Annotated in this window: 39 protein-coding genes; 17 read left to right on the forward strand and 22 right to left on the reverse strand. The window is 68.1% G+C overall.

Going from position 1 to position 42,135, the window contains the following annotated elements; translation table 11 throughout:
- From H2037_RS14725 to H2037_RS14735, 3 genes are all read right to left on the reverse strand, one after another.
- On the reverse strand, nucleotides 1–2,133 hold a 2,133-nt coding region (locus H2037_RS14725), incomplete at its 3' end, for a helicase-related protein (protein WP_292123503.1).
- A gap of 46 nt (nucleotides 2,134–2,179) precedes the next feature.
- Entirely contained in the window at nucleotides 2,180–2,791 is a 612-nt protein-coding gene (gene fixJ, locus H2037_RS14730; protein WP_292123505.1) for a response regulator FixJ, read from the reverse strand.
- Entirely contained in the window at nucleotides 2,788–4,047 is a 1,260-nt protein-coding gene (locus H2037_RS14735) for an ATP-binding protein (RefSeq protein WP_292123507.1), read from the reverse strand. Before H2037_RS14735 ends, fixJ begins: the two co-directional genes overlap by 4 nt.
- Before the next feature lie 536 nt (nucleotides 4,048–4,583).
- On the opposite strand from H2037_RS14735, the gene H2037_RS14740 reads away from it, so the two are divergent.
- The 3 genes from H2037_RS14740 (at nucleotide 4,584) to H2037_RS14750 (ending at nucleotide 8,099) form a co-directional block, all read left to right on the forward strand.
- Nucleotides 4,584–5,285 (forward strand): CHASE3 domain-containing protein, encoded by a 702-nt coding sequence (locus H2037_RS14740; protein WP_292123508.1) that lies wholly within the window; start codon nucleotides 4,584–4,586, stop codon nucleotides 5,283–5,285.
- A gap of 233 nt (nucleotides 5,286–5,518) precedes the next feature.
- Nucleotides 5,519–7,459 (forward strand): methyl-accepting chemotaxis protein, encoded by a 1,941-nt coding sequence (locus tag H2037_RS14745; RefSeq protein ID WP_365833848.1) that lies wholly within the window; start codon nucleotides 5,519–5,521, stop codon nucleotides 7,457–7,459.
- Nucleotides 7,460–7,565: 106 nt separating this feature from the next.
- Complete coding sequence (locus H2037_RS14750) at nucleotides 7,566–8,099, forward strand: hypothetical protein (RefSeq protein WP_292123510.1); 534 nt, start codon at nucleotides 7,566–7,568, stop codon at nucleotides 8,097–8,099.
- Here H2037_RS14750 and H2037_RS14755 read toward each other — a convergent pair.
- Nucleotides 8,096–8,305 (reverse strand): flagellar basal body rod C-terminal domain-containing protein, encoded by a 210-nt coding sequence (locus H2037_RS14755; RefSeq protein WP_292123512.1) that lies wholly within the window; start codon nucleotides 8,303–8,305, stop codon nucleotides 8,096–8,098. The genes H2037_RS14750 and H2037_RS14755 overlap by 4 nt on opposite strands.
- 196 nt (nucleotides 8,306–8,501) lie before the next feature.
- Between H2037_RS14755 and H2037_RS14760 the strand changes: the two genes are divergently transcribed.
- The 3 genes from H2037_RS14760 to H2037_RS14770 all read left to right on the forward strand — a co-directional run bounded on the left by H2037_RS14760 (nucleotide 8,502) and on the right by H2037_RS14770 (nucleotide 11,747).
- Nucleotides 8,502–10,406 (forward strand): DEAD/DEAH box helicase, encoded by a 1,905-nt coding sequence (locus tag H2037_RS14760; RefSeq protein WP_292123513.1) that lies wholly within the window; start codon nucleotides 8,502–8,504, stop codon nucleotides 10,404–10,406.
- 38 nt (nucleotides 10,407–10,444) lie between these two features.
- The gene (locus H2037_RS14765; protein ID WP_292123514.1) at nucleotides 10,445–10,768 is read left to right on the forward strand and encodes an Mpo1-like protein; all 324 of its coding nucleotides are present in this window, start codon (nucleotides 10,445–10,447) and stop codon (nucleotides 10,766–10,768) included.
- Between the two features lie 88 nt (nucleotides 10,769–10,856).
- Nucleotides 10,857–11,747, forward strand: coding sequence for a hypothetical protein (locus H2037_RS14770; RefSeq protein WP_292123515.1), 891 nt, complete (start codon nucleotides 10,857–10,859; stop codon nucleotides 11,745–11,747).
- A gap of 76 nt (nucleotides 11,748–11,823) precedes the next feature.
- Here H2037_RS14770 and H2037_RS14775 read toward each other — a convergent pair whose 3' ends face one another.
- The 3 genes from H2037_RS14775 to dnaG form a co-directional block, all read right to left on the reverse strand.
- Nucleotides 11,824–12,393: a 3D domain-containing protein gene (locus H2037_RS14775; RefSeq protein ID WP_292123516.1), complete on the reverse strand. Its 570-nt coding sequence runs from the start codon at nucleotides 12,391–12,393 to the stop codon at nucleotides 11,824–11,826.
- A gap of 168 nt (nucleotides 12,394–12,561) precedes the next feature.
- On the reverse strand, nucleotides 12,562–13,578 hold the full coding sequence (gene dusA / locus H2037_RS14780) for a tRNA dihydrouridine(20/20a) synthase DusA (RefSeq protein ID WP_292123517.1): 1,017 nt from the start codon (nucleotides 13,576–13,578) through the stop codon (nucleotides 12,562–12,564).
- A 96-nt stretch (nucleotides 13,579–13,674) separates the two neighbouring features.
- Nucleotides 13,675–15,537 carry a DNA primase gene (gene dnaG, locus H2037_RS14785; protein WP_292123519.1) on the reverse strand — a complete coding sequence of 621 codons (1,863 nt, stop codon included), beginning with the start codon at nucleotides 15,535–15,537 and terminating at the stop codon, nucleotides 13,675–13,677.
- A 114-nt stretch (nucleotides 15,538–15,651) separates the two neighbouring features.
- Here dnaG and H2037_RS14790 point away from each other — a divergent pair, with 114 nt between their 5' ends.
- Together H2037_RS14790 and H2037_RS14795 are read left to right on the forward strand one after the other, a co-directional pair.
- Entirely contained in the window at nucleotides 15,652–16,305 is a 654-nt protein-coding gene (locus H2037_RS14790; protein ID WP_292123520.1) for a hypothetical protein, read from the forward strand.
- Nucleotides 16,306–16,355: 50 nt separating this feature from the next.
- Nucleotides 16,356–16,586, forward strand: a complete 231-nt coding sequence (locus tag H2037_RS14795; protein WP_365833852.1) for a transcriptional regulator — start codon at nucleotides 16,356–16,358, stop codon at nucleotides 16,584–16,586.
- 227 nt (nucleotides 16,587–16,813) lie between these two features.
- On the opposite strand, the gene H2037_RS14800 is transcribed toward H2037_RS14795, so the two are convergent.
- Nucleotides 16,814–17,650, reverse strand: coding sequence for an LD-carboxypeptidase (locus H2037_RS14800; protein WP_292123524.1), 837 nt, complete (start codon nucleotides 17,648–17,650; stop codon nucleotides 16,814–16,816).
- A 69-nt stretch (nucleotides 17,651–17,719) separates the two neighbouring features.
- Here H2037_RS14800 and H2037_RS14805 point away from each other — a divergent pair, with 69 nt between their 5' ends.
- Nucleotides 17,720–19,132 (forward strand): Mur ligase family protein, encoded by a 1,413-nt coding sequence (locus tag H2037_RS14805; RefSeq protein ID WP_292123526.1) that lies wholly within the window; start codon nucleotides 17,720–17,722, stop codon nucleotides 19,130–19,132.
- Nucleotides 19,133–19,147: 15 nt separating this feature from the next.
- Here H2037_RS14805 and H2037_RS14810 read toward each other — a convergent pair whose 3' ends face one another.
- Nucleotides 19,148–19,717, reverse strand: a complete 570-nt coding sequence (locus H2037_RS14810) for a DUF308 domain-containing protein (protein WP_292123528.1) — start codon at nucleotides 19,715–19,717, stop codon at nucleotides 19,148–19,150.
- A 128-nt stretch (nucleotides 19,718–19,845) separates the two neighbouring features.
- On the opposite strand from H2037_RS14810, the gene H2037_RS14815 reads away from it, so the two are divergent.
- Entirely contained in the window at nucleotides 19,846–20,307 is a 462-nt protein-coding gene (locus tag H2037_RS14815) for a MarR family transcriptional regulator (RefSeq protein ID WP_292123530.1), read from the forward strand.
- A 27-nt stretch (nucleotides 20,308–20,334) separates the two neighbouring features.
- Here H2037_RS14815 and H2037_RS14820 read toward each other — a convergent pair whose 3' ends face one another.
- The 13 genes from H2037_RS14820 to H2037_RS14880 all read right to left on the reverse strand — a co-directional run bounded on the left by H2037_RS14820 (nucleotide 20,335) and on the right by H2037_RS14880 (nucleotide 35,853).
- Nucleotides 20,335–21,696: a sulfite reductase subunit alpha gene (locus H2037_RS14820; RefSeq protein WP_292123532.1), complete on the reverse strand. Its 1,362-nt coding sequence runs from the start codon at nucleotides 21,694–21,696 to the stop codon at nucleotides 20,335–20,337.
- Nucleotides 21,693–22,787: an FAD:protein FMN transferase gene (locus H2037_RS14825; RefSeq protein ID WP_292123534.1), complete on the reverse strand. Its 1,095-nt coding sequence runs from the start codon at nucleotides 22,785–22,787 to the stop codon at nucleotides 21,693–21,695. Before H2037_RS14825 ends, H2037_RS14820 begins: the two co-directional genes overlap by 4 nt.
- Before the next feature lie 9 nt (nucleotides 22,788–22,796).
- Nucleotides 22,797–23,597, reverse strand: coding sequence for a DUF4198 domain-containing protein (locus tag H2037_RS14830; RefSeq protein ID WP_292123535.1), 801 nt, complete (start codon nucleotides 23,595–23,597; stop codon nucleotides 22,797–22,799).
- 11 nt (nucleotides 23,598–23,608) lie between these two features.
- Nucleotides 23,609–24,118: a DUF2271 domain-containing protein gene (locus H2037_RS14835; protein ID WP_292123537.1), complete on the reverse strand. Its 510-nt coding sequence runs from the start codon at nucleotides 24,116–24,118 to the stop codon at nucleotides 23,609–23,611.
- 25 nt (nucleotides 24,119–24,143) lie between these two features.
- On the reverse strand, nucleotides 24,144–24,836 hold the full coding sequence (locus tag H2037_RS14840; protein ID WP_365833856.1) for a PepSY-associated TM helix domain-containing protein: 693 nt from the start codon (nucleotides 24,834–24,836) through the stop codon (nucleotides 24,144–24,146).
- 70 nt (nucleotides 24,837–24,906) lie between these two features.
- Entirely contained in the window at nucleotides 24,907–26,964 is a 2,058-nt protein-coding gene (locus tag H2037_RS14845; protein ID WP_292123539.1) for a TonB-dependent receptor, read from the reverse strand.
- A gap of 71 nt (nucleotides 26,965–27,035) precedes the next feature.
- Complete coding sequence (locus tag H2037_RS14850) at nucleotides 27,036–27,722, reverse strand: Fe2+-dependent dioxygenase (protein ID WP_292123541.1); 687 nt, start codon at nucleotides 27,720–27,722, stop codon at nucleotides 27,036–27,038.
- Nucleotides 27,723–27,800: 78 nt separating this feature from the next.
- The gene (locus H2037_RS14855) at nucleotides 27,801–30,059 is read right to left on the reverse strand and encodes a TonB-dependent siderophore receptor (RefSeq protein WP_292123543.1); all 2,259 of its coding nucleotides are present in this window, start codon (nucleotides 30,057–30,059) and stop codon (nucleotides 27,801–27,803) included.
- Nucleotides 30,060–30,162: 103 nt separating this feature from the next.
- Nucleotides 30,163–30,945: a peptidase gene (locus H2037_RS14860; RefSeq protein WP_292123545.1), complete on the reverse strand. Its 783-nt coding sequence runs from the start codon at nucleotides 30,943–30,945 to the stop codon at nucleotides 30,163–30,165.
- Between the two features lie 64 nt (nucleotides 30,946–31,009).
- Nucleotides 31,010–31,849 (reverse strand): transglutaminase family protein, encoded by an 840-nt coding sequence (locus H2037_RS14865; RefSeq protein WP_292123547.1) that lies wholly within the window; start codon nucleotides 31,847–31,849, stop codon nucleotides 31,010–31,012.
- A gap of 2 nt (nucleotides 31,850–31,851) precedes the next feature.
- The gene (locus H2037_RS14870) at nucleotides 31,852–32,790 is read right to left on the reverse strand and encodes an alpha-E domain-containing protein (protein ID WP_292123549.1); all 939 of its coding nucleotides are present in this window, start codon (nucleotides 32,788–32,790) and stop codon (nucleotides 31,852–31,854) included.
- A gap of 167 nt (nucleotides 32,791–32,957) precedes the next feature.
- On the reverse strand, nucleotides 32,958–34,379 hold the full coding sequence (locus H2037_RS14875; protein WP_292123551.1) for a circularly permuted type 2 ATP-grasp protein: 1,422 nt from the start codon (nucleotides 34,377–34,379) through the stop codon (nucleotides 32,958–32,960).
- 268 nt (nucleotides 34,380–34,647) lie between these two features.
- On the reverse strand, nucleotides 34,648–35,853 hold the full coding sequence (locus H2037_RS14880; protein WP_292123571.1) for an FAD-dependent oxidoreductase: 1,206 nt from the start codon (nucleotides 35,851–35,853) through the stop codon (nucleotides 34,648–34,650).
- A gap of 232 nt (nucleotides 35,854–36,085) precedes the next feature.
- Between H2037_RS14880 and H2037_RS14885 the strand changes: the two genes are divergently transcribed.
- Genes H2037_RS14885 through hisF form a run of 7 tightly spaced genes read left to right on the forward strand, consistent with a single transcriptional unit; the run spans nucleotide 36,086 to nucleotide 42,112 of the window.
- Nucleotides 36,086–36,370 carry a YerC/YecD family TrpR-related protein gene (locus H2037_RS14885; RefSeq protein ID WP_292123553.1) on the forward strand — a complete coding sequence of 95 codons (285 nt, stop codon included), beginning with the start codon at nucleotides 36,086–36,088 and terminating at the stop codon, nucleotides 36,368–36,370.
- Between the two features lie 10 nt (nucleotides 36,371–36,380).
- A complete protein-coding gene (gene hisG, locus H2037_RS14890; RefSeq protein ID WP_292123555.1) occupies nucleotides 36,381–37,262 on the forward strand; it encodes an ATP phosphoribosyltransferase in 882 nt (293 codons plus the stop codon).
- Nucleotides 37,262–38,569: a histidinol dehydrogenase gene (gene hisD / locus H2037_RS14895; protein WP_292123557.1), complete on the forward strand. Its 1,308-nt coding sequence runs from the start codon at nucleotides 37,262–37,264 to the stop codon at nucleotides 38,567–38,569. The genes hisG and hisD overlap by 1 nt, the downstream gene beginning before the upstream one ends.
- On the forward strand, nucleotides 38,566–39,990 hold the full coding sequence (gene hisB / locus H2037_RS14900) for an imidazoleglycerol-phosphate dehydratase HisB (protein ID WP_292123560.1): 1,425 nt from the start codon (nucleotides 38,566–38,568) through the stop codon (nucleotides 39,988–39,990). Before hisD ends, hisB begins: the two co-directional genes overlap by 4 nt.
- 30 nt (nucleotides 39,991–40,020) lie before the next feature.
- Nucleotides 40,021–40,623, forward strand: coding sequence for an imidazole glycerol phosphate synthase subunit HisH (gene hisH / locus H2037_RS14905; protein ID WP_292123562.1), 603 nt, complete (start codon nucleotides 40,021–40,023; stop codon nucleotides 40,621–40,623).
- Entirely contained in the window at nucleotides 40,617–41,348 is a 732-nt protein-coding gene (hisA, locus tag H2037_RS14910; protein WP_292123563.1) for a 1-(5-phosphoribosyl)-5-[(5-phosphoribosylamino)methylideneamino]imidazole-4-carboxamide isomerase, read from the forward strand. Before hisH ends, hisA begins: the two co-directional genes overlap by 7 nt.
- The gene (gene hisF, locus H2037_RS14915) at nucleotides 41,345–42,112 is read left to right on the forward strand and encodes an imidazole glycerol phosphate synthase subunit HisF (RefSeq protein ID WP_292123565.1); all 768 of its coding nucleotides are present in this window, start codon (nucleotides 41,345–41,347) and stop codon (nucleotides 42,110–42,112) included. The genes hisA and hisF overlap by 4 nt, the downstream gene beginning before the upstream one ends.
- The last annotated feature ends 23 nt before the right edge of the window (nucleotides 42,113–42,135 follow it).

Genomic DNA, 42,135 nt, shown 5'->3' on the forward strand with positions numbered 1-42,135 from the left:
CGTCGCCGGGATCAGGGGGGCGGCGACGAAGGCCTGGGCGAAATGGCGGGCGCGGGGTTTCTGTAGGCCGGGCAGCCAGACGGAATGGACCCCGACGCGGATGGCGAAACTCTTCAGGGTGCGGCGCTCGACCTGGCTGAGGGCCGCCAGGTCGCGTTCGACGTCGCGGCGGTCGATCAGGCCGCCGGCCTCGATCAGGCGGAAGGCGATCCCGCGCGGCAGGCCCTTCAGGGTCCCGGACTCCACCGCCTGTCGCAGGCGGCGAAGATCGCGCAGGGCGCGGCCGGCCTCGGACGCCAGCCAGGCCTCGATCCGGCGGCGGGCGCGCTCGCGGGCGGGCGTGGGGCCCAGCTCGCCCAGCAGCCGGACGGAGGGCGAGAAGGGATCGACCCCGGCGGGCGTCGCCTGGATCTGGGCGGTCAGGACGCCGCGCCACAGCACCGCCCCGTCCGGCGTGACGGAGAAGGCCTCGTCGGTCTCGGCGGCGAGACGGCCCAGGCGGCGATTGATCTCGGGGGTGACGGCGCGCACGGCGGCCTGGCGCAGGGTGCGGTCTTCCAGCGCCGAGGCGCCCTTCTCCATCTGGAAGCGAACCCCCTCCAGCTGACCCACCACCTGGCCCTCGACCGTGACCTCGCCGTCGTCGGCGACGCCGGCGAACGTGTCGTCCCGGACGTTCAGGGCGCGCATCAGGGCGGTGGTGCGACGATCGACGAAGCGGGCGGTCAGCCGCTCGTGCAGCACGTCCGACAGCCGATCCTCCAGCGCACGGGTCCTGTCGCGCCAGCCCTGGGCGTCATGGACCCAGTCAGGGCGGTTGGCGATATAGGACAGGGTGCGGACGGCCGACAGACGGGCCGACAGCTGGTCGATCTGGCCGTCGTCGCGATCGACGAAGGCGAAGCGCGGCCCCATCCAGTCGTCGGTCAGCCGACCCCGCTTGCCGGTCAGGGCGTGGAAGACGTCCTTGGACAGTCGCGCGTGCTCGTCCAGAGTGGTCTTCTGGAAGTCGGGCAGCTGGCAGGCTTCCCATAGTCGCATGACGGCGCCGCGCGACCGGCCGATGCGGGCCACCTCCTCGTCCTTGATCAGGCGACGCAGCAGGGTCTCGTCCAGGGCCTCGGCGGTCAGGCCAAGGCCCGAGCGCTGGGGCGTGACGGTCAGAGAGCGCAGCAGGTCGGGCAGGGTGTCGAAATCCAGCCGGGCGTTGCGCCATTCCGCCGCCTCGACCGGATCGAAACGATGTTCGACCACCTGTTCGACCAGATCGGCGTCCAGATCCTCGGCCTCGGCCGTTACGCCGAAGGTGCCGTCGCGCAGGTGGCGGCCGGCGCGGCCGGCGATCTGACCGATTTCGTGGGCGTGGAGCCAACGGGTGCGGCGGCCGTCGAACTTGCGCAGACCGGCGAAGGCGACATGGTCGACGTCCATGTTCAGCCCCATGCCGATGGCGTCGGTGGCGACCAGAAAATCGACCTCGCCTGACTGGTACAGGGCCACCTGGGCGTTGCGGGTGCGGGGGCTGAGCGAACCCATGACCACGGCCGCACCGCCGCGCTGACGCCGGATCAGTTCGGCGATGGCGTAGACCCGCTCGGTGCTGAACGCGACGATGGCGCTGCGGCGGGGCAGGCGGGTCAGCTTCTTGGACCCGGCGTAGGACAGGGTGGACAGCCGGTCGCGCGTGACGATCTCCACCTCCGGGACCAGGCGGCGGATCAGGGGCTCCATGGTCCCAGCGCCCAGGAACATGGTCTCGAACCGGCCCCGCGCATGCAGCAGGCGCTGGGTGAAGACATGGCCGCGCTCGGGGTCGGCCACCAGCTGGATCTCGTCGACGGCCAGGAATTCGACAGACCGTTCCAGCGGCATGGCCTCGACGGTGCAGACGAAATAGTGCGGGCGCGGCGGGACGATCTTTTCCTCGCCCGTGATCAGGGCGACGGCGGCCGCGCCGCGCTGCTTGACGATGCGTTCGTAGATTTCGCGGGCCAGCAGCCGCAGGGGCAGGCCGATCATGCCCGAGGCGTGCCCCAGCATCCGCTCGACCGCCAGATGGGTCTTGCCGGTGTTGGTGGGCCCCAGGACCGCGGTGACGCGGGAAGGGGCGAGGCCTGCGGACCGGTCGCTCATGACCCCAGCAAGGTGGCGACGATTTCCGCCGGGCTCAAGGGGGCGTTCAGACTTCTCCGACGCTCAGTCCCAGGCGGACCAGCATGGACAGGCTCTGGGCCTGCATCTTCTGCATGACCTTGGCCCGGAAGATCTCGACGGTGCGAGGACTGATGTCGAGCATCAGGGCGATCTCCTTGTTCGACTTGCCGTCGATCAGGGCGTCGAAGACCTGTCGTTCGCGCGGCGTCAGGGTGGCCAGGCGGGACGCCGCCTCCTCTCGCGCCTCGCTTTCGGCCCCTTGTCGTTCCAAGGTCGAGAGACAGCCCCGCACCGCCTCCAGAATCCGGTTCGGATCGAAGGGCTTTTCGATGAAGTCGACGACGCCGGCCTTCATCAACTGCACCGCCAGGGGGACGTCGGCGTGACCGGTGATGACGATCACCGGCCAGCCGGGGCCGCGCAGGGCCGTCAGCTGACGAATGAGCTCGGTCCCCTCCATCTGGGGCATGCGCAGGTCGGTGATCACGCAGGCTGTCTTTTCTTCGGGCACGGCGTCGAGGAACTGGATGGCGCTGGCGAAGCCCCGCGCGCGGATGCCTTCGCCGCGCAACAGCATCAGCAGGGAATCCCGCATGGCCGGATCGTCGTCGATGATGAAGACGGAAGATTGGGTCATGCGACTTCGAGCTCCGAAACGGGGGAGAGGCGGAAGGAGAAGGCGGCGCCGCCCAGAGAACTGCGGCCAACCACCAGGATTGCGTCGTGGCTCTCGACGATCGAGCGGGTGACGGACAGGCCCAGGCCCATGCCGCCGGCCTTGGTGGTCATCATCGGCTGGAGGATGCGGTCCATCTGGTCTTCCGGAATGCCCGGGCCGTTGTCTTCGACCAGAATCTCATAACCCATGTCGGGCAGACTATGGCCGGCGAGACGGACAAGTCCGCTATCACGGCCTGTTACTGCGTCGACGGCGTTGCGGACCAGATTGGCGATCGCCTGCTGAACCTGGATGCGATCCGCCAAGACGTGATCCTCGAAGCTCTGCACGTCGATGCTTATCGTCACTCCGGTGTCCTGATGGATCAGGTCGAAGAGCGGGCGCAGATCCTCGATCATCGACGACACCCGCTCTTCAGCCATTTCCGGGGCGCCGGTCGCGATCAGTTCGCGCATGCGGCGGATGATGTCTCCGGCGCGAAGCAATTGGGTCTTGGCCAGGTCCAGCGCGCGTCCGGCGCTGTCGCCGATCGGTCCCGCCCGGGCGATGTCGGTCTGACCGGCGTGCAGATAGACGGTGGCGGCGGTCAGCGGCTGGTTCAGTTCGTGCGCCAGGGTCGCCGCCATCTCGCCCATGGAATTCAGCCGCCACCTTCTGCTGAGCTGGTCCATCAGGTCCCGCATACGATCGTGGGCCGCCAGAGCCTGTCGCTGGTCGCCCAGGGACAGCACGACTCGTTCCGGGTCCACGCTGCGGGACAGAAGACTGGCGTGGATCGTCAGCGGAATCATCTCGCCGTCCGGGCGGCGCACGAGCCAATAGCCAGGAGCCGGAAGGGTCAGGACGCCGCCGGAGGTCACGACCGAGAGCGTCGCCTTGTCGAAATCGGGAGCGAAGAGGCTGAAGGGGCGGGCAAGCGCGTCTTCGGGAGCGACACCGATGAGGTCGGCTGCAGGGGCCGTGATCCGAAGGATGCGGCCTTCGCCGTCGAGCGTCACGACGGGAACAGACGTCAGTATGCTGTGCAATAGGGCGGTGCGGCTGGTCAGTCGATGACAGACCTCGGCCATGACGGAAGCCACCACGACGAAAAGGATTGTGTCGGCGGCCAGGGCCATGACGCTGGATCGCGTCGTCATGAAAAGGTCGGTGACGACCGCGAGGCCGATGGCCAGGAAAGTCGCGGGACGGTTCGCCAAAAGAGCGGTCGCCATAACCGCCCCCAGCAGGGGCATGTAGTGGACATGCTCGATATTCTGAAGTGCGGATCTAACTAGGGCTGCAACTAACACGCAGGCGCACGCAAGAAAAACGCCGTTCCGCAAGGTCCTTGGGAAACGTCTCGGGGGCCAGTTCAGGCGAAATCCAGTAAAATCGTCTGTTCGCATCCGCATCATATTCGATCTCGCCGCCGCGAAATCATCTGGGTTATACCGCTGCCGCTTTTCTGACCCATTCTCTATAGCCGTCTTCGCTCTTTGGAAAAGCACCTTATTGTCGTTGTGCGTGAGTCTGCGTCAAAATGGACTCTCGGTTGACGGAGCGTATCGGCGGGGGTGTGGCGTGCAGATTGTACGCATTTGTACTGAATCCGTGGTTTAGGGTTCGTATTCATCAACCCCACATTGTGTTCATGCAGGATTCTGGTTCTTACTGGTCGTCGACAAGATTGGGCGCCAGGAGGCCATGGTTCAGGGAGGGGCCGCCTTTGCAGCTTCATTCCGATGTCCACGGGTCAGGGAGAATATGCGTGAAGTTCGCTGAAAGTCCGCCTGCTGCCCGCCAACTGGCCCTGGCCTATGGGGCCATGCTCGCGGCGCTCACCGTTATGGGCGTCCTCGTCGTGATCAACCTGATGGCCCTGCAAAGCGCCAACGAAGTCAGAAATCGCGAAAACAGGCTCGATCGCATCCTGGCTGAAGCCGAGTTCCGCCTCGCCCGACAGGAAAACTCCTATCGCGGGTTTTTGCTGTCGACGGAGCCCTATTACACCGCCCGGCTTGAAACCCACCGCGCCGAGTTCAGGAAAGCCATGGCGCAGGCGCGCGCCTATGTCCCCGCGACCTACCAAGCGACGATAGACGGGGCGCTGCAGGCGGCCGACGGCTGGTATCGGAACGTCGCTGTCGCCGGCCAGGCTCTGGCCGCCCAGGGGCGTCTGGCCGACGCCGAACGGCTGGTCGGCCAGACCGGGGTGTCCGAACGCTATCTTGATCCCGTTGAGACGGCGATCGACGACCTGAGAGCGGTCAATGCGGTCGCGCTGGAGTCTTCGCGTCACGCTCAGGTCGCCGCGTCGCGCAACGCCCTGATCGCGGTGACCGCCGGCCTGGCCAGCACCATACTGATGTTCCTCCTCGCCGGCCTGGCCACGAGCCGCGCCATCGCGGGATCAACCTTCAGCATGACCGACTACCTGCAGAAGCTCAGGACCGGCGGCGCGGCCATCTAGGTCGAGCAGGTTCGTGGAGGGGAACGAGCGGCTCGGCCCGTGCGTCCCAGATCCCCTTGCTAGAGGCAGGTCGCGGGCTGTTTCGTCGGGCCGACCCCGAGCGCGGATGGGATACGGGTTCCTACCTACGCCTTAATTCAGAATTCGTATTAATCATCCTTCCATTCTTGCTCGGCAGAGGTGGCTGGTCGCTGAAGTCCTATTGCGACCGCCGCAGGGGTCGGGAGATAGCGTTGAATTTTCTTGAAAACATGCCGGTGGGACGCAAGCTCGCCGTCGCCTTCGGGGTTGTTCTGGCGGCGATCGGCGTCATGGGCGCGGTCGTCACGATGAACCTGTTGGCTCTGGATCGCGCCGATGGGATGCGAAGCCAGGAGCACAATATCAACCAAGCCTTGGCCGTGGCCGAGTTCCGTCTGTCCAAGCAGGAAAACTCCTATCGCGGCTATCTGTTGTCGCACGACCCCTATTATGCGGAGCGGCTCGATTTCCACCGCACCAAGTTCAAGGAAGCCTTGGAGCAGGCGCGCGTCGATCTTCCCTCGGATCGTCAGGCGCCGATCGACAAGGCGATTCAGGCGGGCGACGGCTGGTACGAGAACATCGTCCAGGTCGGAAAGGGCTTGGTCGCCGAGGGGCGTTTCGCCGAGGCGGAACAGATGGTCGGTCAAACCGGAACCGCCGACAAATTCATCGAACCCGTCGAAGGGGCGATGGACGAGTTGAAGGCCTCGAACGAGGCGGCCCTCGAAGCGTCGCGCAAGGCTCAGGCCGATGCGTCGCGCGGCGCCCTGCTCGCCGTGGTCGTGGGGCTTCTCGGAGCCCTGTTCGTGGCGCTCGCCGCCGGCCTGATCGCGACCCGCGCCATCGTCCGGCCGACCTTCAACATGATCGGCTATATGCAAAAACTGATGGCCGGCGACACCGCCATCCAGATCGCGGGCGCCGACCGCAAGGACGAGTTCGGCAAGATGGCCCAGGCTATCACCGCCTTCCGCGACGCGGCGGTCGAGAAGATTCGCGTGGAGCAGCAAGCCTTGTCGCAGCGTTCGATGTCGGAACAGGAGCGCGCCACCAGCGAAGCCGAGAAGGCGCGTATCGCCGAGGAGGATCGGGTGGCCCTGACGGCCCTGGCCGACGGTCTGGCGGCGATGTCGAACGGCGATCTGACCCACCGGTTCACCGTCGAGGTGGCGCCCCGGTCGGAACAGCTGAAAACCGATTTCAACACCGCCATCGCCCAGCTGCAGCAGGCCCTCGGCGTGGTTCTGGGCAATGTGGCGGGCATCCGGTCCGGCGCCGGCGAGATCAGCCAGGCCGCCGACGACCTGTCGCGCCGCACCGAACAGCAGGCCGCCTCGCTGGAAGAGACCGCCGCGGCCCTGGACGAGATCACCGCCACGGTGAACAAGACCGCCTCGGGCGCGCGTCAGGCCTCGGACGTGGTCCAGGCCGCCAAGGGCGACGCTGAGACCTCGGGCGTCATCGTCCGCGACGCCGTCTCGGCCATGCAGGCGATCGAAAGCTCGTCCAGCCAGATCAACCAGATCATCGGCGTCATCGACGAGATCGCCTTCCAGACCAACCTGCTGGCGTTGAACGCCGGGGTCGAGGCGGCGCGCGCCGGCGAGGCCGGTCGCGGCTTCGCGGTCGTGGCCTCCGAGGTCCGGGCCCTGGCCCAGCGTTCGGCGGATGCGGCCAAGGAAATCAAGACCCTGATCTCGGCCTCGACCACCCAGGTCGGCTCGGGCGTCAAACTGGTCGGTCAGACCGGCGAGGCCCTGCAGCGGATCGTCGACCGGGTCGCCGAGATCGACGGACTGGTCAGCGAGATCGCGGCCTCGGCTCAGGAACAGGCCATCGGCCTGGCCGAGGTCAACACCGCCGTCAACCAGATGGACCAGGTCACCCAGCAGAACGCCGCGATGGTCGAGCAGTCGACCGCCGCCAGCCATTCGCTGTCGCAGGACGCCGAGGCCCTGCAGGCATCTGCGGCGCGGTTCAAGGTCTCCGACGGGATCGCTGGGACGGCCGCACGGGTTTCGGCCCCCAGACGCGCATCCCCGCCCGCGCCCGTCCGCACGCCTCACATGGCGGCCGCGCTGAAGACCGTGGGTCGCGGCGGCGCGGCGCCCAAGGTCGAGGCGGACGCCGAAGGTTGGGAAGAGTTCTAGCCAAGGCGGCCCTCACGAAGACCGATCACGGTTCGCTGAGTCGACTTCGCCTGTAAGGTGAGTATCCTTAACGGCGCCTCGAAGGAGGCGTCGTCGGAGGGGCGCCGTGTTCGGCATCGGTCATCTGAAACAGCGATTCAGCCAGTACGCGGCCCTTTGGGTGGCGGGCTTTCTGATCAGCGGCGCGGCCATCCTGGTCGGCATGATCTTCATGGACATGATGGCGGCGGCGGACATCGTCCTGCCCGTCTTGCTCGCGCTGGTCGCCCTGACGCTGGGCGCGGGCGTGGTCGCATCATTTCTGTCGAGCGAAACCCTGGGGACGAAGCTGACGGTGCTGACGGCGGCGGCGCTTCTGGTCCTGCCCCTGCTGTGGGCGCCGGTTTCCGCGGCGGTGGCCGTGGCCTTCTTCGCGGGCCGGTCGATCGAATATTCGATCGCCTATGCGGATTTCCAGATCGCGGTCGCGTCGGTCCTTTACCCGTTGTCGGAGTTGTTCCTGGGCGGGGCGGTGTTCAGCGCCGTCTGGGCGGGCTTCCAGTTCTTCGCCAGCCTGGTCGGGGTGATCTCGGCCTTCGCTAGGGCCTGGCCCTATATCCGGCGCGTCCTCGGTCCCGAGCCGGCGGCGACCGACAGTTAGGCCAGCATGTCCAGCAGGGTCCCGCTCATCTCGTCGGCGGTGCGGACCACGGCGGCGTTGGCGGAGAAGGCGGTCTTGGCCTGAATACGTTCCACGGTTTCTTCCGCCAGATTATCCAGCGGCGCGGCGGCCGTTCGACGGGCGCTGTTTTCGAAGCGCGACTGGGCGTTCATCATTCCGGCGGCGGCGATGGGCAAGAGTTGCATGACGGTCTCCTTCAGGCGTCAGATTGCGCCTGCCGGGGTCAATCCCGTCTGAAGGAACAGGGTGAACGGCGTTTTCTGCCCCGCTTGCGCCTTTATCCGTGTATAGAGCGACCCTCATTCGCCCGGCCTGAGGTCTGTTCCTCGGCCGGGCGCGGTCGTTTCGGCGACCGCCTCGTCCGTTTGTCCCAGGTAGCCGATGCCCTTTCCCGCCGTCCATCCCGCGCTCGACCGCGCTCTGATCAACAAGGGCTATGCCGAGCCGACTCCGGTGCAAGCCGCCGTCCTGGAAGGCGAGCATGCGGATCGCGACCTGCTGGTCTCGGCCCAGACCGGTTCGGGCAAGACGGTCGCCTTCGGCCTGGCCGCGGCCCCGACCCTGCTGGGCGACAAGCCGATCTTCGGTCCGGGCGGCGCGCCCCTGTGCCTGGCCATCGCCCCCACGCGGGAACTGGCCATGCAGGTCGCGGCCGAGCTGCAGTGGCTGTACGCCGACTCCGGCGCCAAGATCGCCACCTGCGTCGGCGGCATGGATGCGCGGCGTGAAGCCCGCGCCCTGAGCTTCGGCGTCCATATCGTCGTCGGCACGCCCGGCCGCCTGAAGGATCACATCGACCGGGGCAATCTGGACCTGTCCGAGCTGAAGGTCGCCGTCCTCGACGAGGCCGACGAGATGCTGGACATGGGCTTCCGCGAGGACCTGGAGTTCATTCTGGACCACGCGCCGGCCGAACGCCGCACCCTGCTGTTCTCGGCCACCATCGCGCGCGAGATCGCGACCCTGGCCAAGCGCTATCAGAAGGACGCGGTGCGGATCGACGCCACCGACAAGACGCGCCAGCACGCCGACATCGAATACCGCGCCTATCGTATCGCCCCGAACGAGATCGAACACGCAGTGGTCAACACCCTGCGCTGGTACGAGGCGCCGCGCGCCATGGTCTTCTGCTCGACGCGGGATTCCGTGCGCCACCTGCAGGCTTCGCTGCTTGAGCGGGGCTTCTCGACCGTCAGCCTGTCGGGCGAAATGGGTCAGCGCGAACGCACCGACGCCTTGCAGGCCCTGCGTGACGGCCGCGCCCGCGTCTGCGTCGCCACCGATGTGGCCGCGCGCGGTCTGGACCTGCCCGATCTGGGCCTGGTCATCCACGCCGAACTGCCGATGAACCGCGCCGGGCTGCTGCACCGTTCGGGCCGGACCGGCCGGGCGGGCAAGAAGGGCGTCTCCGTCATGCTGGTGCCGCACTCGCGCCGCCGCAAGGCCGAGCGCCTGATGGACGACGCCGGCGTCGACGCCGTCTGGTCCGGCGCCCCCACGTTCGACGAGATCCGCAAGGCCGATGAAGGCCGTCTGCTGTCGCCCGAATTCTTCGAGGCCGAGGTGTCCGACGAGGACATGATCGTCGCCAAGCGGATGATCGCCGAGCGCACGCCCGACGAGATCGCCGCCGCCCTGGTGCGCCTGTTGCGCAAGGAGCAACCGGCGCCGGAAGAACTGTCCGATCCCGGTTCGGATCGTGGTCCCGCCAAGCGCGAACGCACCGTGCGCAACGACGACGGCACGGCGGCTCAGCCCTGGCCCGGCGACCGTCTTGGCGCCGACGACGTGGTCTGGTTCCGCCTGGACGTGGGCCGCAACAAGAACGCCGACCCCAAATGGCTGATCCCGCTGATCTGCCGCATCGGCGGCATCGCCAAGCCCCAGATCGGCGCCATCCGCACCTTCCCGGAAGAGACCCGGTTCGAGATCGCCAAGTCCCATGAACAGGCCTTCCGCGAGGCGGTCGCCGCGTCCAAGGACGAGGTCAAGATCACGCCGTCGGAAGCCCCGACGCCGGGCTCGATGAAGGCCGGCCGCTTCGCGGGAAAGCCGAACCGCGAGGACGGCGACCGTCCGTTCAAGAAGACCCCCTACAAGCGCGCCGACGGCGGCGAGGGCGACGCCCGCCCGCCGTTCAAGAAGAAGCCCTGGGCGCCCCGGTCCGACGCAGGCGGCGACAATCCGCGCTCGAACGCAGCCGGCGACAAGCCGTTCGCCAAGAAGGCCTTCAAGCCCAAGCCGGGCTTCAAGAAGGACGGGTTCAAGGGCAAGCCGAAGGGCTGAGACTTGCCTGATCGTGGGCGGAGGCGCACCCTCCGTCCATGAACACGCCATCGACCCCCGAGGGACGATACGCCTCGTTCGAGGCCTTCTATCCCTATTACATCCATGAGCATTCCAACCGGACCTGTCGGCGGATCCACGTCGTGGGCACCGGCCTGGTGATCCTGGCCTTCGTCGCCTTCCTTGTGACGCTGAACCCCTGGTGGCTGCTGGCCATGCCGCTGGTGGGCTACGGCTTCGCCTGGGTCGGGCATTTCTTCTTCGAGAAGAACCGTCCCGCGACATTCAAATATCCGCTGTGGAGCCTGATGGGCGACTTCCGCCTGTTCTTCGAGACGGCGACCGGCAAGCGACGCTTCTGAACCCGCCGTTATTTGAAGCTGTACGGTAAGCGTGAAGCGGATATGGTCCCAGGTGCGGCGGGACGCCGCACCTGGGAGGACGTCGACCATGAAGATAATCGCCGTCGCGGCGAGCGCCGCGCTGTTGCTGGCCCCGACGACCAGCCTGGCGCAGAAAAACGGGGCCAAGCCTGACTTCACCCTCGAGCCCAACTATGGCTCGGTGCGGCTGGAGACCGGCTTCACGCCCGACCCCTGGACCAAGTCGATCCTGGCCGGCGGATCAATTCCCGCCTCGGCCGCACGATCGGGCTGCGAGGGCTCGGTCAGCGCCGCGCCGGACCTGCAGCTGGATTTCGAAGCCGGGACCCTGGACCTGACCATCAAGGCGATGGCGTCCGAGGACACCACCCTGCTGGTCAAAACGCCCGGCGGGCAGTGGCTGTGCGACGACGACAGCGGCGGCGGCCTGAACCCGATGGTGACGATTTCGGCCCCCTCAGACGGGCGGTACGACATCTGGGTCGGCACCTATAACGACGACATGGTGCAGTCGACGCTGCAGATCAGCGAACTGGGCGGCTCGGATTCGTCGGACGCCGGCGCGCCGAACACGGACCTGGAGCCCAACTTCGGTTCGGTGCGGCTGCGCTCCGGCTTCACGCCCGATCCGCATGTAAAGTCGATCCTGGCCGGCGGCTCCATTCCGGCGTCGAGCGCCAAGTCCGGCTGCGAAGGCAAGGTCAGCGCCGCGGCCGACTATCAGGTCTTCTTCGAACCCGGCAGCATGGACCTGACCTTCCTGGTCGAGGCGTCCGAGGACACCACCCTGCTGATCAATACGCCGAACGGGCGCTGGTATTGCGACGACGACAGCGGCGGCGGCGTGAACCCCAAGGTTCTGATCACCAATCCCCAGAGCGGGCGTTACGACGTCTGGGTCGGAACCTATGGCGACGACATGGTGCAGTCGACGCTGAAGGTCAGCGAACTGGAATAGGAACGCCGCCTCCAGGCCGACATGAAGACGCCGGCGACCCGAAGGTTCGCCGGCGTTTTTCGTTTTCGCGGTCGGTCTAGTTGGCCGCGTTTTCCCAGGCCGGGGGGCAGCCGTCGAAACGGCCGGCGTCGGCGATGGTCAGGGTCCGCATGTTCAGACGACGCGCCTGGGCCATCGAGCCGCGGCCGTTGCCGGTATAGAGGTCGATCTTCTGACCCTTGATCGCGCCGCCGGTGTCCGAGGCGTACCAGTAGCCGTCGTGAATCGAGCCGTCGGCCATCCGCAGACCCACGGTCTCGCGGATGAAAAGTTTGGTGCGGCGGGGAATGACGCGCGGATCGACCGCGACGGTGCGCATGGCGATGGGGCGGCAACCCAGGGAATCATTGCCCGTCGCCCCGCCGCCGCCTGCGTGATAGAGGCGGGCCGAGGCGCGCCAGTCCGGGTCGCCGGCCATCAGCTCGACCTGGTCGGCGCTCAAGGCCAGCGGGATTTCGGAGAGGGCGTCGGTGGAACCGATCTCGGCCGCCGGGGTTTCAACCCTGGCTTCATCCGCCGCGACAGCGACATTGTAAGGGACCGGTCCGCTCGAAAGCGAGGACAGGGCAGCCCAAAACATGGCGAAGGCAGCGGAGGCGCCGATCATCCGATTTGCTCATAGAAACGCCGGCTCCCAACGCCGCCGGCGCGGGGTTTGTCGCGTTAACTTGTGGCCAGAAAGGGGCGCAGCGGTCGTCGTGGACCAGGCGTGTTCCCGATGAAGACCATAACATACGGATAACTTTGGATATTTCAGACGCTCATGTCGCCTGTGTCAGGCCGCGTCCTCGCGGCGCGCCTCGGCCTCGCGCACGGCGTCGGCGGCGCGGTCCAGCACCTCCAGGCCCGCGTCGGGTCGGATGGCCTCGACGGTCAGGATACGGCGGAAGGCCCGTGCGCCGGGGCGGCCGTGCATCAGGCCCAGCATGTGGCGGGTCATGGCCGGCAGGCGCACCCCTTCGTCCAGGCGCGCGGCCATATAGGGACGATAGCGGTCCAGCGCCGTAAAGGCGTCCACGTCCGCCGTGTCGGCCCCGTACAGGCGGCGGTCGGCCTGGCCCAGGATCGCCGGCTCATGATAGGCGGCGCGGCCCAGCATGACCCCGTCCAGCCGCACGCCGTCGCTGTCGTCCAGCAGGGCCTCGGCCTGGTCCAGGTCGGCGATCCCGCCGTTGATCGAGATGTTCAACTGGGGCCGTTCGCGCTTCAGACGGCGCACCAGTCCATAGTCCAGCGGCGGCACGTCGCGATTCTCCTTGGGCGACAGGCCCTGGAGCCAGGCCTTGCGGGCATGGACGATGAAGACCTCGATCCCGACGGCGGCGCAGGCGTCCACCGTGGCGAACAGGCTGACCTCGGGATCCTGATCATCGACGCCGATACGGCATTTCACCGTGGCGGGGATGGAGACGGCGGCCTTGATCGCGGCCATACAGTCGGCCACCAGCTCCGGCTCGCGCATCAGACAGGCGCCGAACCGCCCCGACTGGACCCGGTCGGACGGGCAGCCGACGTTCAGGTTGATCTCGTCATAGCCATAGGCGGCGCCGATCCGGGCGGCCTCGGCCAGTTCGGCGGGATTCGACCCGCCCAGTTGCAGGGCGACCGGGTGTTCGACGGCGTCCAGACCCAGCAGGTGATCGCGATCCCCGTGCAGCACGGCCGGCGCCGTCACCATCTCCGTATAGAGGAGGGCCCGCGACGTCAGGGCGCGATGGAAGGCCCGGCAGTGCCGGTCCGTCCAGTCCATCATCGGGGCCACGGACAATCTACGGGATTGGTTTATCGACATTTATAGGCGTTTCGGACTGCGGTCGGCGGCGGGCGTGGAGGCTTTTACGACCTTTTTCGTCGATTTTCGCCCCCTCCTGGTCCCGCCGGTCGTCGGTCAGACCAGGGTGGTCCAGAAGTCAGGCGCCGCGAACGAGCGGACGATGGCGTCGCGCTCGGCCTTCAGCCGGACCAGCGCCTCCATGCCGGTGCCCTCCCCCATGCCCTGTTTCGCGGCCTCGATCGCGCGCGACAGGGCGGCGAGGTGGGTCATCAGGCCGAACACCTTCAGCCATTGGGTCCGCGCCTCGGACACGGGCAGCTCCGACGACAGGAAGGCGGCGCCGGACTTGGACGCGGCCCGCTCGATCTCCTTCAGCAGGGGATCGAAGCCGGCGTCGTGCAGACGATGGCGCACCACCGCCGCATCCGACCCCTGGCCCGACAGCCGCAACCGGACCAGTTCCTGCGCCAGACCGTCCAGGGCCGGATCGCCGAACCCCTGGACGCCGACCTCCTCCAGATGATCGTCCAGTCGTTCGATGTCGTCGATGGCGGCATAGGCCAGGGCGGCGGCCACCGGGCTGACGGCGCGAAACAGGGACTGCATCGCCTGCGCCCCCTCAAGGGTCTGGCCCAGTTTGGGCGGCGGGCCGAACCGGCCCCGCCCCTGCCCCGGCGTCCAGGGCGCGCGCTGGGGGCTGCGGGGAAACAGGGCGTCGAACCTGTCGAACAGGTCGCGGCGATATTGCTCCGCCAGATCCTTGTCCTGAATGGCCGAGGCCGTGTTCCTCAGCCGCGCCTTGAACCCGGCCTTGCGCTCGGGCGTGTCCAGCGGCTCGGCGTCCTGTTCGCGACGGAACAGGACCTCGGCGAAACCGTGGGTCTGGGCCAGGGCCTGGCGCAGGGCCGGCGCCCCCTTGTCGCGCAGGATGTCGTCGGGGTCCTGACCGCCGCTCAGCAGGGCGAAACGGAAAGACCGCCCCGGCTTCAGCAGCGGCAAAGACCGTTCGATGGCGCGATAGGCGGCGCGCAGTCCCGCCGCGTCGCCGTCGAAACACAGGACCGGCTCGGACGACACCCGCCACAGCCGCTCCATCTGTTCTTCGGTCAGGGCCGTGCCCATCGGCGCCACGGCCGGCAGGCCCGCGCGCTGGCAGGCGATGACGTCCATATAGCCTTCGACCACGATGATGGCCTGATCGTTCTTCGATTCCGCCCCCAGGATCCGCCGCGCCTCGGGCAGGCCGTACAGGGTCGCCCCCTTGTGAAACAGCGGGCTCTCGGGCCCGTTCAGATATTTGGCCCGGTCGTCGGGGTTCATCGCCCGGCCGCCGAAACTGACGATCCGCCCGCGCGCGTCCAGGATCGGGAACATCAGCCGGTCGCGGAACCGGTCATAGGGCTGGCCCCCGCTTTCGGGCGCGATCAGCATCCCGGCCTCGACCAGTTCCGCGGGTTTGGCGCCGCGCTGGATCAGGGCCTGTTTCAGCCCCTCGCGGTCGTTGGGCGCATAGCCCAGGCCGAACCGCTCCCACTGATCCTCGGGCAGGCCGCGTTTTTCCAGATATTCGCGCGCCGCCTTGCCCGGCGTGCGGCGCAGATTGGCCGCGAACCATTTCTGGGCCAGGTCCATCCAGTCGGACAGACCCTGACGCTTCTGCTCGCGCTCGGCCTCCTTGGGGTCTTCGGCCGGAAGCTGCATCCCGGCCTCGCCGGCCAGCCGCTGCACCGCCTCGACGAAGCTCAGCCGCTCGGTCTCCTGCAGGAAGGAGATGATGTCGCCGTGTTTCCCGGACGAGAAGTCGTGGAAGAACCCCTTGTCGTCATTGACGAAGAAGGACGGCGACTTCTCCTTCGAGAAGGGCGACAGGCCGACATATTCCCGCCCCTGCCGCTTGAGCTTCACCGTCCGCCCGATCACGTCGGACGGCCGAAGGCGGGCCTTCAGTTCATCGATGAATCTTTCGTCGAAACGCACGCGCGATCCTTAGCGTCCGTTCCGCTCACAAGCGAATCCCGTCGCACGGGATTGAAACCCTCTTGACTCGACTAGTTTAAAATTCAAAGTAGTCACACACATTGGAGGTTGTTGATGATCGATGTCCCTTCCCGCCAGGATGACGGCGATCTCGCCTATCTCAAGCGGCTTGCCCTTGCGGGTCGTGGCGAACCCGCGCCCTTCCTGCTGTTGATCGCCGTATTTGGTGGCGCCTATGGCTTCGCCCTGCTGTCGATCCTGACGGCCTTCATGATCGAGGGATTGCCCAAACCCGGCTCGCCCGTAGAGGGGCCCATCTCCAACTTCGTGGGAAGATGGGCTATCATCACGTCCCACCTGGCATTCTTCGGCGCCGTGTTGTGGACCGCATGGCGAACCATCGGGCCGAACCGTATCCGCCTCAGCCGAACAGCCTCCGCGACATGGTCAGCGAGCTTCGCCGCCTTAGTCGTGACCTATGTCGTCTTCCGCATGTTCACGCGGGACGAACCGTTGACCAACGTGATCCACACCAATCAGATCATGGTTTCAGTCGTGCTGATCCTCTGGGGCGCCGCATGGTGGATCACCGCGCTGTCCGGCGACCGGCGATGGCTTATCCTTGTGGCGATCGGTAGCTTCGCGGCCGCTGTGGCCTTGGCGTGGCTCGGCCTGGGGTCGCTGACCGCCCTTTCGATCCTTTGCGCCAGTCTGATTTTCCTGGCCTTCGTTCCCGCCGTGATTCTGATGCGCGAGAAGCGGAGGTGAAGGCGTCGCCCACTGCAGACCCCGCCTTTTCTCATCGGATACGGACTGGGGTGATGGCCTATTTGTCGGCTGCGGAGACGGCCGACTTCACCGAACTCGCTCAGGCCCTCGCCATCCCCAATAACAGCCTGTCCAGCCACCTGACCCGATTGGAGGGCGCGGGATACATCGAACTGCGGCGGGGTTTCTTGGGCCGCAGGCCACAGACCCGCATCGTGCCGACCGATGCCGGACGGGTGGCATGGACGTCGTATCTGGACGAACTGAGCAATACCGGCTGAACCATGCAGTCGATCAGGCGGTTCGTCCGGGCATCCCCCGAGGTCCGAACGAACCGCCGCATCGCATAAGGCGTAAACCGCAGCGTCCCCCAACGCCTTGGCTAACGAAGTCCTAACGCCTCGCGGACCTGCATCTGACGTTCACAGGCGCCGACTGTCGAGGGGCGCCGACCGTCGTGATGTGGATCAAGGCCGGACTGTGTCTTTCGCGCCGCGCCCGCTTTTTGTCATCGACGCCCGAAAGGCACGACCTTGTTGGCATGGTCGTGCCCTATATCGGCCGAACCCAGGAACTCTATGCCTGATCTCAGGCACCAATACCGAACGATCTCGTCGGGAGTCTGGCCGAAATCGGGATCGTTTGGCGTGACATCGGAAACACGTCCCAGGCGAATTCCGGCCACACGTCGAATGGAGTCCTGTCCCGTCAAGTGAAACATCATTCGGTCGATCCGGTAGGCCGCCTCCGACACCTCCTCCAGCATCAACACATGACCGGCCAGATCGGGCTCCAGATCGGTGCCGAGCAACTGGTCGATGATGGTCAGGTTGAAGGCGACGGCCGGCCGCGGATCCTGCGCCAGCGATGGTTCGAGCCAGTCGGTCCGCCCGGTCGTCAGCCAGTCCAGGGCGCCCCGCGCCGTCGCGTCGTCGCGCACCGAATCCGACGCCATCGGCCCATGGGCCAGATGTTCGAACCCGGCGCGGTACATCCCCGCCAACAGACTGCCCGCGTCGGAATAGCCCATGTAGCGTTTCTTGCGGGCCACGGCGTTCAGGCGCGGGATCACCGATTCCGCGATCCGGCACGAACCATAGCCGCCGCGCGCGAACCAGACGGCGTCGATGCGCGGATCATTGGCGAACTCGACGAAGGCGTCGGCCCGCGCCCGGTCGTCCCCGGCGAAATGCCCGTGCTTCAGGAAACAGGCGGGGTGGAAGACCACCGCCACATCGCCGTCCGGGTGATGTTCGGCCATCCAGTGCTCAACCTGGTCGGCCCGCTCCCGGGAGAAGCGCGAACTGGCGCAGACCACGCCGATCTTGAAGCTGTTGCTGGTCACGCCCGTCTTCTTCGCCGAAATTGCGATCCGGCTCTGGCGGATCGGCCTAATCCCCTGTTCTAAGGGGGCATGAACCAAGACGCCTCCTATTTCTTCTGCGGCATCGGCGGGTCGGGCATGCTGCCCCTGGCCCTGATCGTCCAGGCCCAGGGTCACGCCATCGAGGGCTCCGACCGGGCGCTGGACCAGGGCCGCACGCCCGAGAAGTTCGACTGGCTGCGCGCCCACGGCGTGACCCTGCACCCCCAGGACGGGTCCGGCGTCACCCGCCCGTCCCAGATCGTCGTCGCCACCGGGGCGGTCGAGGAGACGGTGCCCGACATCGGCGCCGCCCGCCGCGCCGGCGCGACCATCAAGACCCGCCCCCAACTGCTCAGCGAACTGTTCAACGCGGCCCCGACCTCGATCGGGGTGGCCGGCACCAGCGGCAAGTCCACCATCACCGGCATGATCGCCTGGATCCTGAGCCAGGCCGGCCGGACCCCCACCGTCATGAACGGGGCGGTGATGAAGAATTTCGTCGATGCCGACCATCCGTTCGCCAGCGCCCTGATCGGCGGCCCCGACCTGTTCGTGTCCGAGGTGGACGAATCCGACGGCTCCATCGCCGGCTACGACCCGACCGTCGCCGTCGTCTCCAACATCTCGCTGGACCACAAGTCGATGGAGGAGTTGCGCGACCTGTTCGGCGGCTTCACCGCGCGGGCGGCCACGGCCGTGCTGAACCTCGACAATCCCGAGACGGCGGCGCTCGCCCAGGAACTGGCCCAGACCGCCCCCGCCGCCAGGGTCATCACCTTCGCCCTGGGCGAGGAAAAGGCCGACCTGTCCGCCCATGATCTGCAGCCCCTGCCCGCCGGCATGAAGTTCCGCCTGATCGAGGGCTGGAGCGAATATGACGTCGTCCTGAACGTGCCGGGCGCCCATAATGTCGCCAACGCCCTGGCGGCCCTGGGGGCGGTCAAGGCCGTCGGCGTGCCTACTGGAGAGGCGGTCAAGGCGCTGGAGACCTTCGCCGGCATCCGTCGCCGGATGGAGGTGGTCGGGACCGCGAACGACATCACCGTCATCGACGACTTCGCCCACAACCCGGACAAGATCGCCGCCACGCTGAAGACCCTGCACGCCTTCGACGGTCGTCTGCTGATCCTGTTCCAGCCACACGGCTTCGGTCCGCTGAAACTGATGCGGCAGGAATTCATCGACGGCTTCGCCGGCCTGATGCGGCAGGACGACGTCCTGCTGATGCCCGAGCCGGTCTATTACGGCGGCACCACCGACCGCAGCGTCGGCTCGGAAGACATCGCCTCGGGCGTCCGCGCCGCCGGCCGTCAGGCAGAGGCTCTGCCGACCCGCGCCGCCTGCGGCGACCGGATCGTGGAGATGGCGCAACCGGGCGACCGGATCATCGTCATGGGCGCCCGCGACGACACCCTGTCCAGCTTCGCGGCTGACCTGCTGGGCCGACTGGCGAGGCGATGATCCGTCGACGGAAAGTCAGGCCGCGTTTCTCGGCTTTCTGAAGGTCAGCCAAAGGGCCGAGACCAGGAAGTAAAAGGCGCCGAAACCCGCATAGCCCGCAACGGTGGCGATGGAGAGCAGGGCCGGACCGGTCGCCATGAAGGCGAAGAAGCCGCCGGCCAGCACCGACTGACCACCGCTCAGGATCATGGCCCATTGCGCGCCATAGGTCCGCCAGCGCCGCACACCTGTGATCAGTTGCAGAAGACCGGCCAGCACGGCCCATAGCCCGAAAACGCCGATCGCGGCGTTGATGCCGACCGCGAGACTGCCCAGCATGGCCAGGGCGGCGAGTGTGCTGACGGCGGCGTTCACGACCTGAGACCGATTGGCCCGGTATCCGCCGGCGCCGCGTGCGTCGATCAGGTTCGCCAGGGCGTCCCACGCCGGATAGAGCACCAGCAGGACGGCGCCGATCACGGGATTGGACACGCCGGCGGTGAAGGCGGCGACGACCCAGGCGGCGGCGACGCCCGCCCTTAGATAATAATAGTTTCGCAGCGCGACGGTGGAGGTGTGCGGATCGAGAGCGAGCGAGGCGGCCATGAGAATTTCCTAATGCATGATACGACATTATATGTCGCGACATGTTTCTCGTATCAGGGGCAGAGCCTGTTTGCCAGCAATACTTGTCGTGACATAGAATGGCGGAACCATTTTTGAGAGAGCCCGTCTTGTCCTCCGATCCCGCCTATGTTCCGACACTGGACGAGCAGCTCTGTTTCGCGCTCTACGGCGCCAGCCTGGCGATCAATCGGGCGTACAAGCCGCTGCTGGACGAGCTCGAGATCACCTACCCTCAATATCTGGTCCTGAGCGCCCTGTGGGAGCACGACGACCTGACCGTCGGCGCGATCGCTGAACGCCTCGGACTCGACTCCAGCAATGTCACGCCCCTGGTCAAACGGATGGAGGGCGCCGGTCTGGTTTCTCGACGCCGCAACCCGACGGACGAGCGCCAGGTCGTGATCAGCCTGACCGACGAGGGCGCGGCCATGCAGGCGCGCAGCGCCTGTCTGGGACAGCGGCTGTTCCAGTCCGCCGCGATGAGCGTGGACAAGCTGGTTCAGCTCAACAAGGACGTGCAGGCGTTCCGGGACGCCGTGTCGCGCTATATCGCACCCGAGGACGCCTGAGCCGCCGCGCCCTCTGCTCGGATCAATCTAATAGACGTCCCGCCGATATCGGCCGTCCTCGAGCATCGCCAAGACGGCATCCGCGCCCAGCGCCGTTTCCAGCGCCGCATGGACGCCCTGTGACATCCCCTCCAGGCTGCCGCAGACGTAGATCGCCGCGCCGCGCGACACCCAGTCGCGCAGATCGTCCCCCGCCGCCGCGACCAGATCCTGCACATAGCGGCCATCCCCGGCGTCGCGGGAGAAGCAGCGGTCCAGCCGGCGCAACACCCCGGCCGTCCTCCAGGCCTGCAGGTCGTCGTCGAAGAAGGCGTCGTGCGCCCGCGTCCGCTCGCCGAACAGCAGCCAGGCCCCGCCGCCCGCCGCCGTCCGGGCCTTCAGATGCGCCCGCAATCCCGCGATCCCCGTGCCGTTGCCGATCAGGATCATAGGCGTCGCGTCCGCCGGGCCGTGGAAGCTGCGGTTGGTCCTCAGCCGCATGCCGATCTGGTCGCCGATCTTCAAATCCTGCGTCAGCCAGCCCGAGGCCAGGCCCGGCGTCCCATCTGGATGACGCATCAGCCGGATCAGAAACTCGACCCGCCCGTCCGACGGAAGGGAGCCGATCGAATATTCGCGCGAGCCGGGCGTGACCCCGTCCCGCTCGGGCAGGCCTACCTCGGCGATGTCGCCCGCCGACCAGTCCGGCGCCGATCCGACGGGCTCGAAGGCCAGAAGCCAGGCCTCGCCGCCGGGGCCGCCCGGATTGACCAGGGTCCGTTCGACCAGCCGCCATGGGTCATAGGCGGGCGGGGTCCAGTCCGGGACCGCGAGACTGCCGGTGATCTGGTTCAGCTGGTGCTGCCAGTGGCGGATGGCGCCGGCCTCGCCGTTGTCGACCTCGACCATGTCGAACAGCGGCTCGGCGCCGGATCGTCTCAGCCAGGCGTCCACCGCATGGCCGAAGCCGCAGAACCGGTCATAGCTGCGGTCGCCCAGGGCCAGCAGGCCGAACCTCAGCCCGTTCAGGTCGGCTGACGACGCCATCGCCTTGCGGACGAACCGGGCGGCGCTGTCGGGCGGATCGCCCTCGCCGGTCGTGGAGACGATCAGCAGCGCCCGTCCCGCCGCCTTCAGCGTCGCCACATCCAGATCGGCGAACGACAGGACCCGCGCGCCCACCCCGCCGTGGCGCAAGCCTTTTGCCGTCATCCAGGCCAGTTCCTCGGCGAAGCCCGTCTGGCTGGCGAAGGCGACCAGCAGGGTCTCCCCGTCTCCGACCAGGGCCTCGGACTTGGCCCGCGCCGCCGCCCTGGCCCGCCGCTCGCGCCAGACGACGAAGCCGGTCAGGAGCAGCCACAGGACCAGGGCCCCGGCGGCCCAGAACCAGCGCGCCGGCTCGTTCGTCACCAGGGCTCTTCCATCATGGCGACCAGGGCGGGCGTCAGCCGCTCGATCGGCCCGCGCTCGGTCCGTTCCACGAACAGGGCGGCCAGGCCCAGGGCCTCGGCGTATTCCGGTCCCTCGAACGGTCCCATGACCGTCAGGGCCGTGGCATAGGCGTCGGCCTTCATCGCCGAGGCGTGGAAGACGGTGACAGAGGCCAGGGCGTTGGCCACGGGCCGCCCCGTCGAACCGTCGATCGTATGCGGATAGCGACGGCCCAGATGTTCGAAGACGCGGCGATAGTCGCCGCTGGTGGCCATGGCCTGGTCATACAGGGCCGCCACGGTCCGCGGCGTCGGCGAGCTCTCGATCCGCTCGATCTCGACCCACCAGGGCTGGGCGTCCGGCTTGACGCCGCGCCCCTTCAGTTCGCCCCCGATCTCGACCAGGTGCGAGGTCGCGCCGATGGCCGTCAGCCGGTCGGAGACGCGGTCTACCGCATGGCCCTTGGCGATACCGGAAAAATCCAGCCCCATCCCGCCCATTTGCATGACGCCGCGCGCCTCGCGGTTCAGCCTCAGCCGGCGCCAGCCCGACACCGCCAGCGCCGCCTCGACCTCCTCGTCGGACGGAACGGGCAGAAGGGCGCCGCGCGGTCCGGGCGGCCCGAAACCCCACAGATCGACCAGGGCGCCCAGGGTCGGATCGACCGCCCCATTGGTCTCGTCGCCCAGCTCCATGGCGGCGTCCAGCAGATCCCAGAACAGCTCGGACACCGACCACAATCCGGCCGGGGCGGCGTTGAACCGGCTGATCTCGCTGGACGGGTCCCAGGGGCTGAAGGCGGCGATCACGGCCGCCAGCTCCTGTTCGACCGCGGCCCGGACCTCGAACTCGGCCAGGCCGTTCGGGCCGATGGCCCGCACGTTCCAGGTCGTTCCCATGGTCTGGCCACCGACGGAGACGATCTGGTCGCTCGGCGGACGGGGCGGAACCCCGCTCATCGGCGAGATCAGCACCCGGTTGTCGGCCCGATCCGCGATGGGGACCGGGTCGCCGAGCGTGACCGTGGGCGGGGCGGCGCGTGAACCGCGCGAGAAGGGCGTATCGGACATGGCCCAGGCTTAGGGCAGGACTTCCATCACCGCCACATAGCTGGCGTTCGAACCCGGCGCATCACCCTGGGCCGGCGCGCGGACCGAGGCGTTCAGCCAGTACATGCCGGCTTCCGGCCAGGTCACGGTGAAGCCGCCGTCGGCGCCGGTCCTGACCGTCATCTCCTCGGGATTGTCGCGATAGCGGACGCCCCCGCGCGCGACGGTGACCTCCAGGTCGGCGGCGGGCTGGCCGTCCTTCAGCAGTTTGAAACTGGCGGCCTCACCGGCGGCCAGGTCGTTCGGGTGGGTCACGGGGACCAGTTCAAGCCCCTCGCCCGTCGTCTTGAACACGGTCTCGGTCGCGTTGTTCAGGGTGACGAAGGTCTCGATCCGGCTGGCGGTGCGGGTCGCCTGCACGTCGGTCGCGCCCTCGGGCAGGGCGGCCGGAAACTCGGCGGCCGACCCGCGCCAGCGCTTCTGCTCGCCGTTCAGCTTGTAGCTGGCCATGACGCCGCCCATGACATTGGCGATCTTGTAGGTGCCGTTCTGGGTCAGATGGACGTCGAAGGTCGTGCGGTACTGGCCCTGCATCAGGTGTTCGGGCTGGACGCTCGATCCGTCCGGCGCCGTGACCACCAGGCCGTTCATCCGCATGGCGGCATGGTCAGGGATGAAGACCCCGTTCGACATGCCGGCGTCGAACCCGACCCAGGCGTCATTGCCCGACAGGCTGGTCGAGGTCGGCGCCATCCAGGCGCGGTGCGCCTGGGCGGCCATCGGTGCGGCCAGGGCGGCAGCCAAAGTAAGCAGGGCGATGGTCTTTTTCATGGGTCTGTTCCTCAGCGAGAGACGGTGACGCGCACGGCGCCCAGTTCGGTGGAGCCGGAGGCGTCTGCGGTGTTGGCGCCGCCCCAGCGGAAGGGCGCGCGCACCACTTCGCGACCGCCCAGTTCGCGGGCCGCCTCGACCACGATATTGTATTGGCCCGGCTGCAGGCCGCGCAGGCGGGCGGCGGGCACGGTGATGGTCTGGCGTCCCGGCGCGCGGGTGGCGCCCGACACCCCGTCGGCCGGCAGGCTCATGGCCCGGCCGCCCTTGCGCCACCAGGTGCGCAGGTCCTTCAGCCAGTCCTTGCCGTCGCCCTCGTTGTTGCGCGTCTGCTGGTACCAGACCGCCAGGGTCTGGACCGCCGTCTGGTCCGGCCGCTCGATCCACACCGCCACATAGGGCCGGTGGTACGAGGCTGTGTTCAGCCGCGGCAGGTCGACCGTGACGGTCATGTCCGCCGCCAGGGCCGGGGCGGCCGCGGCCAGGCCGACAGTGGTGACGACGATGGGAAGAAGACGCATCCGGAAACTCTCGGCGAAGATTGGCTTAGTGGATGAAGATCAGGGCGATGACGACGGGGATCAGCAGGCCCAGGGCCGCCAGAGGCCAGGTGGACGGCCGCCCCTTGGCGTGCAGCCACATCAGGGCCAGCCCCGTCAGGGCGAAGATCGTACAGGCCACGGCGAAGACGTCGATGAACCAGAACCAGACCGAGCCGGCGTTGCGGCCCTTGTGCAGGTCGTTGAGGTAGGCGATCCAGCCGCGCGTGGTCTTCTCGTGCACCGCCTCGCCGGTGGACCGGTCGATGGTCAGCCAGCCGTCGCCGCCGGGCGTGGGCAGGGCGACATAGATTTCTTCCGCCGTCGTCTCGGTCGGCTTGCCGGCGATCTGGACCTGCATGGCCTCGACCGACCAGCGCGCCACGGCGTCGGGGACCGGGTCCGTCGTCTCGTCCGCAAATCCGGCCAGCCGCTCCAGCAGGGGCGCCGGCAGGGTCGCGGTCCGTTCGACGGTCACCGGCTCGGCCGGAATCGCGGCGGCGTGGTTCAGGGTGATTCCTGTCACGGCGAACAGGATCAGCCCCGACAGGCTGACGGCCGCCGATATCCAGTGCCAGGAATGCAGTTGTTTCAGCCAAAAGGCGCGCGCGGCGTTCAGGGCCGCCTTCGGCGGTTTCGTGGCCTGATGGGAGGCCTGGGCGGCCGGTTCGGCCTGACGCTGTGCGGCGATTTCGGTCACGACGTGGCTGTGCCACTGTTGCGAACCATTTTCAATAGCAATCCGTGCGACGAAATCGCCGGCGGTCGCCTCAGTAGGTCAGGCGCAGTCCGGCGCTGACCGTGCGCGGCGGCGCATAGCCGGCGATGTCGGCGCCGGTCATCGACACCTCGACCTCTTCGTCCAGGGCGTTATCGACGGCGGCCCACAGCATCACCCGGCGGCTGGCCGCCCATTCGGCGCGGGCGTCCAGGGTCACGGCCGGGTCCAGAACGCGGCTGTTCAGATCGTCGTCGAACCGCGCCGATTCATACCGCGCCGCCACGGCCAGGGTCAGCCGGTCGCTGGCCCGCCAGTCGACGCCCGCCGTCGCGCTCCATTCGGGCGCCTGGGCCGGGCGCAGGCCGGTCAGCTGGGGCGCGGCCGTTCCCCCGTCCACCTCGGCGTCGGTCCACGACAGGGCGGCGTTCAGCGACACGGCCTCGGTCGCGCGGACCGATCCGTTCAGCTCGACGCCCCAGGCCTCGATGGTTCCCGCATTCTGGCGCTGGCGCAGGGCGCCCCCCGCCGGCACGAAGCCCGCGCGGGGGAAGGTCCCCGGTCCCTCGCCGATCGTCACATTGACGATGGCGTCCTCGATCTCGTTCCAGAAGACCGTCGCGCCCCAGGCGACGCCCCCCCGGTCAAAAGCCAGGCCGGTCTCGACGCCGCGCAGGGTCTCCGGCTCCAGCGCCGCATTGGCCTCGGTGATGTCGTTGCCGACGCGGAACGGCCGGTGCAGTTCGTTCAGGGTCGCGGGCCGGAAGCCGGAATAGGCCGCCGCCCGCCAGGCGTAGCCCTGGCCCAGCCAGGCGCCCAGATCGCGCCGCGCCGCCAGACGGGCGCTGAACACCTCGCCCGAACGGTCCGGGTCGGTCTCGTCCAGGATCGGCGCGCCGGTCGCCAGCGTATATTCGTAGCGGAAGCCGCCCTCGTTCTTCCAATGGTCGTACCTCAGCCCGCCCGCGACCAGCCAGTCGCCGCCGGTCCAGGAGCCGTCGACATAGGTTCCCGCCACCGAGGTCTCGCCGCCCGCGCGCCGGCCCCGGGTGAAGCCCGTCCCGTTCGGATTGCTGAAGAATTCGTTGGTCTCGCCCTCGTTGAACCGGGCGTCGGCCCCGACCTCCCACTCCAGCCGCCCGCCGGCGAAGTCGGACGCGCGTCGCCGCAGGGCCGCGTTCAGGCCCCAGCCGGTCGCCGGGGTCTTGTACTGGTCGTTCGCCGGGGTCGTGGTCGAACGATCCGCCGCCACGGCGGCCGAGCTGTTGGCGAAATTGCTCTCGATCCGCCAGGCCTGCAGCCGCCAGCCATAGCCGTCGACGGGCGGCGCCTTGGCTGCCGTGGCGCTGAGGCTGTGGCCGCTGGCGTTGGAGCGGGCGTTCAGCAGGCCCGAGCCGCGATCCTCCTCCCAGGTCGAGGCGCGCAACGACAGATTGGCCCCGTTCAGGCTCAGCCCGTCCAGCGGCGCGTCGACCCGCAGGGCCGCGCTGCGGCTGTCCAGATCCAGCGGCTGGTCCGCCGCCCCGGCCGCCGATCCGCGCACGGGCGTATAGCCGTCGCTGGTCTCGTACAGGCCCGACAGTGTCACGCCCACCGGCCCCATCCGGGTCGAGCCCGATCCCGCGACCCGCGCCCCGCCGCGTTCGATCACCGAGGCGTCCAGCACCCCGCCACGGTCCCTCTCCGTCAGGCCGATGGTTCCCGTCAGGGCGCCCGCGCCATAGGGGCCGGCCCCCGCGCCGCGCACCACATCGACCCGCTCCAGCGATTCCGGCGCGACCTGGGACCAGATCACCCAGCCCCCGAACGGATCGTTCAGCGGAACCCCGTCCAGCGTCACCAGGGTGCGTCCCGCCCCCGACGGCGCAATGGCCCGCAGTGAAATCCCCTGGGTGGTCGGATTGGCGGCCAGGCTCGACGTCCGCCGGAACAGGGACACCGCCGGCACGGTCCGCAGCGCCTCGTCAAGACGAGCGGCCCGGTTCAGCACGGCCTGGTCCAGCCGCACCACCGAAAAGGCGGCGTCGGCGGCGGCGGGGGGAAGACGCGCGGCGGTGACCACGATCTCGTCAAGCTGGGCGGGCGGAGCGGGGGGCGCGTCTTGGAACATCCCGGTCACAATAGACCAGCTTCGCCTTGGTTCACCCCTGCGGCCTTATTACCCGCCCGGTGTCCGCCGGGTCACACCTCGGACCAGCGCCGCAGCAGGTTGTGATAGACCCCGGTCAGCTCGATCACCGCCTGATCCTTGGGCCCCTTCTCCAGCGCCACCCTCTGGGTCGCGACGTCCAGGCGGAACAGCATTTCCCGGTCGCCGTCGTCGCGGATCAGGCTCTGCATCCACATGAAGGACGACACCCGCGCCCCGCGCGTCACCGGCATGACCTTGTGAAGGCTCTTGGACGGATACAGCACCAGGTCCCCGGCCGGCAGCTTGACCGACTGGGGCCCGTACATCTCCTCGATGATCAGCTCGCCGCCGTCATAGTCCTCGGGTTCCGACAGGAACAGCGTCGCCGACAGGTCGCTCCGAATGCGGATCGCCCCACCGCCGCGCTGCTGGCGGATGGCGTTGTCGACATGCAGCCCGAACTCGCCCCCGCCCTCGTAGCGGTTGAACAGCGGGGGAAAGATGGTGTGCGGCAGGGCGGCGGTGACGAACATCGGATTGGCGTTCAACGCCTGGACGATCAGGGCCGAAACCTCCCGGGCCACGTCCGAGTCTTCCGGCAGCTGCTGGTTCCGCTTGGCCGTCGCCGACTGATGACCCGAGGTGATGTTGCCGTCGGCCCAGGGGCCGGCGTCCAGCCGCTCGCGCAGGGCCTTCACTTCGGCCTTGGAGAAGACTTCGGGGATCTGCAGCAGCACGGTCGGTCTCGCTGGAAAAAGAAAGGCGGCCCCGCCGGAAGGACGGAGCCGCCAGATATAGGCCGGGGATCGGGGCCTTTAGAAGCGCACGTTCAGCGTCAGGATCGCCTGGCTGGCCGGCGCGGGGTCGGCATGGTGCACGCCGTTGGTGCGCATGATGTAGTCCTCGTCCGTCGCGTTCTTGACGTTCAGCTGCAGGCTGGCGCGGTCGGTCACGTCATACGAGGCGAACAGGTCCAGCCGGGTGTAGCTGGGCGCATAGACTGCGCCCGTGCCGCCGCCGGCGCCGCCCTGGTTCCCGCCGAACCGGTCATCGACATAATAGACGCCGCCGCCCAGGCTCAGCTTCGTCATGACCTGATAGGTAGTGAACAGGCTGAAGCTGTTCTTCGGCGTATTGGCCAGCGGATCGCCGACATTGACGTTGTTATAGGCGCCGCGGACCAGTTCGGAGTCCATATAGGTGTAGCCGCCGAACACGGTCCAATCCGGCGTGACGCTGCCCGAGAAGCCGAGTTCCAACCCCTTGACCTCGGTCTCGCCCGCCTGTTCGTACACGCCGTCTTCGACCAGGATCGCGGCGTTCTTGCGGGTTGTCTGGAACAGGGCGCCGCTGAGGGTCAGCCGCCGAGCGAACAGTTCGGCCTTGGCGCCGACTTCGAAGTTTTCGGTGTCTTCGGGATCAAGCACCTCGGTCGCGAGATTGCCGGAGCCTGTTCCGCCCGAGTTGTTCTGGTCCCCCGCGGACACTGTGGGCGGCGTCGAAGAGGTCGCATAGGAAACGTACACGCTGGTGTTCGCCGTCGGCTTGTAGACGAGGCCGGCCTGATAGTTGACGAAGTCCCACGAGGTTTCCGCGACAGGGACGCCGGTGGAAGCCACGCCGTGAACCGCATAGTCGTCCCAGCGCAGACCCAGGTTCAGCACCCATTTGTCGCCCAGAGAGATCGAGTCATTGGCATAGACGCCCGTCGACTTGGTCGTGTTGCTGGTGACTGCGCCCCTGACGATCGAGCCCGTCCACGGGTCGCTTGGATTGGGATCATAGACCGGGGTGCAGTCGAAGCCGGTCAAGGGCGCAGGACAGGCCGAGCCGCTTGTCGTGGTCACTGTATAGCCGGCGTTGCGATTGCGCTCGCGTGAATATTCGACGCCCAGGTCGAAGCTGTGCTTCAGCGCGCCGGTCTGGAACGTCCCGAACAGGTCCGTGACATTGGCGAAGGTCTCGGCCGGGTTCCACCGCGACTTGGTCCCCCGCTTCATCCACCAGGTGTCGCCGACCAGGACCGCCGTGCCGCCGTCGCCCGGATTGGTGACGACATAGTCGTTCAGCGTCTCGGAATAGCGGGTCAGGTTGCGCAGGGTCAGGGTGTCGCTGAACTTATGCTCCAGCTTGACCGTGACGCTGTCGACTTCGTTGCGCATATAGTCCCGGGCCGTCAGACCATAGAAGCTGTCATAGGGCACGTTCAGGATACGGCTGTCGCTCGTCGTGACGCCCCAGCTATTGTCCAGCTTGCGGTCCAGCGGAATCCCGTAGTCCGGCATCGAGTCGGCGGTCAGGTGGTAGTAGTTGATCGTCGCCGAGGTGTCGGTCCCCAGGCCGAAGCCCAGGGCCATGGCCAGACCGTATTTCTCGAAATCGACCGCGTCGCGGCCCGGCACGTCGCCCTCGGTGGCCATCAGGTTCAGGCGGAAGGCGCTGGTGTCGTTCAGACGCCAGTTGCCGTCCACGGTGGCGCGATAATAGCTGTCCGTGCCCACGCCTGCGCTGGCGCTGACGGCGTCGGTCAGGCGCGGCTGTTTGGAGCTGAGGTTGATGCTGCCGCCGCCCGAGCCCCGGCCCGAATAGACGGAATCGGCGCCCTTGATGACCTCGACCTGTTCCAGATCGAAGACTTCGCGCTGCTGGCCGCCGGTGTCGCGCACGCCGTCGACGAAGATGTTGTTGCCCGACGACTGGCCCCGGATGAACGGACGATCCGCCAGGGGCTGGCCGCCCTCGCCCGCGCCGAAGGTGATGCCGGGCGAGTTCCGCAGCAGGTCTTCCAGCGAAGTCGCCGCCGTCTGGATGATGATCTGTTCCGGGATGATGGTCACCGAGCGGGGCGTGTCGATCAGCGGGGCGACGAATTCAGGGCCGGTCGGTTCGCGGCGGATACGACGGCCGGTGACATCGATGGAGTCCAGCCCCTCGGCCTGACTCTGGGGCGCCGTGACCACAGCGCCGTCCTCCGGCGCGACTTCAACGGCGAGGGCTGGGGCGGCGACCAGCATGCCGGCGGCGCTTGAAGCGAACAGGAGCGAGCGGAGCGCGGCGGCGCGGGATTCGGACATATTGAAGCGACCTTTTGGCCTGATTTTGCGATGCGGTCGCAATACACAGCTTCACAATGTCCCACAAGGGAAATTGCGACTTAGTCGCAGAAACAGCCTCAGGTCAGCTTATGGCGGAAATCCGGGAGGGGGTGGGCGGCGTCAGGTCCAGCCAGGTCGGGTCGGGCATGGCCTTGTGCGCCGCCGCCAGGGCCTCGGACCAGCGACGCCCCAGGTCGCGGAAATAGTCGTCGTCGGCGTCGATCCGCCGCACCATTCCCGTCAATCGGTCACGCGGAATGACGATCAGGTCCAGCGGCGGCCCCACGGCGATGTTCGAGCGAATGGTCGAGTCGAACGAGATCAGCCCCAGTTTCACCGCCTCGGACAGGGGCGTGAAATCATGCAGCGCCCGGTCCAGGATCGGCTTGCCGTATTTCAGCTCGCCGATCTGCAGATAGGGGGTGTCGGCCCCGCACTCGATGAAATTGCCCTGACCGTAGATCAGATACAGTCCCAGCTTGCCCCCGCCGATCTGGCCGCCCAGCAGCATGGAGGCGGTGACGTTCAGGGCGTCGGCCATCGGCGAGGCGGGCGTATTGATCGTGGCCCGCACCGTCGCCATCGCATGGCCCAGGATCTGGGCGGCGCGGAAAAGGGTGGGCGCGGTCTCGAGCGTCTCGGGGCCGGTCGAGTCGGGCAGTTTCACCCCCTCCGCCACCATGGCCAAAGCCGTCTGGGTGACCGAGAGATTCCCCGCCGTCGCCACCGCCAGCACCCGTTCGCCGCTGGTCTCGAAGACGTGCAGCTTTCGATAGGACGAGATGTTGTCCACGCCCGCATTGGTGCGGGTGTCGGCGATCATCGCCAGACCCTCGTCCACCAGCATGCCTACGCAATAGGTCACTTCGCTCTATTCGCTCCCCGGTTCGCGAATCGTCTGACGCTAACAGATTTCCGCATGAAGGCGATCAGGACCAGCCCTTGGTCTGATGTTGCTGCTGGCTCTGTTGCACCGGCCGCACATGCAGGGCCACCGTCAGGCTTCCCGTACCGCCGCCGTAGCTGGTCCCCCGGATCGGCGTCGCGCCCAGGGCGTCCAGCCCCGTGGCGATGCGGACATAGTTGTCGGTCGGGCAGATGCCGTTGGCCGCGTCGAACCCGACCCAGCCCAGTCCTTCGATCCAAGCCTCGGCCCAGGCGTGGGCGGCGTCCTGGTCGTGCTGGCCGTCCGACCGGTTCAGATGCCCCGAGACATAGCGCGCCGGCACGCCCAGGGTCCGGGCGCAGCCGATGAAGATCTGGGCATGGTCCTGGCAGACGCCCCGCCGCAGGGCGAAGGCCTCGGCCGCCGTATGGGTGGCGGACGTCGCCCCGACCTCGAAGGCCACTGCGCCGTGCACCGCCCCCATAAGCCGATGCATCCGGTCCAACGTCGAGCCGCCGTCCGTCCCTCGGGCGAAATCGACCAAGGCCGCATCGGCCTGGGTCAGGCGGGTGTCGCGCAGGTAGACCATCGGCTGCAGCCGATCAGTCTGCCCCCGGATCACTCCGCCGGTGTCCACGGTCGAGACCTCGCCCGTCACGCGGATGGTCAGGGCGTCGGTCGGCCGCTCGGTATAGAGGCTGTGGACGATATTGCCGAAGGCGTCCTCGCCGCGCCTCAACCGCGCATCGACGTCAGTCTCGATCCGCCATTCGCGCACCTGCTGGCTCTCGCACGACCTGGGCGTCAGCCGCAGCATCTGAACGATGAACCGCGCCGGTCGGGCATAGGCGTAGCGGGTGGAGTGATCGATCCTTATCCGCATGGTCAGACCAGATATTGTTCGTGGACGGCGGCGGCCAGGGCGTTGTTCTCGTTCAGGAAGCCCTGGATGTATTCGTGCAGGCCGGACTGGAAGATGTCCTCGATCCGCGCCTCGTTGAACTGGGTCAGGCGGTTGGACGCCAGCCGCTGGGCCGGGCCGCGCCGACCATAGTCGGCGGCCAGCTTCTCCAGATAGCTGACGATCATCCCCTGACAGCTGGCCAGCGACCGGGGCATCTGGCGGTTCAGCACCAGCAGGTCGGCCACCAGCCATGGTCGCACGGACTCGCGATAGACCCAGCGATAGGCGGTCAGGGCCGAGACCTCGCGCAACAGGGTGGTCCACTGGAAATAGTCCAGCTGGCCGCCCACCCGTTCGCCGGGCGGCAGCAGCAGGTGATATTTAACATCCAGCAGGCGGGCGGTGTTGTCGGCCCGTTCGATCGCCATGCCCAGTCGCAGGAACCAGTAGGCGTCGTTACGCAACATGGTCCGCGACGAGGCGCCTTCGACCGCCAGCGAGGTCGACTTCACGAAGTCGAGGAAGTTGGTGAAATCGTCACGCCGGGTCGGTTCGCCCAGTTCGTTCAGCCCGTTCCAGGCGCCGTTGATCGCCTCCCAGAGCTCGATGGTCAGGGCGGTCCGCACCGAACGCGCATTGGTCCGCGCGCGGGTGATACAGGCCTTGATCGAGGTCGAATTGTCGGACCCGAAGGCCAGGAACTCGCGCACCGACTTTTCCGACACCGTCCGGCCGGTCGCATCGAACGCCGACTTCACGCCCGACGATGAAATGGCGCCGGCCCAGGCGGTGACCGTGGCCTGATCCTTTGCGGGCAGGGCCGCCAGGCGGATCGCCGCCTCCAGGATCCGCGCGAGAAAATCCGCCCGCTCCATGTAGCGGCCGGTCCAGTACAGGCTGTCTGCGGTGCGAGAAAGCATCTCAGATCTCCTCCCCATTCATGGGGAGGTGGCGCGACGCGCCTTTCGCGTCGTGACGGAGGGGCTCTTCGCCGCATCCCCGATGTCCGTGGGACGTCAAGAACCCCTCCACCACGCTTCGCGCGGTCCCCCTCCCCGCAAGGCGGGGAGGAGACAGTATGATCGCCTCAAACATCCAGCACCCAGGTGTCCTTGGTTCCGCCGCCCTGGCTGGAGTTGACCACCAGCGACCCCTCCTTCAGCGCCACCCGCGTCAAACCCCCGGGCGCGACCCGCACCCCTGCCGGACTGGACAGGACGAAGGGCCGCAAATCGACGTGGCGCGGCGACAGGTCGCCGCCGTTCAGGGTCGGCGCCGTCGACAGGCTCAGCGTCGGCTGGGCGATGAAGTCGTCGGGATCGGCGATCAGCTTGGCCCGGAACGCCTCGATCTCGGCCTTGGTCGAGGTCGGCCCGACCAGCATGCCGTAACCGCCCGATCCCCCGACCTCCTTGACCACCAGTTCGTCCAGCTTGCCCAGCACCTCCTTCAGCGCATCGGGCTCGCGACAGCGCCAGGTCGGCACATTCTTCAGGATCGCCTCCTCGCCGGTGAAGAAGCGGATGATCTCGGGCATGTAGGTATAGACGGCCTTGTCGTCGGCCACCCCTGTCCCGACCGCATTGGCCAGGGTCACCCGCCCGGCGAAATAGGCCGACATCAGCCCCGGCACCCCGACCGCCGAATCCGGCATGAAGGTCAGGGGATCGATGAAATCGTCGTCGATGCGGCGATAGATGACGTCGACCCGCTTGGGCCCTTCGGTCGTGCGCATATAGACGGTGTCGTCATTGACGAAGAGATCCCCGCCTTCGACCAGCTCGACCCCCAGTTTGTCGGCCAGGAAACTGTGCTCGTAATAGGCCGAGTTGAACGGCCCGGGCGTCAGCACCACGATGGTCGGATCCTCGCCCGCGCCGGACGGCGCCGAGGCCTGAAGCGAGCGCAGCAGCATGTCGGTATAGATCTCGACCGGCCGCACCGCATGTTCGGCGAACAGGTCCGGGAACAGCCGCATCATCATCTCGCGGTTCTCCAGCATATAGGAGACCCCCGACGGCGTGCGGACATTGTCTTCGAGCACATAGAAGCCGTCCTCGCCCGTGCGGACCAGATCGACCCCGGCGATATGGCACCAGACGTCGCCCGGCGGCCGGCGGCCCTGCATCTCGGGCCGATAGTGCGGATTGGTCAGGATCAGGTCGGCGGGCACAATCCCGGCGCGGATACAGTTCTGGGCGCCGTAGATGTCTTTCAGGAAGGCGTTGATGGCGGTGACCCGCTGTTTCAGCCCCTTTTCCAGCCCCGACCATTCGTCGGCGCCGATGATGCGCGGCACCACGTCGAACGGGATCAGCCGCTCGTTGGACTCTTCGTCGCCATAGACGGCGAAGGTCACCCCCATCCGTCGGAAGAACAGCTCCGCCTGACGCGAGCGGGCCTGCAGCAGATCGGGCGGCGCATTTTCCAGCCACGCCGCCAGCGTCCTGTAGCTGTCGCGGATCGTCCCCGACCCGCCGCCGTTCATTTCGTCGAAAGCTCTCGTCATTCGCCCTCGCCGCGTTGAGATCGCAGCTTGAAGGGTCTCCAACGAAAAGCGCAACAGTTTTGTTGCACTGCGGCGACGACGAAGCGGGGGAGCGCCTCTCCCTCCCCCTGCGGGGGAGGGGGGCTGAGCCGAAGGCGAAGCCGGGTGGGGGCGGCAGGGCGACACGGGACATATATCACGAGGCAGAACCCGAGCGACCCTGCCGGGCCGCCCCCACCCGGTCGCTACGCGACCGCCCTCCCCCGCAGGGGGAGGGAGAACGCCTGCATCAAACCCCCACCGCCTTCATCGACACGGCCTGATCCGCCAGCTTGGCCACATCCACCGGCGTTCCCTTCCCGATCAGCAGCTTGCCCGCCATGAACTCCGGCGGCGCATTGACCGCCTCGACGCAGACCACCCGGTCGCCGTTCAGGTGAAACACCGCGAACCCCGCCGCCGACGGATCGCCGCGCACCACCTGGCGGTCGGCCTCGAACGGCAGGCCGGCGATCTGCAGCTTGCAGTCGTACTGATCCGACCAGAACCACGGAACCTCGTGCGCCGGCCCCGGTCGGCCGACGATGGCCGCCGCCGCCTGCTTCGCCTGTTCCAGCGCATTGGGCACGCTCTCCAGCCGGTGCGAGATCCCGCCGTGCACCGGAATGGGCCGCCGCGTCATGTCGCCCACGGCGAAGATGGCGGGATCGCTGGTCCGCGCCTGCTCGTCCACCACCACCCCGTCGTCGCAGCGCAGGCCCGCCGACCGCGCCAGGCTTTCGCAGGCCAGGGCGCCGACCCCGACCAGGACCGCATCGGCCTGCACCACCCCCCCGTCCGCCAGCGTCACCCCGTCGTGCGCGACAGCGACCACCTCGGCCCCGGTCAGGATCTCGACCCCGTGCGCCCGGTGCTGAGCCGTGAAGAAGTCGGACAGGGTCTGCGACGCCACCCGCGCCAGCACCCGATCCATCCGCTCGATCACCACCGCCTCGGCGCCCAGCGCCCGCGCCGAAGCCGCCGCCTCCAGTCCGACATAGCCGCCCCCGACCACCGCCAGCCGCTTGCCCGGCCCCAGCACCGCCTTCAGCCGCTCGGCGTCCTTCAGCGTGCGCAGCTCCAGCAGGTCCGGATGATCCCCGCCCGGCACGGGCAGCTTCCGCGCTGTCGATCCCGTCGCCAGCACCAGGACGTCATAGGTCTCGGACGACCCGTCGTGGAAGGCGACCGTCTTCGTCTCCGGATCCACCGACACGGCGACCGTCGACGGCCGGAACTCGATGCCCTGTTCCTCATAGAAGCTCAGCGGACGCAGCAGCAGCGCCTCCAGATCCGCCTCACCCTTCAGCCAGGCCTTGGACAGGGGCGGCCGCTGATACGGCGGGGCATCCTCCTCGCCTACCAGCACGATGGGGCCTTCATGCCCGTACTGCCGCAGAAAGGCCGCGACGGAGCCGCCGGCGTGCCCGGCGCCGATGATCAGGATCTTGGTCATGAAGACGCAGATAGTGCCACGCACGCCTCATGTCTCCTCCCCACCTCGTGGGGAGGTGGCGCGGCGCTTCTTCAGCGCCGTGACGGAGGGGTTCTTCACCGCATCGCAGGCGCCGGTGCGGCGTCCAGAACCCCTCCACCCCCGCGCAAGAGGCGCGGCGGTCCCCCTCCCCGCTTCGCAGGGAGGAGACACCCCCTTGACCGTTCCACTGTTACAGCATAGTGGAACGCGCATGACGACCCCGCCCGCCCGCGACGCCCTCTATGACGCCCTGCTGTCGATGAAGACGCGCGCCGAGATCGACGCCTTCCTGGCCGATCTCTGCACCCCGGCGGAGCTGCGCGCCTTCGCCGAGCGCTGGCAGGTGGCGCGCCTGCTGGACGCCGGGGGCAAGTCCTATCGCGAGATCGCGGCCGAGGCCCACGCCAGCCCCACCACCGTCGTCCGCGTCGCCCGTTATCTGAAAGACATGCCGCACCAGGGATACCGCATCGCCCTGGACCGGCTGAAAGCCTGAGAGTTTCCGCATGAGCACCGTCCAGGGCCGGCTTCGCATCGCCGTCCAGAAATCCGGCCGTTTGGCCGACCGCAGCCTCGACCTGATCCGCGACGCGGGTCTGAAATGGGTCAAGGGCCACAACGACCTGCTGTATCGGGTCGAGAACTACCCCATCGACCTGCTGCGCGTCCGCGACGACGACATCCCCACCTTCGTGGCCGACGGCGTCTGCGACCTGGGCATCGTCGGCGAGAATGTGCTGGAGGAGGGCCGAAACGGCGGGGCCAATGCGTCTGTCGTCATGCCGCTGGGCTTTGGCCGCTGCACGCTGAAGATCGCTGCGCCCCCGACCCTGGCCTATGACGGCCCGGCCTCGCTGGAGGGCCTGCGCATCGCCACCTCCTATCCCAAGATCCTGCGTCGCTTCCTGAACGAGCGGGGGGTCAAGGCCGAGATCGTCGTCATGCGCGGCGCCGTCGAGGTCGCGCCCCGGCTGAAGCTGGCCGCCGCCATCTGCGACCTGGTCTCGACCGGAGCGACGCTGGAGGCCAACGGCCTGGGCGCCAAGGATACGGTGCTGGAAAGCCAGGCCGTCCTGATCCAGTCGCCCGTCGCCCCCGAGCCCGGCCTGCAACACCTGCTGGACAGCGTCATTGAGCGGATGTCCGGCGTCGTCTCCTCGCAGGGCGCCAAATACGTCATGCTGAACGCCCCGCGTTCGGCGCTGGACCAGATCACGGCCATCCTGCCCGGCGCAGGTTCGCCCACCGTCATGCCGCTGATGGGTCGCGACGACGCGGTCGCCGTCCACGCCGTCTGTCAGGAGGCCGTCTTCTGGGAGACGCTCGAGAAGCTGAAGGCCGCCGGCGCATCCGCCATCCTGGTCCTGCCCATCGAGAAGATGATGTGATGAAACTCATCGACTGGTCCTCCCTCGACGCCGCCGGCAAGACATCGGCCCTCGCCCGCCCGGCCCAGCGCACCGCCGGCGACGTCACCGAGGTCGTGCGCACCATCCTGAACGACGTGCGCGAGCGCGGCGGCGCGGCGGTCACGGACTGGTGCGTCAAGCTGGACAAGGCCCCGCCCCGCCGCATCGCCATCACGCCCGAGGTCGTGGCTGAGGCCCGCAACGCCCTGCCCCCCGGCGACGTCCGCGCCCTGCGCATGGCGGCCGAGAATGTCCGCGTCTTCCACCAGGCGACCAAGCCGGAGGATACGCCCTTCGTCGAGACCACCCCCGGCGTGCGCTCGAAACTGGCCTGGCGTCCCATCGCCTCGGCCGGCCTCTACATCCCCGGCGGCACCGCCCCCCTCTTCTCGTCCCTGCTGATGCTGGCCATCCCGGCCGGCGTCGCGGGCGTGGGCCAGCGCGTCGCCGTCACGCCTCCATCGAAGGATGGCGGCGTCCACCCCGCCATGATCCTGGCCGCCGCCGAGGCCGAGCTGGACGCCATCTGGCTGATGGGCGGGGCCCAGGCCATCGCCGCCCTGACCTTCGGCGTCGCGCTGGAGGACGGGATCATCCCCGCCTGCGACAAGCTGTTCGGCCCCGGCAACGCCTATGTGGCCGAGGCCAAGAAACAGGCCTCCGCCCTTCCCGGCGGTCCCGCCGTCGACATGCCCGCCGGCCCGTCTGAACTGATGGTCATCGTCGACCGCGACGCCGCGCCCGAGATCGCCGCCGCCGACCTGCTCAGCCAGGCCGAACACGACGCCGACGCCCAGGTCATCCTGGTCTCCACCAGCCGCGCCACCATCGACTACATCCTGTCGGAGGTGGAGGTTCAGGTCGCCACCCTGCCGCGCGAAGCCATCGCCCGCGCCTCGCTGAACGAAGCCCGCGCCATCCTGGTCCGCGACCTCGACGCCGCCGCGGAAGTGGCCAACCTGTATGGCCCCGAACACCTGGCGATCCAGATCGACGATCCCGAACCCCTGGTCGATTCGATCAAGGCCGCCGGCGCCGTCTTCGTCGGCCGGTTCGCCGCCGAGACTCTGGGCGATTACGCCGCCGGCCCCAGCCACGTCCTGCCCACCGACGGCGGCGCCCGCACCCTGGGCGGCGTCACCACGTCCAGCTTCATGACCACCATGTCGGTCCAGCTGGTGTCCGAGGCCGGCGCCCGCGCCCTCGCCCCCATCGCCGCCCGCCTGGCCCGAATGGAGGGCCTCGAAGCCCACGCCCGCGCCGCCGACCTGAGGGCCGAAGGATGACCCTGCCCGCCCCCTATCCTCCGCTGGTCTCCGGCGGCGAAGGCCTGGACCGCTATCCTGGCGACGCGTCTGCCCTGGCCGCTCGCATGGCCGCGATCTACGCCGTGCCTACCGACCAGGTCCTTCCGGTGCGCGGCCTGACCCACGGGCTGGAACTGGCCTATCGCCTCGCCGCCCGCGACGGCGGCTCGGTCGAGGCGCCCAAGGCCGAACCTTACGACAGTCTGGCCGCCATCTATCCGGCCAAGGGCGAACCCGCCGTCGTCGTCATCCGCGCCCTCGGCTCGCCCGAGGCCGTGGCCGAAATGGCCGCCCGCGTCGCCCCCGCCCTGCTGGTGGTGGACGAAGGCCTGATCGAGTTTTCCGACAGCGTCTCGGCCGCCACCGTCGTCGCCGACCAGCCGAACCTGGTCGTGCTGCGCAGCCTGTCCCTGGCCTATGGTCTGGCCGGCGCCCGCGTCGGCGCGGCCATCGCCCAGGCCCCGACCCTGGCCCGCCTCGCCTCGGTGCTGGAGCCCTACGCCCTGCCCGAACCCCTGGTGCGGCTGGCGCAACAGGCGCTCGACCCGTCGCGGATGATCGAGACCGCCGAGCGGATCGCCTCGGTCCGGCGCGAGCGCGAGCGGATCGCCCGCGAACTGGGCCGCGAAATGACGGTCGAGCCCGGCGTCGGCCCGATCCTCATGGTCCGGCCGCAAGACCCCGCCGCCGCCCTGGCCGGGCTTATGGCCTATGGCGTCGAGGCCGACCTGTCCGGCGACCGGCTGCGCCTGCCCGTCTCGATCAAGCCCGAGGTCAACGACCGGCTGCTGGCCGCCTTCGGCCTGACCCCCGCCAAGCGCCGCCCGTCCCGCGTCGGCCAGGCCGTCCGCGACACGAAAGAGACCCGCATCGTCTGCGCCGTCGATCTGGACGCGCCCGGTCCGATCAAGATCGAGACCGGCGTCGGCTTCTTCGATCACATGCTGGAGCAGATCGCGGCCCACGGCGGCTTCTCCCTGCGGCTCCAGTGCGAGGGCGACCTGCACACCGATCCGCACCACACGATCGAGGACAGCGCCATCGCCCTGGGCCAGGCGCTGAAACAGGCGCTGGGCGAACGTAGAGGCATCGCCCGCTACGGCTTCGTCCTGCCGATGGACGAGGCCAATGCGACCGTCTCCATCGACCTGTCCGGCCGCCCCTATCCGCTGTTCGAGGGCACGTTCGACACCCCCTATATCGGCGACTATCGCACCGACCTGACGGCCCACGTCTTCCGTTCCCTGGCCGAGGCCATGGGCGCCGCCGTCCACATCTCGGTCACCGGCCAGGACGACCACCACAAGACCGAGGCCGTCTACAAGGGCTTCGGCCGCGCCCTGCGCCAGGCCATCCGGGTCGAGGGCGACGCCGTGCCGTCCACGAAGGGGGTGCTGTGATGAAACCCTCCCCCCTTGGGGGAGGATCGCATGAGCGAAGTCGCCATCCTGTCCTATGGCGCCGGCAATGTCGCCTCGGTCCAGTTCGCGCTGGAGCGTCTGGGCGCCACGGTCCGCCTGACCGACGATCCCGCCGTGATCGCCGAGGCCGAACGGGTCATCCTGCCCGGCGTGGGCGCCGCCGGCTACGCGATGAGCCGACTGTCGGACCTGGGCCTGGTCGAGCCGATCCGCGCCTTTCCCCGCCCCCTGCTGGGCGTCTGCCTGGGCCAGCAGCTGCTGTTCGAGCGCAGCGAGGAGGGCGACGGGGTCGGCCTGCTGGGCTTCATCCCCGGCGCCGTGACCCGGCTCGAACCGGCCGAGGCCCTGCCCGTGCCCCACATGGGCTGGAGCCGGCTGACGCGCGACCGCGACGACCCGCTGCTGGAGGGGGTCGTGGACGGCGCCTACGCCTATTTCGTCCACGGCTTCGTCTGTCCCGACGGTCCCGCCACCCTGGCCCGCGCCGACTACGGCGGCCCGGTCCCCGCCGTGGTGCGGTCGGGCAATCGTTGGGGCTGCCAGTTCCACCCCGAACGCTCGGCCGAGGCCGGGGCGACCATCCTCAAGAACTTCCTGGATCTTCCATGCTGATCTACCCCGCCATCGACCTGAAGGACGGCGTCTGCGTGCGCCTGATGCACGGCCGGTTCGACCAGGTGACCCGTTATGACGAACAGCCCGCGGCCCGCCTGACCGCCTTCGCGACCGAGGGCGCCGAATGGATTCACGTCGTCGATCTGGACGGCGCCGAGGCCGGCCAGGCCATGCAGCACGCCCTGATCGGCGACCTGACCCAGGCCCTCGACGTCAAGATCCAGTCCGGCGGCGGCGTCCGCGGCGCCAATGACGTGGCCAAACTGCTGGAGGCCGGTGTGTCCCGCGTCGTCGTCGGCTCCCTGGCCGTGACCCAGCCCAACGACGTGGCCGCCTGGCTCAAGGGTTTCGGCCCGGAACAGATCACCCTGGCCCTGGACGTCAAGATCGAGGACGGCGTCCCCGTCCCCGCCCTAAAGGGCTGGACCCAGTCGTCGGGCGTCACGCTGTGGGAGGCGCTGGATCGCTATCCGAAGGGAACGGCCAAACACCTACTGGTCACCGACGTCGGTCGCGACGGCGCCATGACCGGCCCCAATCTGGAACTGCTGGCCGAGATCCGCCGCCGCCGTCCCGACCTGGTGCTCCAGGCCTCGGGCGGGGTCTCGTCGCTGGACGACATCACGGCGGTCAAGTCGCTGGGCTGCAACGGCGCCATCGTCGGCCGCGCCCTGTACGAAAACCGCTTCACCCTGCCCGAAGCCATAGCGACGGCGGCATGACGGCGCGCCGTATAGTCCCCTGCCTGGACGTCAAGGACGGCCGGGTGGTCAAGGGCGTGAAGTTCGTCGGCCATACAGACATGGGCGACGCGGCGGACCTTGCCGCCCGTTATCGCGACGCGGGCGCCGACGAACTGGTCTTCTACGACATCGCGGCCAGCCCCGAGGGCCGGACCCTGGACTATGGCTGGATCAGGGACATCGCCCGCCTGCTCGACATCCCCTTCTGCGTGGCCGGCGGCATTCGCAGCGTCGATCAGGCCGCGCGCTGTCTCGACCACGGCGCGGACAAGGTGTCGATCAACTCCCCCGCCCTGGAACGCCCCGACCTGATCGCCGAAATGGCGGAACGCCTGGGCAGCCAGTGCGTCGTCGTCGGCGTCGACAGCCGGATGGAGGACGGCGAATGGGTCGTCCACAAATACACCGGCGACCCCGACGCGCGCCGCCGCGCGGGCAAACGCACACTGGATTGGCTGGACCAGGCCCAGGCCCTCGGCGCCGGCGAGATCGTGCTGAACTGCATCGACCAGGACGGCGTTCGACGCGGCTACGACCTCGAACAACTGTCCGCCGCCCGCGCGCGCCTGACCATCCCCCTGATCGCGTCCGGCGGCGCCGGCGCGCCCGAGCATTTCCGAGACGTCTTCCACCAGGCCGACGTCTCAGGCGCCCTGGCCGCCAGCGTCTTCCACACCGGCGCCATCGCCATTCCTGACCTGAAGGCCTATCTCGCGGGCGAAGGCCTGGAGATGAGATTGTGACCCGCCCCTCGCAATCCTCCCCC

The organism is Brevundimonas sp., from assembly GCF_013912065.1.
GTDB lineage: Bacteria > Pseudomonadota > Alphaproteobacteria > Caulobacterales > Caulobacteraceae > Brevundimonas.

Coding starts and splice junctions, on each gene's coding strand:
- H2037_RS14880 (WP_292123571.1), bottom strand. CDS start 35,853: ATGACCAAGATCCTGATCATCGGCGCCGGGCACGCCGGCGGCTCCGTC.
- H2037_RS14855 (WP_292123543.1), bottom strand. CDS start 30,059: ATGTCCGAATCCCGCGCCGCCGCGCTCCGCTCGCTCCTGTTCGCTTCA.
- H2037_RS14790 (WP_292123520.1), top strand. CDS start 15,652: ATGATCGATGTCCCTTCCCGCCAGGATGACGGCGATCTCGCCTATCTC.
- hisG (WP_292123555.1), top strand. CDS start 36,381: ATGAGCACCGTCCAGGGCCGGCTTCGCATCGCCGTCCAGAAATCCGGC.
- fixJ (WP_292123505.1), bottom strand. CDS start 2,791: ATGACCCAATCTTCCGTCTTCATCATCGACGACGATCCGGCCATGCGG.
- H2037_RS14885 (WP_292123553.1), top strand. CDS start 36,086: ATGACGACCCCGCCCGCCCGCGACGCCCTCTATGACGCCCTGCTGTCG.
- H2037_RS14760 (WP_292123513.1), top strand. CDS start 8,502: ATGCCCTTTCCCGCCGTCCATCCCGCGCTCGACCGCGCTCTGATCAAC.
- dusA (WP_292123517.1), bottom strand. CDS start 13,578: ATGTCGATAAACCAATCCCGTAGATTGTCCGTGGCCCCGATGATGGAC.
- H2037_RS14735 (WP_292123507.1), bottom strand. CDS start 4,047: ATGGCGACCGCTCTTTTGGCGAACCGTCCCGCGACTTTCCTGGCCATC.
- H2037_RS14755 (WP_292123512.1), bottom strand. CDS start 8,305: ATGCAACTCTTGCCCATCGCCGCCGCCGGAATGATGAACGCCCAGTCG.
- hisD (WP_292123557.1), top strand. CDS start 37,262: ATGAAACTCATCGACTGGTCCTCCCTCGACGCCGCCGGCAAGACATCG.
- H2037_RS14830 (WP_292123535.1), bottom strand. CDS start 23,597: ATGAAAAAGACCATCGCCCTGCTTACTTTGGCTGCCGCCCTGGCCGCA.
- hisF (WP_292123565.1), top strand. CDS start 41,345: ATGACGGCGCGCCGTATAGTCCCCTGCCTGGACGTCAAGGACGGCCGG.
- H2037_RS14875 (WP_292123551.1), bottom strand. CDS start 34,379: ATGACGAGAGCTTTCGACGAAATGAACGGCGGCGGGTCGGGGACGATC.
- H2037_RS14845 (WP_292123539.1), bottom strand. CDS start 26,964: ATGTTCCAAGACGCGCCCCCCGCTCCGCCCGCCCAGCTTGACGAGATC.
- H2037_RS14775 (WP_292123516.1), bottom strand. CDS start 12,393: ATGATCGGCGCCTCCGCTGCCTTCGCCATGTTTTGGGCTGCCCTGTCC.
- hisB (WP_292123560.1), top strand. CDS start 38,566: ATGACCCTGCCCGCCCCCTATCCTCCGCTGGTCTCCGGCGGCGAAGGC.
- H2037_RS14825 (WP_292123534.1), bottom strand. CDS start 22,787: ATGTCCGATACGCCCTTCTCGCGCGGTTCACGCGCCGCCCCGCCCACG.
- H2037_RS14865 (WP_292123547.1), bottom strand. CDS start 31,849: ATGCGGATAAGGATCGATCACTCCACCCGCTACGCCTATGCCCGACCG.
- H2037_RS14805 (WP_292123526.1), top strand. CDS start 17,720: ATGAACCAAGACGCCTCCTATTTCTTCTGCGGCATCGGCGGGTCGGGC.
- H2037_RS14870 (WP_292123549.1), bottom strand. CDS start 32,790: ATGCTTTCTCGCACCGCAGACAGCCTGTACTGGACCGGCCGCTACATG.
- hisH (WP_292123562.1), top strand. CDS start 40,021: ATGAGCGAAGTCGCCATCCTGTCCTATGGCGCCGGCAATGTCGCCTCG.
- H2037_RS14810 (WP_292123528.1), bottom strand. CDS start 19,717: ATGGCCGCCTCGCTCGCTCTCGATCCGCACACCTCCACCGTCGCGCTG.
- hisA (WP_292123563.1), top strand. CDS start 40,617: ATGCTGATCTACCCCGCCATCGACCTGAAGGACGGCGTCTGCGTGCGC.
- H2037_RS14770 (WP_292123515.1), top strand. CDS start 10,857: ATGAAGATAATCGCCGTCGCGGCGAGCGCCGCGCTGTTGCTGGCCCCG.
- H2037_RS14765 (WP_292123514.1), top strand. CDS start 10,445: ATGAACACGCCATCGACCCCCGAGGGACGATACGCCTCGTTCGAGGCC.
- H2037_RS14835 (WP_292123537.1), bottom strand. CDS start 24,118: ATGCGTCTTCTTCCCATCGTCGTCACCACTGTCGGCCTGGCCGCGGCC.